Source organism: Micromonospora sp. NPDC049836, from assembly GCF_044465125.1.
In the GTDB taxonomy this organism is placed as follows: Bacteria; Actinomycetota; Actinomycetes; order Mycobacteriales; family Micromonosporaceae; genus Micromonospora.
This window is the reverse complement of the sequence record NZ_JBITLH010000004.1, coordinates 334120-389108: the sequence shown is the minus strand read 5'-3', so window position 1 is coordinate 389108 and position 54989 is coordinate 334120. Positions and strand designations below refer to the sequence as shown.

Annotated in this window: 58 protein-coding genes, 1 tRNA gene, 1 pseudogene and 1 riboswitch (2 of these 61 only partly in view); of the genes and pseudogenes, 43 read left to right on the top strand and 17 right to left on the bottom strand. The window is 74.3% G+C overall.

The features are described from left to right. On the bottom strand, positions 1-111 hold the beginning of the coding sequence (locus ACIBPB_RS13540; RefSeq protein WP_396839879.1) for a low temperature requirement protein A. 1053 nt of this gene lie to the left of the window's left edge; the window shows 111 of its 1164 coding nt (coding positions 1-111); the start codon lies at positions 109-111; the stop codon falls past the left edge of the window. A 234-nt stretch (positions 112-345) separates the two neighbouring features. Here ACIBPB_RS13540 and ACIBPB_RS13535 point away from each other — a divergent pair, with 234 nt between their 5' ends. Together ACIBPB_RS13535 and ACIBPB_RS13530 are read left to right on the top strand one after the other, a co-directional pair. Next, positions 346-1005, top strand: coding sequence for a GntR family transcriptional regulator (locus ACIBPB_RS13535; protein WP_396839878.1), 660 nt, complete (start codon positions 346-348; stop codon positions 1003-1005). A gap of 131 nt (positions 1006-1136) precedes the next feature. Then, positions 1137-2381, top strand: a complete 1245-nt coding sequence (locus ACIBPB_RS13530; protein WP_396839877.1) for a nitrate/nitrite transporter — start codon at positions 1137-1139, stop codon at positions 2379-2381. An 86-nt stretch (positions 2382-2467) separates the two neighbouring features. On the opposite strand, the gene ACIBPB_RS13525 is transcribed toward ACIBPB_RS13530, so the two are convergent. Beyond that, positions 2468-2887, bottom strand: coding sequence for a hypothetical protein (locus ACIBPB_RS13525; RefSeq protein ID WP_357321897.1), 420 nt, complete (start codon positions 2885-2887; stop codon positions 2468-2470). 140 nt (positions 2888-3027) lie between these two features. On the opposite strand from ACIBPB_RS13525, the gene ACIBPB_RS13520 reads away from it, so the two are divergent. Further along, entirely contained in the window at positions 3028-4116 is a 1089-nt protein-coding gene (locus tag ACIBPB_RS13520) for an S-(hydroxymethyl)mycothiol dehydrogenase (RefSeq protein ID WP_396839875.1), read from the top strand. Next, complete coding sequence (locus tag ACIBPB_RS13515; protein ID WP_396839874.1) at positions 4113-4742, top strand: MBL fold metallo-hydrolase; 630 nt, start codon at positions 4113-4115, stop codon at positions 4740-4742. Before ACIBPB_RS13520 ends, ACIBPB_RS13515 begins: the two co-directional genes overlap by 4 nt. Before the next feature lie 22 nt (positions 4743-4764). On the opposite strand, the gene tsaA is transcribed toward ACIBPB_RS13515, so the two are convergent. Further along, complete coding sequence (gene tsaA / locus ACIBPB_RS13510; RefSeq protein ID WP_046563831.1) at positions 4765-5175, bottom strand: tRNA (N6-threonylcarbamoyladenosine(37)-N6)-methyltransferase TrmO; 411 nt, start codon at positions 5173-5175, stop codon at positions 4765-4767. 68 nt (positions 5176-5243) lie between these two features. Here tsaA and ACIBPB_RS13505 point away from each other — a divergent pair, with 68 nt between their 5' ends. From ACIBPB_RS13505 to ACIBPB_RS13485, 5 genes are all read left to right on the top strand, one after another. Beyond that, entirely contained in the window at positions 5244-5534 is a 291-nt protein-coding gene (locus ACIBPB_RS13505) for a hypothetical protein (RefSeq protein ID WP_396839873.1), read from the top strand. Beyond that, a complete protein-coding gene (locus tag ACIBPB_RS13500) occupies positions 5513-5707 on the top strand; it encodes a hypothetical protein (protein ID WP_396839872.1) in 195 nt (64 codons plus the stop codon). Before ACIBPB_RS13505 ends, ACIBPB_RS13500 begins: the two co-directional genes overlap by 22 nt. A 46-nt stretch (positions 5708-5753) precedes the next feature. Next, entirely contained in the window at positions 5754-6845 is a 1092-nt protein-coding gene (locus tag ACIBPB_RS13495) for a DUF3626 domain-containing protein (protein ID WP_396839871.1), read from the top strand. A gap of 244 nt (positions 6846-7089) precedes the next feature. Continuing rightward, the gene (locus tag ACIBPB_RS13490) at positions 7090-7848 is read left to right on the top strand and encodes a hypothetical protein (protein WP_396839869.1); all 759 of its coding nucleotides are present in this window, start codon (positions 7090-7092) and stop codon (positions 7846-7848) included. Positions 7849-8415: 567 nt separating this feature from the next. Next, on the top strand, positions 8416-9009 hold the full coding sequence (locus ACIBPB_RS13485) for a hypothetical protein (protein WP_396839868.1): 594 nt from the start codon (positions 8416-8418) through the stop codon (positions 9007-9009). A 382-nt stretch (positions 9010-9391) separates the two neighbouring features. On the opposite strand, the gene ACIBPB_RS13480 is transcribed toward ACIBPB_RS13485, so the two are convergent. Together ACIBPB_RS13480 and ACIBPB_RS13475 are read right to left on the bottom strand one after the other, a co-directional pair. Next, a complete protein-coding gene (locus tag ACIBPB_RS13480) occupies positions 9392-10894 on the bottom strand; it encodes an MFS transporter (RefSeq protein ID WP_396839867.1) in 1503 nt (500 codons plus the stop codon). A gap of 42 nt (positions 10895-10936) precedes the next feature. Then, positions 10937-11173 carry a hypothetical protein gene (locus ACIBPB_RS13475; RefSeq protein ID WP_396839866.1) on the bottom strand — a complete coding sequence of 79 codons (237 nt, stop codon included), beginning with the start codon at positions 11171-11173 and terminating at the stop codon, positions 10937-10939. A gap of 147 nt (positions 11174-11320) precedes the next feature. Between ACIBPB_RS13475 and ACIBPB_RS13470 the strand changes: the two genes are divergently transcribed. Continuing rightward, a complete protein-coding gene (locus ACIBPB_RS13470) occupies positions 11321-12484 on the top strand; it encodes a geranylgeranyl reductase family protein (protein ID WP_396839864.1) in 1164 nt (387 codons plus the stop codon). Positions 12485-12542: 58 nt separating this feature from the next. On the opposite strand, the gene ACIBPB_RS13465 is transcribed toward ACIBPB_RS13470, so the two are convergent. Continuing rightward, positions 12543-13577: an NAD(P)-dependent alcohol dehydrogenase gene (locus tag ACIBPB_RS13465; RefSeq protein WP_396839863.1), complete on the bottom strand. Its 1035-nt coding sequence runs from the start codon at positions 13575-13577 to the stop codon at positions 12543-12545. Between the two features lie 78 nt (positions 13578-13655). Here ACIBPB_RS13465 and ACIBPB_RS13460 point away from each other — a divergent pair, with 78 nt between their 5' ends. Further along, positions 13656-13844: a hypothetical protein gene (locus ACIBPB_RS13460; protein WP_396839862.1), complete on the top strand. Its 189-nt coding sequence runs from the start codon at positions 13656-13658 to the stop codon at positions 13842-13844. Between the two features lie 65 nt (positions 13845-13909). Here the strand turns inward: ACIBPB_RS13460 and ACIBPB_RS13455 are convergent, their stop codons facing one another. After that, entirely contained in the window at positions 13910-15709 is a 1800-nt protein-coding gene (locus tag ACIBPB_RS13455; RefSeq protein ID WP_396839861.1) for a bifunctional metallophosphatase/5'-nucleotidase, read from the bottom strand. A 218-nt stretch (positions 15710-15927) separates the two neighbouring features. Between ACIBPB_RS13455 and ACIBPB_RS13450 the strand changes: the two genes are divergently transcribed. Then, positions 15928-16830: an SDR family oxidoreductase gene (locus tag ACIBPB_RS13450; RefSeq protein WP_396839860.1), complete on the top strand. Its 903-nt coding sequence runs from the start codon at positions 15928-15930 to the stop codon at positions 16828-16830. Positions 16831-16957: 127 nt separating this feature from the next. Here the strand turns inward: ACIBPB_RS13450 and ACIBPB_RS13445 are convergent, their stop codons facing one another. Then, on the bottom strand, positions 16958-17611 hold the full coding sequence (locus ACIBPB_RS13445; protein WP_396839859.1) for a nucleotidyl transferase AbiEii/AbiGii toxin family protein: 654 nt from the start codon (positions 17609-17611) through the stop codon (positions 16958-16960). After that, positions 17608-17934: a hypothetical protein gene (locus ACIBPB_RS13440; protein WP_396839858.1), complete on the bottom strand. Its 327-nt coding sequence runs from the start codon at positions 17932-17934 to the stop codon at positions 17608-17610. Before ACIBPB_RS13440 ends, ACIBPB_RS13445 begins: the two co-directional genes overlap by 4 nt. Positions 17935-18647: 713 nt before the next feature. Here ACIBPB_RS13440 and fdh point away from each other — a divergent pair. From fdh to ACIBPB_RS13390, 10 genes are all read left to right on the top strand, one after another. Further along, positions 18648-21911 (top strand): formate dehydrogenase, encoded by a 3264-nt coding sequence (gene fdh, locus ACIBPB_RS13435; RefSeq protein WP_396839857.1) that lies wholly within the window; start codon positions 18648-18650, stop codon positions 21909-21911. After that, positions 21908-22951: a 4Fe-4S dicluster domain-containing protein gene (locus ACIBPB_RS13430; protein WP_396839856.1), complete on the top strand. Its 1044-nt coding sequence runs from the start codon at positions 21908-21910 to the stop codon at positions 22949-22951. The genes fdh and ACIBPB_RS13430 overlap by 4 nt, the downstream gene beginning before the upstream one ends. Beyond that, a complete protein-coding gene (nrfD, locus tag ACIBPB_RS13425) occupies positions 22948-24261 on the top strand; it encodes an NrfD/PsrC family molybdoenzyme membrane anchor subunit (RefSeq protein WP_396839854.1) in 1314 nt (437 codons plus the stop codon). Before ACIBPB_RS13430 ends, nrfD begins: the two co-directional genes overlap by 4 nt. 118 nt (positions 24262-24379) lie before the next feature. Next, on the top strand, positions 24380-25594 hold the full coding sequence (locus tag ACIBPB_RS13420; protein ID WP_396839853.1) for an OFA family MFS transporter: 1215 nt from the start codon (positions 24380-24382) through the stop codon (positions 25592-25594). A gap of 59 nt (positions 25595-25653) precedes the next feature. After that, a tRNA-Sec gene (locus tag ACIBPB_RS13415) sits at positions 25654-25749 on the top strand. 20 nt (positions 25750-25769) lie between these two features. Beyond that, entirely contained in the window at positions 25770-27062 is a 1293-nt protein-coding gene (selA, locus tag ACIBPB_RS13410) for an L-seryl-tRNA(Sec) selenium transferase (protein ID WP_396839852.1), read from the top strand. A gap of 1 nt (position 27063) precedes the next feature. Then, on the top strand, positions 27064-28827 hold the full coding sequence (gene selB, locus ACIBPB_RS13405; RefSeq protein ID WP_396840102.1) for a selenocysteine-specific translation elongation factor: 1764 nt from the start codon (positions 27064-27066) through the stop codon (positions 28825-28827). Between the two features lie 123 nt (positions 28828-28950). Further along, complete coding sequence (locus tag ACIBPB_RS13400; RefSeq protein ID WP_396839851.1) at positions 28951-29148, top strand: hypothetical protein; 198 nt, start codon at positions 28951-28953, stop codon at positions 29146-29148. Next, positions 29148-30425, top strand: coding sequence for a hemolysin family protein (locus ACIBPB_RS13395; RefSeq protein ID WP_396839850.1), 1278 nt, complete (start codon positions 29148-29150; stop codon positions 30423-30425). Before ACIBPB_RS13400 ends, ACIBPB_RS13395 begins: the two co-directional genes overlap by 1 nt. A gap of 70 nt (positions 30426-30495) precedes the next feature. Beyond that, a complete protein-coding gene (locus ACIBPB_RS13390; protein WP_396839849.1) occupies positions 30496-30681 on the top strand; it encodes a hypothetical protein in 186 nt (61 codons plus the stop codon). A 145-nt stretch (positions 30682-30826) separates the two neighbouring features. On the opposite strand, the gene ACIBPB_RS13385 is transcribed toward ACIBPB_RS13390, so the two are convergent. Then, the gene (locus ACIBPB_RS13385; protein WP_396839848.1) at positions 30827-31483 is read right to left on the bottom strand and encodes a hypothetical protein; all 657 of its coding nucleotides are present in this window, start codon (positions 31481-31483) and stop codon (positions 30827-30829) included. Between the two features lie 127 nt (positions 31484-31610). Between ACIBPB_RS13385 and ACIBPB_RS13380 the strand changes: the two genes are divergently transcribed. After that, complete coding sequence (locus ACIBPB_RS13380; protein ID WP_396839846.1) at positions 31611-31829, top strand: hypothetical protein; 219 nt, start codon at positions 31611-31613, stop codon at positions 31827-31829. Here ACIBPB_RS13380 and ACIBPB_RS13375 read toward each other — a convergent pair. From ACIBPB_RS13375 to ACIBPB_RS13365, 3 genes are all read right to left on the bottom strand, one after another. After that, the gene (locus tag ACIBPB_RS13375; RefSeq protein WP_396839845.1) at positions 31826-32302 is read right to left on the bottom strand and encodes a hypothetical protein; all 477 of its coding nucleotides are present in this window, start codon (positions 32300-32302) and stop codon (positions 31826-31828) included. The genes ACIBPB_RS13380 and ACIBPB_RS13375 overlap by 4 nt on opposite strands. Then, on the bottom strand, positions 32299-32508 hold the full coding sequence (locus tag ACIBPB_RS13370) for a phosphatidylethanolamine-binding protein (protein WP_091306867.1): 210 nt from the start codon (positions 32506-32508) through the stop codon (positions 32299-32301). Before ACIBPB_RS13370 ends, ACIBPB_RS13375 begins: the two co-directional genes overlap by 4 nt. Before the next feature lie 63 nt (positions 32509-32571). Beyond that, positions 32572-33453, bottom strand: a complete 882-nt coding sequence (locus ACIBPB_RS13365) for a universal stress protein (RefSeq protein WP_396839844.1) — start codon at positions 33451-33453, stop codon at positions 32572-32574. Positions 33454-33573: 120 nt separating this feature from the next. Between ACIBPB_RS13365 and ACIBPB_RS13360 the strand changes: the two genes are divergently transcribed. From ACIBPB_RS13360 to ACIBPB_RS13290, 15 genes are all read left to right on the top strand, one after another. Further along, positions 33574-34320 carry an SAM-dependent methyltransferase gene (locus ACIBPB_RS13360; protein ID WP_357320429.1) on the top strand — a complete coding sequence of 249 codons (747 nt, stop codon included), beginning with the start codon at positions 33574-33576 and terminating at the stop codon, positions 34318-34320. A gap of 436 nt (positions 34321-34756) precedes the next feature. Further along, positions 34757-35929, top strand: a complete 1173-nt coding sequence (locus ACIBPB_RS13355; protein ID WP_396839843.1) for a PP2C family protein-serine/threonine phosphatase — start codon at positions 34757-34759, stop codon at positions 35927-35929. Positions 35930-35977: 48 nt separating this feature from the next. After that, entirely contained in the window at positions 35978-36445 is a 468-nt protein-coding gene (locus ACIBPB_RS13350; protein WP_357320423.1) for a MarR family transcriptional regulator, read from the top strand. Between the two features lie 359 nt (positions 36446-36804). Then, positions 36805-37383 (top strand): CDP-alcohol phosphatidyltransferase family protein, encoded by a 579-nt coding sequence (locus ACIBPB_RS13345; RefSeq protein ID WP_396839842.1) that lies wholly within the window; start codon positions 36805-36807, stop codon positions 37381-37383. Next, positions 37380-38324: a DUF881 domain-containing protein gene (locus tag ACIBPB_RS13340; protein WP_396839841.1), complete on the top strand. Its 945-nt coding sequence runs from the start codon at positions 37380-37382 to the stop codon at positions 38322-38324. Before ACIBPB_RS13345 ends, ACIBPB_RS13340 begins: the two co-directional genes overlap by 4 nt. Further along, positions 38321-38653 carry a small basic family protein gene (locus tag ACIBPB_RS13335; RefSeq protein WP_007071104.1) on the top strand — a complete coding sequence of 111 codons (333 nt, stop codon included), beginning with the start codon at positions 38321-38323 and terminating at the stop codon, positions 38651-38653. The genes ACIBPB_RS13340 and ACIBPB_RS13335 overlap by 4 nt, the downstream gene beginning before the upstream one ends. A gap of 10 nt (positions 38654-38663) precedes the next feature. Next, the gene (locus tag ACIBPB_RS13330) at positions 38664-39608 is read left to right on the top strand and encodes a DUF881 domain-containing protein (RefSeq protein ID WP_396839840.1); all 945 of its coding nucleotides are present in this window, start codon (positions 38664-38666) and stop codon (positions 39606-39608) included. A gap of 59 nt (positions 39609-39667) precedes the next feature. Further along, positions 39668-40048 carry a glycine cleavage system protein GcvH gene (gene gcvH, locus ACIBPB_RS13325; RefSeq protein WP_396839839.1) on the top strand — a complete coding sequence of 127 codons (381 nt, stop codon included), beginning with the start codon at positions 39668-39670 and terminating at the stop codon, positions 40046-40048. Positions 40049-40264: 216 nt separating this feature from the next. Further along, positions 40265-40714 (top strand): FHA domain-containing protein, encoded by a 450-nt coding sequence (locus ACIBPB_RS13320; RefSeq protein WP_046570336.1) that lies wholly within the window; start codon positions 40265-40267, stop codon positions 40712-40714. 50 nt (positions 40715-40764) lie between these two features. Beyond that, positions 40765-41466 carry a MerR family transcriptional regulator gene (locus ACIBPB_RS13315; RefSeq protein WP_396840100.1) on the top strand — a complete coding sequence of 234 codons (702 nt, stop codon included), beginning with the start codon at positions 40765-40767 and terminating at the stop codon, positions 41464-41466. Between the two features lie 214 nt (positions 41467-41680). Further along, a complete protein-coding gene (locus ACIBPB_RS13310; RefSeq protein ID WP_357320409.1) occupies positions 41681-42145 on the top strand; it encodes a bifunctional nuclease family protein in 465 nt (154 codons plus the stop codon). A gap of 188 nt (positions 42146-42333) precedes the next feature. Then, the gene (locus ACIBPB_RS13305) at positions 42334-42918 is read left to right on the top strand and encodes a MerR family transcriptional regulator (RefSeq protein WP_396839838.1); all 585 of its coding nucleotides are present in this window, start codon (positions 42334-42336) and stop codon (positions 42916-42918) included. A gap of 478 nt (positions 42919-43396) precedes the next feature. Next, positions 43397-43789, top strand: coding sequence for a group 1 truncated hemoglobin (locus ACIBPB_RS13300; RefSeq protein WP_396839837.1), 393 nt, complete (start codon positions 43397-43399; stop codon positions 43787-43789). 2 nt (positions 43790-43791) lie between these two features. Then, positions 43792-44958, top strand: a complete 1167-nt coding sequence (locus ACIBPB_RS13295; protein ID WP_396839836.1) for a globin domain-containing protein — start codon at positions 43792-43794, stop codon at positions 44956-44958. After that, complete coding sequence (locus ACIBPB_RS13290; protein WP_396839835.1) at positions 44955-45638, top strand: DivIVA domain-containing protein; 684 nt, start codon at positions 44955-44957, stop codon at positions 45636-45638. Before ACIBPB_RS13295 ends, ACIBPB_RS13290 begins: the two co-directional genes overlap by 4 nt. Positions 45639-45846: 208 nt before the next feature. On the opposite strand, the pseudogene ACIBPB_RS13285 reads toward ACIBPB_RS13290, so the two are convergent. Further along, a pseudogene (locus ACIBPB_RS13285) lies at positions 45847-46365 on the bottom strand (NAD(P)H-binding protein); the annotation flags it as partial. A gap of 213 nt (positions 46366-46578) precedes the next feature. On the opposite strand from ACIBPB_RS13285, the gene ACIBPB_RS13280 reads away from it, so the two are divergent. Then, entirely contained in the window at positions 46579-47472 is an 894-nt protein-coding gene (locus tag ACIBPB_RS13280) for an NAD-dependent protein deacetylase (protein WP_396839834.1), read from the top strand. Positions 47473-47697: 225 nt separating this feature from the next. Further along, positions 47698-47796, top strand: a riboswitch (glycine riboswitch). A gap of 74 nt (positions 47797-47870) precedes the next feature. Next, entirely contained in the window at positions 47871-50693 is a 2823-nt protein-coding gene (gene gcvP / locus ACIBPB_RS13275) for an aminomethyl-transferring glycine dehydrogenase (protein WP_396839833.1), read from the top strand. A gap of 124 nt (positions 50694-50817) precedes the next feature. On the opposite strand, the gene ACIBPB_RS13270 is transcribed toward gcvP, so the two are convergent. Beyond that, positions 50818-51018 (bottom strand): DUF5999 family protein, encoded by a 201-nt coding sequence (locus tag ACIBPB_RS13270; RefSeq protein ID WP_046570247.1) that lies wholly within the window; start codon positions 51016-51018, stop codon positions 50818-50820. A gap of 123 nt (positions 51019-51141) precedes the next feature. Here ACIBPB_RS13270 and ACIBPB_RS13265 point away from each other — a divergent pair, with 123 nt between their 5' ends. Continuing rightward, positions 51142-52335, top strand: a complete 1194-nt coding sequence (locus ACIBPB_RS13265; protein WP_396839832.1) for a chorismate-binding protein — start codon at positions 51142-51144, stop codon at positions 52333-52335. Between the two features lie 65 nt (positions 52336-52400). Here ACIBPB_RS13265 and ACIBPB_RS13260 read toward each other — a convergent pair whose 3' ends face one another. Then, a complete protein-coding gene (locus ACIBPB_RS13260) occupies positions 52401-52772 on the bottom strand; it encodes a winged helix-turn-helix transcriptional regulator (RefSeq protein WP_396839831.1) in 372 nt (123 codons plus the stop codon). Positions 52773-52826: 54 nt separating this feature from the next. Between ACIBPB_RS13260 and ACIBPB_RS13255 the strand changes: the two genes are divergently transcribed. After that, a complete protein-coding gene (locus ACIBPB_RS13255; RefSeq protein ID WP_396839830.1) occupies positions 52827-53507 on the top strand; it encodes an SDR family oxidoreductase in 681 nt (226 codons plus the stop codon). A 31-nt stretch (positions 53508-53538) separates the two neighbouring features. Here the strand turns inward: ACIBPB_RS13255 and pip are convergent, their stop codons facing one another. Next, a complete protein-coding gene (pip, locus tag ACIBPB_RS13250) occupies positions 53539-54492 on the bottom strand; it encodes a prolyl aminopeptidase (protein ID WP_396839829.1) in 954 nt (317 codons plus the stop codon). Positions 54493-54536: 44 nt separating this feature from the next. Between pip and ACIBPB_RS13245 the strand changes: the two genes are divergently transcribed. After that, on the top strand, positions 54537-54989 hold the 5' portion of the coding sequence (locus ACIBPB_RS13245; RefSeq protein WP_396839828.1) for a MarR family winged helix-turn-helix transcriptional regulator. 78 nt of this gene lie beyond the right edge of the window; the window shows 453 of its 531 coding nt (coding positions 1-453); its start codon is at positions 54537-54539; its stop codon lies beyond the right edge, outside the window.

Below are 54989 nucleotides of genomic sequence, written 5' to 3'. Positions count from 1 at the left end.
GAAGCACAGGTCGAAGAAAAGCTCCAGCGGGGTGGCGGAGCGGTGCTCCTCCTCGGGGCGGCGAGCCCGCATCGGCCGGTACCAGGCGCGGAACGGCGCGGTGCTGGTCAATCGGTGCTCCTCGCCGTGACCGGTCAGCTGTGCCCACGATAACCGCGCCGGCCCGACCCCGGCCCCGGAACCCCCGCCCGCACCAGGCCCGCACCAGCCTTGGCAGGCCCTCGGCCCTTCGGTGGTCACGACATGCCGCAGACCGGCGCTCGGCGCGAGTGGGTGGGGGTGGGGTGGCTCACGGGGCGGGGGAGGGGCGGGAGGTGGCGGTGGCGTGGGATGCAGGATGGATACATGACGCATTCCAGTGGGTCCAGGGTGTCGGCGCCGTCGGCCGCGGAGCGGGCGTACCAGCACCTGAAGCGGTCCATCCTGGAGCAGGTCTACCCCGGTGGGCTGCTGATCAGCGAGGGGGAGGTCGCCGAGGCGGCGGGGGTCTCCCGCACCCCGGTCCGGGAGGCGCTGCTGCGCCTGGAGACCGAGGGCCTGGTACGGCTCTACCCGAAGCGCGGCGCGCTGATCCGGCCCGTCTCGGCGCGCGAGATCGCCGACGTCATCGAGGCCCGGCGGCTGGTGGAACTGCACGCCGCCGAGCGGGTCTGGCCGCGCCGCGCCCAGCTCCGCGACGATCTGGCCCGCTGGCTCGACGAGATGCGCCGGGCCCACGCGGCCGGTGACGTGACCGCGCTGATGGCCGCCGACCGCGCGTTCCACGCCAGCGTGGTCGAGGCGGCCGGCAACGAGATCCTCGCCGAGCTCTACCACCGCCTGCGCGACCGGCAGATCCGGATGGGCGAGGCCAGTTTCCGGCTGTCGCCCGGTTGGGCCGAGGTGGTGCTGGCCGAGCATGCCGCCCAACTCGCCGCGCTCGACGGCGACGACGTGCGGGCCTGGCTCGACGCGGTCGGCGCGCACATCGACAACGCCGCGACCGTGCTCCGGACGCTGCGGTGAGCCCTGCCCCGCCCCGCCGCCGCCCTGAGCCGACCCCGGGTCACCCCGGCACGCCGGCAGCGCGCCGCCGAGCGGTCCCGGGTCACCCCGGCACGCCGCCAGCGCGCCGCCGAGCCGTCCTGGTCTACGCCGTGGCGCTCGGCGCGTACGTGACGGCGGTGCTGCACCGCAGCTCGCTGGGGGTCACCGGGGTGGACGCCGCGGACCGCTTCCAGATCAACGCCGCCGCCCTGGCCACCTTCTCGGTCGCCCAGCTGGCCGTGTACGCGGCCATGCAGATTCCGGTCGGGGTGCTGCTGGACCGGTACGGCTCCCGCCGGCTGCTGCTCGCCGGCGGCGCGCTGATGGTCGCCGGCCAGTTGGTCTTCGCCGTGGCCACCGACGTGCGCCTGGCCGTGCTGGCCCGGGTGCTGGTCGGCCTGGGCGACGCGATGACCTTCATCAGCGTGCTGCGCATCGTGGCGTTCTGGTTTCCCGGCCGGCGCAACCCGCTGCTGGTGCAGCTCACCGGCACCGTCGGGCAGCTCGGCGCGGTACTCGGCGCCGTACCCCTGGTGGCGCTGCTGCACCACGCGGGCTGGACGCCGGCGTTCCTCACCACGGCGGCGCTCGGTGCGACCGTGCTGCTGCTCGTGCTGGCCGCCGTGCGGGACACCCCGCACACCGGGCCGGCGCCCGCCGTCGCCGCCGACCTGGCGGCGGTACGCCGGCAGCTGGCCGAGGCCTGGGCGCAGCCCGGCACCCGGCTGGGCCTGTGGACCCACTTCGTCACCCAGTTCTCCGGCTCGGTCTTCGCCCTGCTCTGGGGCTATCCGTTCCTGGTGCAGGGACAGGGTTTCTCGCCGACCGCGGCGGCGTCGCTGCTGACCGTGATGACGGTGGTGACGCTGGTCTGTGGGCCGGTGATCGCGCACCTGTGCGCCCGGCACCCGTTCCACCGCTCGGTGCTGGTCTTCTCGATCACCGCCGGGACCGCCGCGGTCTGGGCGGTGGTGCTGGCCTGGCCCGGCCGGGCGCCACACTGGCTGCTGGTGGCGCTGGTGGTCGTGCTCGCCGGCAACGGTCCCGGCTCGATGATCGGCTTCGACTACGCGCGCACCTTCAACCCGGTGCACCGCATCGGCAGCGCGAGCGGCATCGTCAACGTCGGCGGGTTCGTCGCCTCCATCCTGCTGATCCTCGCCGTCGGCGTGGTGCTCGACCTGGGCACCCCGGCCGGGCGGGACAGCCCGCCGCTGGACGCGTTCCGCTGGGCGTTCGGCGTGCAGTACCTGCTCTGGGCCCTCGGCGCGGTGCAGGTGCTGCGCTACCGCAACGCCGCCCGCCGCCGGTACGCGGCCGAGCGGTCCGCCCTCGCCCTCGCCGCATCGACCTGAGCCGGCGCAGCCGGCAGCACAGCGCCGACGCGTGAGCCCTGCCGGACCGCACGGCGCAGCGAAGGGGACGCCTTCGGCGAGCCGGTTCAGCGGGTCAGGCGGCGGTGGGTCAGCGAGTCCAGCATCAGGGTCAGCCCGGCAGCGACCAGCCAGCTGTCCTTGGCCAGTCCGATGCCGGCCTGGCTGGGTTTGAGGCTGTTCCCCTCCCGCATGCCCGGCGTCTTGAGGTAGAGCTGCACCAGGCCCGCGCCGAACGCGGTCAGCGCCGCCCCGGCCAGCAGCGACGGCACGAACGGCGTGAGCAGCGCCGTGCCCAGGGCGATCTCCGACCGGGACAGCAGCTTGGCGAACCGGTCCGGCTCGAACTGCCGCAGCTGGGGCATCGCCCCGACGGCCATGCCGTGCATGCCGGCCGCGGCCTCGCCCTCCAGGCTGCGCTTGCTGAGCCCGGAATTCAGGATGAACGCGCCGATGGTCAACCGTAGCGGCGCATGCGTCAACTTCATGATCACTCCCGTCGGTGCCGGAAACCGGGCCCGGCCCCGCGTACCCGGCGACGCGCCGGATAACCGCCGGACGGCGGTGGGCCGGCACGGTGATCGGCGGTAGGTTCGCGGGGAGGGACGCCGACACAGCGGGAGGCAGCGTGAGCCAGCAGGTCCGGGGAGTCGTGTCGCGGCGCAAGGGCGCGCCGGTCGAGGTCACCACCATCGTGGTGCCCGATCCGGGGCCGGGCGAGGCGGTGGTGCGCGTCCAGTCCTGCGGGGTGTGCCACACCGACCTGCACTACCGCGAGGGCGGCATCAACGACGACTACCCGTTCCTGCTCGGCCACGAGGCCGCCGGTGTCGTCGAGCAGGTGGGGGAGGGCGTCACCGAGGTGGCCCCGGGCGACTTCGTGGTGCTCAACTGGCGGGCCGTCTGCGGGCAGTGCCGGGCCTGCCGCCGTGGCCGCCCCTGGTACTGCTTCAACACCCACAACGCGGCCCAGAAGATGACCCTCACCGACGGCACCGAGCTGAGCCCCGCGCTGGGCATCGGCGCGTTCGCCGAGAAGACCCTCGTGCACGCGGGCCAGTGCACGAAGGTCGACCCGTCCGCCCGCCCGGCCGCCGTCGGCCTGCTCGGCTGTGGCGTGATGGCCGGCCTCGGCGCGGCCATGAACACCGGCGGCGTGACCCGCGGCGACTCGGTCGCGGTGATCGGCTGCGGTGGCGTCGGCGACGCGGCGGTGGCCGGTGCCGCCCTGGCCGGGGCGACGACGATCATCGCGGTGGACACCGACTCCCGCAAGCTCGACTGGGCCCGCCGGTTCGGCGCCACCCACACCGTCAACGCCCGGGAGGAGGATCCGGTCGAGGCGATCCGCGCGGCCACCGGCGGCTTCGGCGCCGACGTGGTGATCGAGGCGGTGGGGCGGCCGGAGACCTGGAAACAGGCCTTCTACGCGCGGGACCTGGCCGGCACCGTCGTGCTGGTCGGCGTACCCACCCCGGAGATGACCGTCGAGCTGCCGCTGCTGGACGTCTTCGGCCGCGGCGGCGCCCTGAAGTCCAGCTGGTACGGCGACTGCCTGCCCAGCCGCGACTTCCCGATGCTCACCGAGCTGTACCGGCAGGGCCGGCTCGACCTGGACGCGTTCGTCACCGAGGAGATCGCCCTGGACCAGGTCGAGGAGGCGTTCACCCGGATGCACCACGGCGACGTGCTCCGCTCGGTGGTGGTCTTCCCGTGACCGCCCGCGTCGACCGCACGGTCACCTCCGGCACCTTCTCCCTGGACGGGCAGACCTTCGACGTCGACAACAACGTCTGGGTGGTCGGTGACGACGCCGAGTGCGTCGTCATCGACGCGCCGCACGACGTGGCGGCCATCCGCGCGGTGATCGGCGACCGCCGGGTGCTCGCCATCCTCGCCACCCACGCCCACGACGACCACGTCCGGGTCGCGCCCGAGCTGGCCCGGGCCACCGGCGCGCCGGTGCTGCTGCACCCCGCCGACCGGGTGCTCTGGGACCTGGTCCACCCGGACACCCCGCCCGACGGCGAGCTGACCGACGGGCAGGTCGTCGAGGTCGCCGGCACGACCCTGCGGGTGCTGCACACCCCCGGCCACAGCCCGGGGGCGTGCAGCCTGCACGCCGCCGATCTCGGCGCGGTGTTCACCGGCGACACGCTCTTCGCCGGCGGTCCCGGTGCCACCGGGCGCTCCTACAGCGACTTCGGCACCATCATCGAGTCGATCCGGACCCGGCTGCTCACCCTGCCGCCGCAGACCGTCGTCCACACCGGACACGGTGCGGACACCACGATCGGCGCGGAGGCCCCGCACCTCGACGACTGGCTGGCCCGGGGGCACTGACCAGGGCCCCGCGCGGCGGGTCTCAGCGCTCGCCGTCGAGCACCGGCTTGAGATCGAGTACGGGAGTGCCGTCCACCGCCTCCAGGTCGGCCACCCGTACCCGGACGCCGTCGACCTCGAGGATCCGCACCCGGTGCAGGCCGACCGGGTTGGGCCGGTGCGGCGAACGGGTGGCGAACACCCCGGTGCGGGGGCGGGACTCGTCGCCGCGCGGATGGACCGCCAGCACGTCCCGCCGGGCCCGGTCCAGCCAGGTCAGCACCAGCGCGTCCGCGCCGGGCCGCACCCCGTCCAGAGCCGGCGCGTACGCCTCGGCGAAGACCAGCCAGGCCTCCGGCGCGCCTTCGTCGCCCTGCTTCGGCGCCGCCCCCGGATCGGTCAGCGGGGACTCGACCCGCCCGACCGGGTGCAGCGGATAGCGGTCGTCGCTCATCCGTCCTCCCGTCCGTCCTCACTGTACGCCGGCACCACGGCGGGACGGCCCGGCTAGGATCGGAGACCATGACCCGCCCCGAGCCAGGCCGCTCGCCGGCCGTCCGGCAGCTACGCCTCGTCGTCGAGGCCGACGACTACGACGCGGCGGTCGCCTTCTTCCGCGACGCGCTCGGCCTGCCCGAGCAGGCGGCGTACTCCGGTGGCGACGGCGCCCGGGTGGTGATCCTCGATGCCGGCCGGGCCACCCTCGAGCTGGCCAACCCGGCGCAGAAGCGCCTGATCGACGAGGTCGAGGTGGCCGGCAGGTCGCGCCGCGGCTGCGGATCGCGTTCGAGGTGGACGACAGCCGCGCGGTGACCGAACGGCTGCTCGACGCCGGCGCCACCGAGGTCGCCCCGCCGACGGTCACCCCGTGGCAGTCGCTCAACGCCCGCCTCGACGCCCCGGCCGGGCTGCACCTCACCGTCTTCCAGGAGCTGCGTACGCCGGAGGAGCGTGCCGCCCTCGACGGCTTCGGCACGGACGGCTGAGAATTCGGTTCGCCCTCCGGCGTCGGCCGCCGGGATACTCGCGCCCATGCCCGACCCGCTGCTGACCCCGGCCCAGGCCGCCGCCCTCCAGCACGTCCGCGGCCTCGCCCTGCGCGACCGGCCCGCCGCGCTCGCCGTGATCGCCGGGCAGCTCGCCGGCGCGGGCACCACCTACCGCTCGGAGGAGGTGCTGGCGGCGGTGGCCCGGCACGGCCGGCTCACCCTCAACTTCCACCCGGACCGCCTGCTCGGTGACGGCCGCACGGTCGCCGAGGTGCTGGCCGGTGAGGGCGTCTACCGCAGCCAGTTCGAGACCGGCATCTCCAACGGCGGGCTGACCGCCTTCCCCGGCGGTGACCGGGACCGCTGGGAGGAGAAGATGTTCGGTGGGGCGTACCAGCGGCCCGGCGTGCGCCCCGCCGAACGCCCGCGGTACGGCGGCCTCAACCTGCTGGACCATCCGGACGGCGCATGCCCCCGGTTCGGCTCCTGCCACCTGCGGCTGCGCCCGGAGGTGCTGTCCCGGTCCACCTTCAGCTTCGGGGACAGCTACACCGAGCCGACCGAATTCGGCACCCTCGAGGTGTTCGAGCCGGTGCTCGCCGCGCTGCTGACCGCCACCGCCGGGACCGGGGTAAGCCTCGGCGTCGCCGGCATGGACACCGGGACCCTGCTGGGTACGCTGCTGGCCCGCCGGGCCGGGGCGTCCCGGGCGGCCGGGCGGGCGCTGGACGACTACATCGAGGCGCAGGTCCACGGCCCGGTGGACCTGGCCCGCGACGTCGAGGAACTTGTCGTCGACCCCTCGTTCCGCGGCACCGGCACCGGGCGGATCCTGTCCGGGATCGCACAGCGGCACGGCTTCCCGCTGCGCTGGCACGGCGGCTTCCAACTGCCGGTCGACGGCATCGACGCCGAGTTCCGCGGGCCGACGATCCCGCCGCTGGCCGCCCGGGTGCACGCCGAGTTCGCCCGTCCGGGGGAGCCGGTGCACGCCGCGCTGATCGGCCGGGCCGCCGCGTCGGTGGTCCGGGAGCCGCACCGCTGGGCCGACCGGGGAGTCCCCGAGGTGACCCTCCAGCACCTCAAGCAGCTCTGGCACGTCCTGGTCCGGTTCGGCACGCCGATGCCCGCCTGACCGGCGGCCTGCTCGGTTGGCACCGGCTGTCCGGCACCGGCCCTCCTGCGCGCGGCGGCGCGGTCCGTCCCGATGCCCTGGTGACCTGGACCGCAGCCGGCCGCGACACCGGCATTTCCGGAATGACCGACAAGTCGAGCGGGTTGTGTCCCCCGTACCGCCGGCAGCCAAACCCCTACCCGCCGGTAGTCCCCGAGGGGCGCTCACCCCGGAGCGCGTCGTAACGATCGAAAGGGCAACCATCGTGAAGCAGCACTTCACTCGATGGCTCCCCGCCATCGCGAAGACCGCCGTCGCGAAGGCCGCCATCGCGAAGATCACCGTTGCGAGGACCGCCGTCGCGAAGTCCCCGAACCGCCGCGCCGCGCTGACCGTCGCGGGCGTGGCCGCCCTGGGCGGCCTGGCCTTCGGCCCCACCGCCGTCGCCGCGCCGGTCACCGCCGGGCCGCATGCCGGTGCCGTGGCCGCGATCGACCTGGCCACCGGCAAGAAGTCGGGTACCGAGACGGTGAAGTCCGGCCTCACCACCGGCAGCGACAAGGTCCCCGCCAAGGCCAACCCGCCCGGCCGGGACAAGCTCATCCCGCGCGGCGTCGAGGGCGCCCAGTCGCGCATCCCGCTCGACGACGCGCAGCTCGCCAACGCCAAGGCCATCGTCAAGGCGGCCAAGGAGACCGGCGTCGGTGAGCGGGGCGCCGTGATCGGCGTCGCCACCTCGCTGCAGGAGTCGAAGCTGTACAACCTGGGTCACCTGGGCGCGTACAACGACCACGACTCCGAGGGTCTGTTCCAGCAGCGCCCGTCGTCCGGTTGGGGCACGTCCGAGCAGATCACCGACCCGGACTACGCCTCGAAGGCGTTCTTCAACGCGCTGAAGAACGTGGGCGGCTGGCACGACCTGCCGCTGACCGCCGCGGCGCAGACCGTGCAGGTGTCCGCCTACCCGTACGCCTACGCGCAGTGGGAGGAGCAGGCGGCGGACATCGTCCAGCAGCTCTGGTAACCAGCACTCATCGACACCGGCCGGCCCCGTTCTTGGGGCCGGCCGGCGTCGTATCTGCCCCGTAGCCGCGAGCGCCGCCCAAGGGCGTGGCCGGGGCCGGTGTCCCGTAGACGTCACGCGAGCGGCCGCCCAAGGGCGTGGGTGGCGCCGGTCGGCCCGCAGACGTCACGCGAGCGGCCGCCCAAGGGCGTGGGCGGGGCCGGTCGGCCCGTTGACGTCCCACGTGGGCATGCTGGGTTGGTTTGTCCGGTTCCGGGGGTGTGGTCGGCGGCACCGTGGGGCCGGAATGGCTGGGGGCCGGGGGTCGTTGTATCCGGGTGAACGGCCGAGGAAGAGCACCCTTCACGGGTGTCGGGCCCCCGGGAATGATGGTGGGCCGGCGGTCGTTACACATGGTCCCGGCGCCGCGAAGAGGCCCCGCCCCGCGGCCGGGATGATCCCCCTAAGACTTTCCCCCTGTGGGTGCGCGCTTATCGCGTTGTCATCCGTTGAGCGCCTGACGGTGCTTGCGCACATCTCACCGGTCCCCCGCCGGGGTGTGCGCCGACCCCCGAATGGAGCTTTGTCATGAACACGATGCTGCGTAAGAGCGTGCTGGGTGTTGCTGGTCTGGCGTTCACCGGTGGTGTGTTCGCCGGTCCGATCGCCGCCCACGCCGACACCGGTCCGGTGGACGCCAAGCCGGTCGCGGCCGTGCAGGCCGACAAGCCCGGCGTCGACAAGGGCAAGCTGATTCCGCACGGTGTGCAGGGCGCCCAGTCGCGCATCGACCTGAACGACGAGCAGACCGCCAACGCCAAGGCGATCATCGCCGCGACGAAGAAGGCGGGTCTGCCGGAGCGGGCCGCGGTGATCTCGATCGCCACGAGCTTGCAGGAGTCGAAGCTGGAGAACCTGGGCCACCTCGGCGACAAGAATGATCACGACTCGCTGGGCCTGTTCCAGCAGCGCCCGAGCTCGGGTTGGGGCACGCCGGAGCAGATCACGAACCCGGAGTACGCGACGCTGGCGTTCGAGAAGGGCCTGAAGCAGGTCGACGGCTGGCAGGACATGCCGCTGACCGAGGCCGCCCAGACCGTGCAGGTCTCGGCCTACCCGGATGCCTACGCCCAGTGGGAGCAGCAGGCCGCCGACATCGTCGCCCAGCACTGGAACAGCTGACCACAACCACCCAAGCACCAAGCACCAAGCGCACGCTGGCCGGCACCCGAACCCGGGTGCCGGCCAGCGGCGTCTCTCCCACCACAGGCGACAAGGTGGGGGCACCTGCCGGACCGACGGTCGAGCACAACAGGCTCAGCGAGCGACCACCGCCGCACGGCAAGGGACCCACCACGAGCCGGGAGGCGAGGGTGCCTGTCCGGACCGACGGCAGAGGCCGACGGGCTCAGCGCCCGGAGCGGTCACCGCCGGACGGCGAACGCCCACGACGGGCTGGGGGCGAGGGTGACCGGCGCAGGGATCAAGCCTGACCGCCCGGAGCCGGTCACCCTTGCCCCCAGCCCTCAAGCGCAACCACCCACGAACGCAGAGCAGCGGAACCTCAGGACCCCGCAGCAGACCGCCCCGACCCGCCCGACCGCCGCCCTCCGACGATGTCGAGGACCCCGGCCACCAGCGCCAGCGCGATGATCCCGGCGGCCAGCAGCAGCGCGTGCCGGAATGCGGTCGCCCAGTCGCCCCGGGTGTCGGCGAGGGTGGAGAAGAAGAGCGCGCCCACGCCCGCGATCCCGGCGGCGGAACCGATCCGCTGCCCGGTCTGGAGCATGCCGGCGCCGCTGCCCGCCTGCGGCACCGGCACCTCGGACAGGGCGAGGGTCTGGTTCGGTGCGATGACCAGGCCGCTGCCGAGGCCGGCCAGCAGCAGTGGCAGGGCGGTACGCAGGCCGACCGAGTGGTGCGGGTCGCCGCGCAGCACCCAGAACGTGGCGAGCAGGCCGGCCACGACGACGAGCAGGCCGGTGGCGACCAGCGGCCGGCCCAGCCGGGTGACCACCCGGCCGCCGACGGCGGAGGCGGCCGCGGAGCCGAGCGCGAACGGGGTGATGGCCAGGCCGGCGGCGAGCGCGCTGTAGCCGAGGCCGACCTGCAGGTAGAGGGTGAAGATGAAGAAGATCGCGGTGAAGCCGGCGAAGTAGATCAGGCCGATCAGCGATCCGAGGGTGTACGACTGCAGCGCGAACAGCCGCAGGTCGAACAGGGGTGGGCGGTGTCGGGCGTACCAGCGCTCCCAGGCGGCGAAGGCGGCCAGGAAGGCCAGCCCGATCGGGATGAGGAGCCACTTCCACGGGGTCTGCCACTGTTCCCGCTGCACCAGCGGCAGCAGCACCAGGGTCACCCCGATGCCGAGCAGCAGCACGCCGACGGGGTCGAGGCGGTGCCGGTCGGGTTGCCCGGTCGGCCGGCCGGGCAGCAGCCGCCAGCCGAGCAGCACGGCGACGATGCCGACCGGGACGTTGACGAAGAAGACCCAGCGCCAGCCGTGCTCCTCGCCGCCGAGCTGGATGAGCAGCCCGCCGAGCAGCGGGCCGACGGCGGTGGAGATGCCGATGGTGGCGCCGAGCAGACCGAACGCGCGTCCCCGCTCGGCGCCCCGGAACAACTGCTGGATGACGCCGCTGACCTGGGGGTTGACGACGCCGGCGGCGGCGCCCTGGACGAGCCGGGCGATCACCAGCCATTCCGGGGAGCGGGCCAGGCCGGCCAGCGCGCTGGTCAGCGTGAACAGGGTCACCCCGACCACGAAGCCGATCCGTCGGCCCCGGGCGTCGCCGAAGCGTCCGGCGGGCACCAGCACCAGGCCGAAGGTGAGGGCGTACCCGGACAGCACCCATTGCAGGTCGCTGGGGGTGGCGTGCAGCGCCCGGTCGATCGAGGGCACCGCGACGTTGACGATGCTGACGTCGAGCAGCGTCATGAACGCGGCGACCAGGCCGACGCCGAGTGCCTGCCAGCGCCGCCGGCCGTCGTACCCGGCGGGGAGGTCCGCCGGCGTCGACGACCGGTCCGCGCTCACCGTGCTCTCCGGGGACCGTCGATCACGCATCCCCGATCGCTACCCGGCGGCCCGTGGGGCAAACCGGGCGGATCACGCGGGCTGGCGGGCGCACCAGCGGGGGCCGAAGTCCAGGCCGGCCATCGGCGAGTCCTCCCGGTGCAGCAGGCCCCGCTCGGTGAGCTGGTGCAGCGGCTCGCGCAGCTCCTCCTCGGGCATTCCGGTCTCTTCGGCGATCGTGTCGGGGTAGGGGACGTGGCCCCGCACCTCGAGGGCGACCACCGCCTGGTAGACCCGTTCCTCGATCGCAGACAGCCGTACCTGCTGCATCGTTTCCCTCCTCGGGGTGATCCGCCCGACCGGCGGGCGGTCTGCGCCCGGTTACCCCTCCGGCGTCCGATGATGCCCACCCGTTCGCGGGATCCGGCGGCGCGGCGCGCCGGGCGTCCCGGCCGGCCGGTGCCCTAGGCTGCACCAGTGATCATCTGGGATCTCGTCGTCGTCGGCGGGGGGCCCGCCGGCCTCTCCGCCGCCCATGCCGCGGCCCGCGCCGGTGTCCGCACCCTGGTCGTCGAGCGGGCCACCCACCCGCGCTACAAGACCTGCGGGGGCGGCCTGATCGGGACGTCGCTGGCCGAGGTGGCGGGCCGGATGGAGGTGCCCGCCGACGACCACGTCGACCGGGTCACGGTCACCCGGGACGGGGGACGCGCCTTCACCCGCCGGCACTCCGGTCCGCTGCTGGCGATGGTGCGCCGGGAGGAGTTCGACGACCGACTGCGGGCGGCCGCGGTCGCCGCTGGGGCCGAGGTCCGCGAGGGCGTGCCGGTCCGCGCGGTCGAGCAGGACCCCGACGGGGTACGCCTGCGGCTGGCCGACGGGGAGGTGGTGCGGGCCCGCGTGGTGATCGGTGCGGACGGCTCCTCCGGGGTGACCGCCCGGCACGTCGGGGTCACCTTCCGCCAGGTCGACCTGGGGCTGGAACTGGAATTGCCGGTGCCCCGCGCCGAGCAGGACCGCTGGCGCGGCCGGGTGCTGCTGGACTGGGGGCCGGTCCCCGGGTCGTACGGGTGGGTGTTCCCGAAGGACGACCGGCTCACCGTCGGCGTCATCGCCGCCCGGGGCGAGGGCGCGCGGACCCGGGCCTACCTGCGTGACTTCGTCGCCCGGCTGGGCCTGTCCGGGGTGACCCCGGAGCACGACTCGGGCCACCTGACCCGGTGCCGGGCCGACGACGCGCCGCTGCGCCGCGACCGGGTGCTGGTGGCCGGTGACGCGGCGGGTCTGCTGGAGCCGTGGAGCCGGGAGGGGATCAGCTACGCGCTGCGTTCCGGGCGGCTGGCCGGCGAGGCGGTGGCGGGCGGCGACCTGGCGGCCTACGAGCGGGAGGTGCACCGCCAGTTGGTGCCGACGATGCGGGCGGGGCACCGGCTGCTGGCGGTCTTCGAGCGCCGACCCGACGTGTTCCATGCCCTGCTCGCCAGCCCGCCGGGCTGGCGGATGTTCGTCCGGTTCTGCCACGGCCGGACCAGCTTCGAGCGGACGCTCGCCCGGTGGCCGGTGCGGGCCGGCCTGGCCCTGGTGGACCGGCTCCCGCCGTGGCGGCCCGCAGCGGATCGAGCGGGCGCGGCCGCTCGCTGACCCGCCGGGCCACCGGGCACCCGCGCCGCGCCGGCGACCGTGCTGGGCGCCCGTGGGCTCAGGGCACGATGACCGCCCGACCGTGGATCTCGCCGCGGCGCAGCAGGTCGTACGCCTCCGGCGCCTCGGCCAGCGGGAAGGTCTGCACGTCGGCGCGGAGCACACCGTCGCGGGCCAGCGCGATCACCTCGCGCAGTTCGGCGCGGGTGCCCCAGAACGGCACCTCGACGCTGGTCTCCAGCGGCAGGGTGGGTGGCTCGTCGGCGACCGGGCGGACCGGCAGGGTGCCGCCCGCGAGGCCGACCAGCAGCACCTGGCCGCCGCTGGCGACGACCTGCCGGGCGGTGGTCAGGGTGGGGTCGGCCCCCACGAAGTCCAGCACCACGTCCGCCCCGTCCGGCGGCGAGCCGACCAGCGTCCGGATCCGGTCGACGCTGTCCGGTCCGGCCTGCACGACGTGGTGCGCGCCGAGCCGGCTGGCCAGGTCCAGCGCGGCGACGCTGGTGTCGACCGCGACGATCCGTACCGCCGTGGTGGCCACCAGCAGTTGCACCGCCATGTGCCCCAGCCCGCCGATCCCGATCACCACACAGGTCGTGCCGGGCCGCAGCTTCTCCCGGGCCAACTGGATCGCGTGGTACGGGGTGAGTCCCGCGTCGGTCAGCGGGGCCGCCTGGGTGAGGTCCAGGTCGCCGACGCGCAGCAGCCGGGAGGCGGGCACCACCACGTATTCGGCGAGCCCGCCGTCGCGGCTGAGCCCGATGCCGCCGACCGGGATCTCGCGGCACTGGTTCTCGTTGCCGCGCAGGCAGGCCCGGCAGTGCCCGCAGCCGATGATCCCGTACACCGCGGCCCGGTCGCCGGCGGACCAGCCGGACACCCCCGCGCCGAGCGTGTCCACGGTGCCGGCGATCTCGTGGCCGAGCGTCATCGGGGTGGGGAAGAGCCCGGCCGGCGCGTCGAGGATGTGCAGGTCGGAGTGGCAGGCGCCGACCGCGCCGACGCGTACCAGCACCTCGCCGGGGCCGGGGGTCGGGGTGGGCACGTCCACCTGTTCCAGCACCCCGGGGGCGGTCATCCGTACCGCGCGCATCGTTCGCCTCCACCTCGTCGACGGTCCGCCGCGCTTACCCCTCCCGCCGGCCTTGATGCCGGGCGCACAATATCGGTCATGAGCGAGCCGACCGAGTCGTTCACCGACGAGGAGTACGCGTTCCTACGGCACGTGCGTTTCGGCGAGTTGCCGCCCGCGGTGCGCCCGGAGGAGCGGTTGGCGTTGACCGAGACGGACCCGCGCCGGGACCGCCCGGAACCGGCCGGTGACCCCGAGGAGTGGACGCTGCGGCACGGGGCCGGCTGAGCCCCTGCCGGAGACGGCCGACGGGCCCCGGGTGCGACACCCGGAGCCCGTCGACGCTGGCTGGATCAGAAGACCGGTACGCCCTCGCGGACCAGCTTCCAGTTCGGCACGTAGAAGTCCTTCGGCCGGATCTCGCCCTTGGCCTGCGCCCAGTCGATCAGCAGCTGGCGGATTTCCTGCTGCTGGTTGTAGACCTGGGTCTTCACGATGCCGGGGAAGTTGCCGCCGCCGCTGCGCCGGTAGTTGTTCACCGCCACCACGAACTGCGCGTCCGCGGGGACCGGGGTGTCGGTGCCCGGCAGGACCAGGCGGGTGATCCGCTGGCCGACCGGCTTGGCGATGTCGATGTCGTAGTCGAGCCCGGAGATGACGTCGTAGTTGTAGTCCGGGACGTTCGGGTCGTTGATGTTCGCCAGGTCGATGGTCTGCCCGACGGCCCACGTCTTGAAGTACTTCGCCGAGTACTCCAGGTACGCCTTCACCTCGGCGCCGGTCATCACGACCGCCTCCAGGGTGTTGTCGTAGACGTAGAGCCCGGCCACGTCGCGGATCCGCACGTCGCCGGCCGGGAAGACCGCGGTCCGGCTGAACGGCGAGGCCTGCGACAGCACCGGCAGGTCGGCGTACGCGGTGCCGGCGAGCGCCGCGGCGACCACCTCGGCCTGGACGTGGTTGATGAAGTCCAGAATCGGGGTGTCCCGGTACCGCGACTCGACGGTGGACAGCTCCTCCACCGACTGCGCGACGACGGTGTTGACGTACTCGACGGTCTTGGCGTGCTGGCCGCGCACGGCCGCGAGCACCACCGGGTCCTCGACCACGGTGTTGGTGTTCAGCGTGGTGGCCGACTTGGCGACCACCTGCCAGCGGCCCTTGACCCGGGTCAGGGTGAAGTCCATCCGGGTCAGGCGCTGGCCCCACTTGGACGGCTCCGAGGTGAGCACCTGCTCGCCGGTGGCCTTGTTCGTGACGAACTTCTCCGGCACCTCGTTGTGGGCGTGGCCGAAGAGGATCGCGTCGATGCCCGGGACCTGCTCGGCGATCAGCGCGACCGGGTTCTCGTTCGGCAGTTCCGGACCGTAGCTGGAGGTGCCGCTGTCGCCGCCGTGCGCGGAGATGATGACCAGGTCGGCGCCGCGCTCGCGCATGACCGGCACCCAGGTGGCGGCGGTCTCGATCATGTCGGCGAAGACGAGCCGGCCCTCGACGTTGGCCCGGTCCCAGATGGCCACGCCCGGGTTGGTCAGGCCGAGGATGCCGACCTTCAGCTTCGGCGCGCCGTGCCCGCCGAGCCGGACCTCCTTGATCACGTACGGCAGGAAGGCCGGCTTGCCGGTCTTCTCGTTGATCGCGTTGGCGGCCAGCGCCGGGAAGCCGAGCTGGCTGATCCAGGTGGCCAGCAGCGGCAGGCCGTAGTTGAACTCGTGGTTGCCGAGGGTGACCGCGTCGTACTTGAGCACGTTCATGGCGTTGGCCATCGGGTGCGTCTCACCGCTGGCGGTGATCGGCTCCTGCTTGGCGTAGTAAGTGGCCAGCGGGGTGCCCTGGATGGTGTCGCCGGCGTCCAGCACCAGGGTGGCCTTGCCCTTGCGCTCCGCGCGGATCTGGTTGACCAGGGTGGCCAGCTTGGCGACGCCGACGTCGTTCTGCTTGCTGTCGTCGTACTCGGCGTCGCGGTAGTAGTCCCAGTTGTAGACGTTGCCGTGGGTGTCCGAGGTGCCCAGGACGGTCAGGTCCCAGGTCTTCGGCCCGTTGGCGGTCGCCCCGGCGGCCCGGGCGGGAGCGCCGGCGAGCAGGGGCGCGGTCGCGGCGGCGGCCGCGACGGCCAGCACCTGGCGGCGCGAGGCGCCGGAGGAGGAGGTCATGACGTGCCTTTCCATGGGGGTCGATGCGCCTCGTGGGCGCCGTTGCGCACCATAACGACCGCTGGTCACCGGCGCCACCTCGCCCCGAGGTGTTTCACTCCACCAGCGCCGGCGGGTCACCCGGTGTAACACGCCGGTCCCCGGCCGGTCGTTTCCCGACCCGGTCGCGGGGTAGGGCCAGTGCCGACACACCGCAGCCAGGCACGAAGGAGACCCCGGTGAGCGAGGACCAGTACACCCCCCAGGACCCCACCGAGCAGTACGGCCAGCAGCAGGGTCAGCCGCCGCAGCAGCAGTCCGCGCCCGGCTCGGAGCAGGAGATGGGCCCGAAACCGGACCACGGCGAGGAGTCGTACCGGGGCAGCGACCGGCTCTCCGGCAAGCGCGCGGTGATCACCGGCGGTGACTCGGGGATCGGCCGGGCGGTCGCCATCGCCTTCGCCCGCGAGGGCGCCGACGTGCTCATCTCCTATCTCGGCGACGAGGAGGAGGCCGACGCCCGGGAGACGGTGCGCCTCGTCGAGCAGGCCGGCCGCAAGGGCGTCGCGGTCCGCTGCGACGTACGGGAGGAGGCGAACTGCCGGAACCTGATCGACCGGGCGCTGGCCGACCTGGGCGGCATCGACATCCTGGTCAACAACGCGGCGTTCCAGATGTCGCAGGACGAGGGCCTCGCGGGGATCAGCACCGAACAGTTCGACCGGGTCTTCAAGACCAACGTGTACGCCATGTTCTGGCTCTGCAAGATGGCGCTGCCGCACCTGAAGGACGGGTCGACCATCATCAACACCACCTCGGTCCAGGCGTTCAACCCGTCGCCGCAGCTGCTCGACTACGCCACCACCAAGGCCGGCATCGCCAACTTCACCAAGGCCCTCGCGCTGGACCTGGCCGACCGGGGCATCCGGGTCAACGCGGTGGCGCCCGGCCCGATCTGGACCCCGCTGATCCCCGCCACCATGCCGACGGAGAAGGTGAAGCAGTTCGGCACCGACACCCCGCTGGGCCGCCCCGGGCAGCCCGCCGAGCTGGCCCCGGCGTACGTCTTCTTCGCCTCCCAGGAGTCCAGCTACGTCACCGGGGAGATCCTCGGCGTCACCGGCGGCAAACTGACCCGGTGAGCCGTCGCCCGGCCAGCGGCGCCTGGCCGGCTACCGGCGGTCCGGCTACCGGCGGTCCGGCTACCGGCGGTCCGGCTACCGGCGGTCCGGCTACCGGCGGTCCGGCCCGGTCGGCCTGGACCGCCGGTCAGCGGGGCCAGGCGGCCATCCGGTGGCGCACCTCGGCGATCCGGGCGGCGTCCAGGCCGTACCGGGTGAACCGGCGGTCCGGGACCGTGTCCAGGTAGCGGCCCGCCGCCCGGACGTCCTCGAGGTCCAGCGCCGGATCCACCTGGCGGGCCAGCTCCAGCAGGTCCGCCACCGCGTACCGGTCCAGCGCGGCGGAGACGTCGATGTAGTCGCGTACCTCCCGCCGGTTGACCAGGGCGGCGGTCTTGTTGGCGATCAGGTCGCGGACGTCCATCACCGGGCCGAGGTCCATCACCACCGGGCTGCGGTAGCGGTCGAGCCGGGCCAGGCTCAGCCGGATCTGCCGCCCGTCCCGGCTGACCACGAAGTCCCGCATGTCCCGGTCGAAGCCGTCGAAGAGCTCGCCCAGCTCGCTGTCCGGATCGGCGTCCACCACCTGGTAGCCGGCCCGCTCCAGGGCGGCCCGCACGCCGGCCGCCGCCGCGGCGGCGGCCCCCTCCACGTCGGCGAAGAGGTCCACGTCCTCGGTGGGGCGGGTGACCAGGCCGTGCGCCGCCCAGGCCACCCCGCCGCCGAGCACGAAGCGGTGCGGGCCGGCGGCGGCCAGCGCCACCCGGGCCACCTCGCGGTAGAAGTCGTGCAGGTGGGTCACCCGGTACGCAGACCCCGGTGCCGGCTCTCCCAGGCCAGGCGGACGCCCCGGGGCAGGTTCAGCCGCCGCCACACCCGGCGCAGCGTCCGGCCGTTGACCAGGGTCCGCAGGTCGTCGACCCGGTTGGTCTCGCGCAGCACGTTCTCGTACATCCAGAGCAGGTCGTCCGGGTCGGCCAGGTCGAAGACCCGCTCGCTGCTCCACATCAGCCGCACCGGCAGCTCCACGACGCCGCGGGTCGGGCCGGTCAGCTCGGCCAGGGTGCGGGGCACCACGGCGGGACGCCCGGGACGGGCGAGGTGCGCGGTGGTGACGGCCGACATGGTGTCAGGGTAACCCCTACCCGTCGTTTTCCCGACGCACGTCGTGGCCGTCCGGGCCGCCGGCCCGGCTTCCCGGCGTGGGGCGCCTGGGTGGTTGCGCTAGTGCCTGCCGTGCCCGCCCGACCCTCGTCCGCGGCCGGAGTGCCTCGGTGACGGTGGGTGGTTGCGGTCGCCGGCCCGGGTTTCCGGCGGTGAGTGGAACGTCATTGCTGTCTCCGGCGGCCGGAGACCTCCATGGCGTTCCACCGACCGAGCCGGCAGCCCGGCACACCGGGCGGCCCTGTCCGGTCTGTCCGGTTCCGGGGGTGCGTGGTCGGGTGGCACCGTGACGGCGGAAACGGTCGGCAGCGCCACGGTGACCGCCGTCACGGGATGCCAGCGGAAGAGGAACGGACCCCGTACCGTTGTGCAGAGCGTCGGTGTGACCAGTGTCCCCGGGCCTCACCTAATTTGCCTTCGCGGAATACCGTCCGGCTGGAGCCGCGTCGCGCCACTCGCCGAGAGGCGACCTGCACACCGACGCCCAGCGGCGGTGCAGTGCCAGCCGAGCGAGGGCAGTGCCAGCCGAGCGAGGGCAGTGCCAGCCCCACAGGGCCGCCAGCCCGGGCGGCCGTGCCGGTTCGGGGCAGGTATCGCCGCTCGGGTCGCGGGCCGGCCGGCGCTGGCCTAGGGTGCAAATGTCAGCTTCCGTAGCCGGGAGGGGGTGTTCCGGGATGGGTGTGAAGACCTTCATCCAGGGGTGGCCGGTCTACCGGCAGCTCACCGGCACCGACCCGCTCGGCCGGGGCGCGGCGGCGCAGTCGGCCCGCTCGGCGGCCCTGACCGCGCGCACCGAGACCGCCGACCACATGGCCCGCTCGGTCTGCCCGTACTGCGCGGTGGGCTGCGGGCAGCGGGTCTTCGTCAAGGACGGCCAGGTCACCCAGATCGAGGGCGACCCGGACAGCCCGATCTCCCGCGGCCGGCTCTGCCCGAAGGGCTCGGCCAGCAAGAACCTGGTCACCAGCCCGCTGCGGCAGACCACGGTCCGCTACCGCCGGCCGTACGCGACCGAGTGGGAGGACCTCGACCTCGACACGGCGCTGGACATGATCGCCGACCGGGTGATCGCGGCCCGCGAGGCCACCTGGGAGGACGCCGACGAGGACGGGCGGCCGCTGAACCGCACCCTGGGCATCGCCAGCCTGGGCGGCGCCACCCTGGACAACGAAGAGAACTACCTGATCAAGAAGCTCTTCACGGCGCTCGGCGCACTGCAGATCGAGAACCAGGCGCGGATTTGACACTCCGCCACCGTCCCCGGTCTGGGGACCAGCTTCGGTCGCGGTGGCGCGACGGTCTTCCAACAGGATGTCGCCAACGCTGACGTCGTCATCATCCAGGGCTCGAACATGGCCGAGGCCCACCCGGTGGGTTTCCAGTGGGTGATGGAGGCCAAGCTGCGGGGGGCCAAGGTCTTCCACGTCGACCCCCGGTTCACCCGCACCAGCGCGCTCGCCGACACGTACCTGCCGATCCGGGCCGGCACCGACATCGCGCTGCTGGGCGGCATCGTGCGCTACATCCTGGACAACGAGCTGGACTTCCGGGAGTACGTGCTGGCCTACACCAACGCCGCGACGATCGTGACTGAGGAGTTCGCCGACACCGAGGACCTGGACGGCTTCTTCTCCGGCTACGACCCGGGGACGCAGGCGTACAACCAGCGCAGCTGGCAGTACGCCGGCCAGGAGGAGACCACCGGCTACCGCGCCGCCCACGAGGAGCGGGACGTCGCGGCGGGCCTGCGCCACGAGTCGCACGGCATCCCGGTCGGCGCTCAGGTGCAGCGGGACGAGACGTTGCAGCACCCGCGCTGCGTCTACCAGCTCCTCAAGCGGCACTTCGCCCGCTACACCCCGGAGATGGTGGAGCGGACCTGCGGCATCCCGCGGGAGAAGTTCCTCGAGCTGGCCCGCGCCTGGACGGAGAACTCCGGCCGGGAACGCACCGGGGTGCTGATCTACTCGGTGGGCTGGACCCAGCACAGCGTGGGCGTGCAGTACATCCGCACCGGCGCGATCATCCAGTTGCTGCTGGGCAACATGGGCCGGCCGGGTGGCGGGGTGCTGGCCCTGCGCGGGCACGCCAGCATCCAGGGCTCCACGGACATCCCGACGCTGTTCAACCTGCTGCCCGGCTACCTGCCGATGCCGCACTGCACGCACCACACGACGTTCACCGACTGGGTGGACGCCATCCGGCACCCCGGGCAGAAGGGCTTCTGGTCCGGCGCGCGGGCGTTTGGGGCGAGCCTGCTCAAGGCGTACTGGGGGGACGCGGCGACGCCGGAGAACGACTTCTGCTACGGCTACCTGCCCCGGATGACCGGCGACCACGGGACGTACCAGACGGTGCTGAACATGATCGACGGCAAGGTCAAGGGCTACTTCCTGCTCGGCCAGAACCCGGCGGTCGGTTCGGCGCACGGCAAGGCGCAGCGGCTGGGCATGGCCAACCTGGACTGGCTGGTCGTCCGCGACCTGTTCATGATCGAGAGCGCGACGTTCTGGCAGAACAGCCCCGAGGTGGAGACCGGCGAGATCGTGCCGGAGGAGTGCCGGACCGAGGTCTTCTTCATCCCGGCGGCCTCGCACGTGGAGAAGGAGGGCACCTTCACCCAGACCCAGCGGCTGCTGCAGTGGCGGGAGAAGGCGCTCGACCCGCCGGCGGACGCCCGCTCCGAGCTGTGGTTCTTCTTCCACCTGGGGCGGATCATCCGGGAGAAGCTGGCCGCCTCGGACCAGCACCGGGACCGCGCGGTGCTCGACCTCGCCTGGGACTACCCCACGCACGGCGAGCTCGCCGAGCCGAGCGCGGAGGCCGTGCTGAAGGAGATCAACGGGTACGAGGTGGCCACCGGCCGCCCGCTGTCGGCGTTCACCGAGGCCAAGGACGACGGCTCCACCGCGGTCGGCTGCTGGATCTACACCGGCGTGTACGCCGACGGGGTCAACCAGGCCGCCCGGCGCAAGTCCCGGCACGACCAGGACTGGGTGGCCGCCGAGTGGGGCTGGGCCTGGCCGGCCAACCGCCGCATCCTCTACAACCGCGCCTCCGCCGACCCGGACGGCCGGCCGTGGAGCGAGCGGAAGAAGTACGTGTGGTGGGACGCCGACCGGGCCGAGTGGACCGGCTACGACGTGCCGGACTTCGAGAAGAAGAAGCCGCCCACGTACCGGCCGCCGGAGGGGGCCAGCGGCGTGCAGGGGCTGGCCGGCGACGACGCGTTCATCATGCAGGGCGACGGGAAGGGCTGGCTGTACGTGCCCAGCGGGCTGCAGGACGGGCCGCTGCCGACGCACTACGAGCCGGCCGAGTCGCCGATCCGCAACCCGCTGTACGGGCAGCAGGCCAACCCGACCCGCAAGGTCTACGACCATCCGGTGAACTCGGTCAACCCGAGCCCGCCGCAGTCGCACACCGACGTCTTCCCGTACGTGTTCACGGTCAGCCGGCTCACCGAGCACCACACGGCCGGCGGGATGAGCCGGATGGTGTCGCGGCTGGCCGAGCTCCAGCCGGAGATGTTCGTCGAGGTCTCCCCGGAGCTGGCGGGCGAGCTGGGCCTGGACCACCTGGGCTGGGCGCACCTGATCAGCGGCCGGGCGGCGATCGAGGCCCGGGTGCTGGTCACCGACCGGCTCACCCCGCTGCGCCTGGACGGGCGGGTGGTGCACCAGGTGTGGCTGCCGTACCACTTCGGTCGGGAGGGCATCGTCACCGGCGACTCGGTCAACGACCTGTTCGGCATCACCCTGGACCCGAACGTGCTGATCCAGGAGAGCAAGGTCGGCACCTGCGACATCCGGCCCGGCCGCCGCCCGACCGGGGCGGCCCTGCTGGAGCTGGTGGACGACTACCGGCGCCGGGCCGGGCTGACCGGGGGCAGCCCGCCGATCGTCACCACCGACGCGCCCGAACGGGAGGGCCGATGATCGAGGCCAACAGCCTGTCCGGCCCGCTCGACCCGGCGCCGGAGGCCGGCTGGGTCGACGCCCCGCCGCGGCTGGGCTTCTTCACCGACACCAGCGTCTGCATCGGTTGCAAGGCCTGCGAGGTCGCCTGCAAGGAGTGGAACGGCGTCCCGGACTCGGGCTTCGACCTGCTCGGCATGTCCTACGACAACACCGGCGCGCTGACCGCCAACTCGTGGCGGCACGTCGCCTTCATCGAGCAGCCCCGCCCGGCCGGGCACCGCACCCCGCCCTTCGCGGGCAACCCGACCGGCGAGGCGGTCAGCCCGGCGAGCGCCGCGGTGGCCGCCGGGACCGGGACCGACACCGGTACGACGCCCGGCCTGCCCACCGGTCAGCCGGCGGCCGCCGCGCGGATGGCCGCCGGCCCCGAGTTCCTCGGCATGCCCGGAGCGCAGCCGCCCGGCCGGGGCACCGGCCCGGAGTCGCGCACCGACTTCCGCTGGCTGATGATGTCGGACGTCTGCAAGCACTGCACCCATGCCGCCTGCCTGGACGTCTGCCCGACCGGCTCGCTGTTCCGCACCGAGTTCGGCACGGTGGTGGTGCAGGAGGACATCTGCAACGGCTGCGGCTACTGCATCTCCGCCTGCCCGTACGGGGTGATCGACCAGCGCAAGGACGACGGCCGGGCGTGGAAGTGCACGCTCTGCTACGACCGGCTCGGGGCCGGGCAGACCCCCGCCTGCGCGCAGGCCTGCCCGACCGAGTCCATCCAGTTCGGCCCGGTGGACGAGCTGCGGGAACGCGCCGCGCAGCGGGTCGCCGCGCTGCACGAGCGGGGGGTGCCGGAGGCCCGGCTGTACGGCCACGACCCCACCGACGGCGTGGGCGGCGACGGCGCGTTCTTCCTGCTGCTCGACGAGCCCGAGGTGTACGGCCTGCCGCCGGACCCGGTGGTGACCACCCGGGACCTGCCGAAGATGTGGAAGCGGGCCGGGTTGGCCGCGCTGGCCATGGCGGCGGCGGCCGTCGCCGCGTTCGTGGGAGGGTCGTCGTGAGTCCGGATCGTCCGGTGGGTGAGCTGTTCCGCCGCTTCCGGGAGCGGCTCGCCGCCGAGGGCCCGGAGCGGCTCGGCGGCCCGGGCCGGCACGCCGGCCACGGTCCCAAGATGACCTCGCCCGCCGGCCCGGTCCTGGCCGCCCAGGGCCGGCACGCCGGGCAACCGGGCGCCGGGGACGTCGAACCGACCGCGGCCACCGGCACCGGCGCGGGGGCGGCCCGCACGGACGCCGGCGCGCACGACGCCGGGCTCGCCCCGCGCCGACCCCGGGACGTGCCGCCGGCCGGGTCGTCCCGCCGGCGTCGGGGCGGCCGGGGTGGCGGGGAGCAGGTCAACGTGCCGCCGGCCGAGTTCACCTCCTACTACGGCCGCCCGGTCCTCAAGGCGCCGGTGTGGCGGTGGGACATCGCCGCGTACCTGTTCACCGGCGGCCTGGCGGCCGGGTCGTCGCTGCTGGCGGCGGGCGGCCAGCTCACCGGCCGGCCGGCGTTGCGCCGCGCCGGCCGGGTCACCGCCCTGGCGGCGGTCAGCGCCAGCGCGTACTTCCTGATCCACGACCTCGGCCGGCCGAGCCGGTTCCACCACATGCTGCGGGTGGCGAAGCTGACCTCGCCGATGTCGGTGGGCACCTGGATCCTCACCGCCTTCGGGCCGGCCGCCGGTGTCGCGGCGGTCGCCGAGGCCGCCCCGCTGCTGCCCGAGCGGGGGCTGCTCGGGCTCGGCCGCCGGCTGCTGCCGCCGGCCGGGCGGGCCGCCGGGCTGGCCGCCGCGGTGACCGCGCCGGCCCTGGCCACGTACACCGGGGTGCTGCTGGCCGACACGGCGGTGCCGTCGTGGCACGAGGCGTACCCGGAACTGCCGGCCATCTTCGCCGGCAGCGCGCTGGCCAGCGGCGCCGGGGTGGGACTGCTCGCCGCGCCGACCACCCAGGCCGGCCCGGCGCGGCGGATGGCCGTCGCGGGCGCGGCCCTGGAGCTGTGGGGTTCGCACCGGGTGGAGAACCGGCTCGGTCTGCTCAGCGAGCCCTACGCCGTCGGCACCGCCGGCAGGCTGCTGCGCGCCGGCCGGGCGCTGACCGCGGCCGGGCTGGCCGGCGCGCTGGTAGGCCGGCGCAGCCGGGCGTTGTCCGCCCTCGCCGGCGGCGCGCTGCTGGCCGCGTCGGTGTGCACCCGGTTCGGCATCTTCCACGGCGGGGTCGCCTCGGCGCGGGACCCGAAGTACACGGTGGTGCCGCAGCGGGAGCGGGTGCGGGAACGGGACAGCCAGGATCCACACAGCGGGTCGGGCGCCGGCTCCGGCGGGGGATAGCCGGGAGGGGCGCCGGGCCCATGAGCCGACGGGGGTACCGCTCATGGCCACAACAGCCGCGAACCCGCGGGGGAATCGACCACCGACCCGGGGCCGTTGGGGGCTCGTGGTCGCGGCCGTGCTCGTCCAGCTCGCGCTGGGCGCCGTCTACGCCTGGAGCGTGTTCAACAAGCCGTTGCAGGCCGAGTTCGGGTGGAGCAAGGCCGAGGTGGTGCTGCCGTTCGAGGTGGCGATCGGGACCATCTTCATCGGCAGCCTGATCGGCGGGCGCATCCAGGACCGGCGGGGGCCACGGCCGGTGGCGCTGGGCGGCGGGATCCTCTACGCCGTGGGGACCATGCTCGCCTCGCTGGTGTCCTCGGGCGACCAGCTGTGGCTGCTGCTGCTCACCTACGGTGTGTTGGGCGGCATCGGGCTGGGCGCCGCGTACATCACCCCGATCGCCATGCTCAGCAAGTGGTTCCCCGACCGGCGCGGCCTGATCACCGGCATCGCGGTGGCCGGCTTCGGCTTCGGCGCGGTGATCACCGCGCCGGTGGCGAAGGCGTTGCTGGCCGGCACCGACCACAAGACCAGCGTCTTCCTGCCGCTGGGCATCGCCTACCTGGTGGCGGTGCTGCTGGGGGCGTCGTTCTTCCGGGACCCGCCGGCCGGCTACCAGGTACCGGGCTACACCCCGGCGGTCGGTGGCCGGGCGGTGGCCGGCACCCGGGTCTACCGGTTCGGCGAGGCGCTGCGGACCCGGCAGTGGTACCTGCTCACGCTGATCCTCACCCTCAACGTGACCTGCGGCATCGCGCTGATCTCGCAGGCCGCCGACGCGGCCCAGGCGGTGGCCGGGGTGAGTGCCGCGACCGCCGCCGGCCTGGTCGGCGTCCTCGGCCTGTTCAACGGCGGCGGGCGGGTGGCCTGGGCGTGGCTGTCCGACCGGGTCGGCCGGATGCCGGCGTTCATCGGCATGCTCGCCCTGCAGGGCGTCTGCTTCCTGATCCTGCCGCACGCGTCCGCGTTCTGGCTCTTCGCCGTCCTCGCGGCGCTGGTCTACCTTGCCTACGGTGGCGGCTTCGGCACCATGCCGGCGACCGCCGCCGACTACTTCGGCACCCCGAACGCCGGCGCCATCTACGGGGCGATGATCGTGGCGTGGAGCATCGGCGGCGTGGTGGGTCCACTGTTGACCGCGCTGCTCTACGACGCCAGCGGCAAGAGCTACACGCTGCCCTTCACGGTGATCGGCATCCTCGCCTTCGTCGCGCTGGTGCTCCCGCCGGTCACCCGCCTGCCCACCGCCGCCGGCGAGCCCCGACCGCACTTCCAGACTCCCGGGCCCTGATCGGGGCGGGTCCGGTGCTCCCCGGGCGGCCGCAGATCGCATGTGGTTAAGTGCGGGGTGGAGGCGTTCAGGCGGCTGGTGCCCCTCCCGGTCTTCAAAACCGGTGTGGTCCGGGACCCGGGCCAGGCGGGTTCGATTCCCGTCCGTCTCCGCCAAACCGTTCCTGGGAGACCCGATGCGTGACGTCGACCCGCGGCGGCGCGTGCCGCGCACCGACGCGCTGCTCGCCGACCCGGGGCTGGCCGCCGCCGTCGACACGCTCGGCCGCGACCGGGTCAAGGCCGCGATCGTCGCCGCCCAGCAGCGGGCCCGCCGCGGTGAGATCGGCCCCGACGAGGTACGCGACGCCGCGCTGGCCGGGCTGCCCGCGCCGGCTCCCCGGGCGGTGCTCAACGCCACCGGCGTCGTGCTGCACACCAACCTGGGCCGGGCCGCGCTGTCGGCCGCCGCCGTCGAGGCACTCGTCGCCGCGGCCGGGCACACCGACGTGGAGCTGGACCTGCGCACCGGGCGGCGGGCCCGGCGCGGCCGGGACGCCCTCGACGCGCTCGCCGCCGCGGTGCCCGCCGCCGCGGCCGTGCACGTGGTCAACAACGGCGCGGCCGCGCTGGTGCTGGCCGCCACCGCCCTGGCCGCCGGGCGGGAGATCGTGGTCAGCCGCGGCGAGCTGGTCGAGATCGGCGACGGCTTCCGCCTGCCCGACCTGCTGGCCAGCACCGGAGCCCGGCTGCGCGAGGTGGGCACCACCAACCGCACCGCGCGCGCCGACTACGCCGCCGCCATCGGCCCGCGGACCGGCTTCGTGCTCAAGGTGCACCCGTCGAACTTCGTGGTCAGCGGCTTCACCTCCGCCGTCGAGGTCCGCGAGCTGGCCACGCTCGGCGTGCCGGTGGTGGTCGACATCGGCTCGGGGCTGCTCGTCCCCGACCCGCTGCTGCCCGACGAGCCGGACGCCGCCAGCACCCTGCGCGCCGGCGCGCACCTGGTCACCGCCAGCGGCGACAAGCTGCTCGGCGGCCCGCAGGCCGGTCTGCTGCTCGGCGCGGCCGACCTGGTGGACCGGCTGCGCCGGCACCCGCTGGCGCGGGCGGTGCGGGTCGACAAGCTCACCCTGGCCGCGCTCGCCGCCACCCTGCACGGGCCGAGCACCCCGACCGGCGAGGCGCTGCACGCCGACCCGGCGGTGCTGCGGGAGCGCACCGAGCGGCTGCGCGACCGGCTCGGCGAGGACGGCTGCAAGGCCGAGGTGGTGCCCAGCGCCGCGGTCGTCGGCGGCGGTGGCGCGCCGGGGGTGGCGCTGGACTCATGGGCGTTGAGCCTGCCAGAGCGGTACGCCGAGCCGCTGCGCACCGGCGTCCCGCCGATCCTCGGCCGGGTGCTGCACGGCCGGCTCCTGCTCGACCTGCGCTGCGTGCCGGTCGACGCCGACGAGCGGGTCCGCGCCGCGATCCTGCGGGTCGGTGGTTGACGTGTGGGTGGTGGCCACCGCCGGGCACGTCGACCACGGCAAGTCCACCCTGGTGCGGGCGCTGACCGGGATGGAGCCGGACCGGTGGGCGGAGGAACGCCGCCGGGGCATGACCATCGACCTCGGGTTCGCCTGGACCACCCTGCCCTCCGGTGGCACGGTCGCGTTCGTCGACGTGCCGGGCCACGAACGGTTCGTGCCGAACATGCTCGCCGGCGTCGGCCCGGTCCCGGCCGCGCTGGTGGTGGTCGCCGCCGACGAGGGGTGGATGCCGCAGTCCGCCGAGCACCTGGCCGCGCTGGACGCGCTCGGGGTGTCGTACGGGCTGCTCGCGGTGACCCGCGCGGACCTGGCCGATCCGGGGCCGGCGCTGGCCCGGGCCCGCGCGGAGATCGCGGCCAGCTCGCTCGGCGAGGTGGAGGCCGTGGCGGTCAGCGGCGCGACCGGCGCCGGCCTGCCGGAGCTGCGTGCCGCCCTGGACCGGCTGGGCGCCCGGCTGCCCGACCCGGCGCCGGACGCGCCGGTGCGGCTCTGGGTGGACCGCTCGTTCACCATCCGGGGCAGCGGCACGGTGGTCACCGGCACCCTCGGCGGCGGCCGGGTGCGCGTCGGTGACCAGTTGGAGCTCGCCGCCACCGGCGAGCCGGTGCGGGTCCGGGGCCTGCACGCGCTCAACGCCGCCCGGGACGAGGTGAGCGCGGTGTCCCGGGTGGCGGTGAACCTGCGCGGGGTGCCCCGGGACCGGGTGGCCCGCGGCGACGCCCTGCTCACCCCGGGCCGCTTCCACACCACCGACCTGATCGACGTGCGCCTGGCGGGTGATCCGACCGCCGACCTGCCGGCGAGCCTGACCCTGCACGTCGGGTCGGCCGCCGTACCGGTGTGGGTCCGGCCGCTCGGGCCGGACACCGTACGGCTGCGGCTGGCCCGCCCGTTGCCGCTGCTCATCGGCGACCGGGCGGCGCTGCGCGACCCGGGCCGGCGGCACGTCGCCGGCGGGGTGACCGTGCTGGACGTGGACCCGCCGCCGCTGCGCCGGCGCGGCGCGGCGGCCGCCCGGGCCGGGGTGCTCGCCGGCCTGGACGGCCGCCCCGACCCGGCCGGCGAGCTGCGCCGCCGGCGCCTGGTGCGGGCCGGCGCGCTGACCCGGATGGGGGTGCCGGTCACCGCGGCCCCGGTGGTGGGGGACTGGCTGGCCGACCCCGAGCACTGGCGGGACCTCGGGGTGCGGCTCGTCGCGGAGGTGGCCCGGTACGCCCGCGCGCACCCGCTGGAGGCGGGCGTGCCGGTGGACGTGCTGCGCCGGCGCCTCGACCTGCCGGAGCGGGCCCTGGTCGAGGCGCTGGTCCGGCCGCCGCTGCGGGTGCGGTCCGGTCGGGTCAGCGCCGCCCCGGTCGACGCGCTGCCCGAACCGGTCGCCCGCGCGGTCGAGCGGGTCCGCGCCGAGTACGGCGACCGCCCGTTCGTCGCCCCGGAGGCGCACCACCTGGCCGACCTGGGCCTCGGCCCCCGGGAGATCGGCGCCGCCGTGCGGGCCGGCGCCCTGCTCAGGCTCGCCGACAACGTGGTGTTGCTGCCGGGCGCCCTGGACGACGCGGTCCGGGTGCTGGCGCGGCTGCCGCAGCCGTTCACCCTGAGCGCCGCCCGGCAGGCCCTGGCGACCACCCGGCGGGTGGCCGTGCCGCTGCTGGAGCTGCTGGACCACCGCGGCGCCACCCGCCGGCTGCCGGACGACGCCCGCGAGGTGGTCGCCCCGCCCGGCTGACCGCCGCCGCGCGGGCCGGCTGTCCGGCGGTCCTGCGGCCGTGGTCCGCCCGGTTGCGGCGGTACCGCGCGGCGGCTGGGCCAAGCGGCACCGGCGTGGCGTGCGGTCACCTACCGTGACGGCATGGACCCTTCCGCGGTCTGGCGGGACAAGCAGCACCGGTGGCGGATCGAGGCCTACCGGGCACCGGACCTGCGGTTCGCCATCTTCGCCACGAACGGCACGACCGAGTCGGCGCCGCTGTGGCTGTTCGGGATGTCCGCGCTGGCCCGGTGGCTGATGACCCACGCGATCTCCCTCGACGACCTGGAGACCGACTGATGGCCGGGCAGCTGGCACTGGTGGCGGTGCTGGTGCTGGTCAACGCGGCGCTCTCCGGCGCCGAGATGGCGCTGGTGACGTTGCGCGAGGGGCAGTTGCGCCGGCTGGGCCGCACCGGCCGAGCCGGCGCGGTGCTGGCCCGGCTGTCCCGGGAACCGAACCGCTACCTGGCCACCATCCAGCTCGGCATCACGCTGGCGGGTTTCCTCGCCTCGGCGGCCGCCGCGGTGTCGCTGGCGCAGCCGCTGGTCGGCCCGCTGGGCTTCCTCGGCGGGGTGGCCCACCCGGTCGCCGTGCTGCTGGTGACCGTGGTGCTGACCTTCGTCACCCTGGTGGTCGGGGAGTTGGCCCCGAAGCGGCTGGCCATGCAGGCGGCGGAACGGTGGGCGCTGCTCAGCGCCGGGCCACTGGATCTGCTGGCCCGGCTGTCCCGCCCCGCGGTGTGGCTGCTCAGCAGGTCCACCGACCTGCTGGTCCGGCTGGCCGGCGGGGACCCCCGGGCCAGCCGGCAGGAGGTCACCGAGGAGGAGTTGCGGGAGATGCTGGTCGGCCAGCGTGGGTTGTCGGCGCAGCAGCGGGAGATCCTGTCCGGGGCCTTCGACATCGCCGGCCGCACGCTACGGGAGATCCTGGTGACCCGCCGGGACGTGACGGTGCTGGACGCGTCGCTGCCGGCGACCGAGGCGATGCGCCGGCTGGCGGCGGCGGGCCGGTCCCGGGCGCCGGTGGCCGGCGCCGGCGGCCTGGACGACGTATGCGGGGTGGTGCACATCCGGGACCTGGTGGACGCCGACGGGACCACCGTGGCGCAGCGGGCCCGCCCTCCGGTGCTGCTGCCGGGCACCCTGCCGGTCGCCGACGCGATGCGTCACCTGCGGCAGCGCCACGAACAGCTGGCCCTGGTCGTCGACGAGTACGGCGGCATCGACGGCCTGGTCACCATGGAGGACCTGCTCGAGGAGGTGGTCGGCGAGCTGTACGACGAGGCCGACCGGGACGTCCGGCAGGCGGTCCGCGAGCCGGACGGGGCGCTGTTGCTCCCCGGTGACTTCCCGCTGCACGACCTGCCCGAGGCGGGGGTGCGGCTGACCTTCCCGCTGTCCCGCGAGTACACCACCGTCGCCGGGCTGGTCCTGGCCGGCCTGGGCCGGGTCCCCACCGGGCCGGGGGAGACGGTGCGGCTGCCCGGGCTCAGCGCGGAGGTGGTGGAGGTGGCCGATCGGGCGATCCGCCGGGTCCGGCTGCGCGGTCCCGCGGTCGGCTGCCCGATGCGGTGACACCCCTCGGACGGGGGAATCCGCCGCGAAACGCCCCGAACTGGTGGGTAACGGTCGTACCGTCCGGGACGTGAGGGACCGAGGAATGCGGATGTTCATCGCGGTGCTCGCCGGCCTGGCGGTCATCTACTTCGGGGCCACCGGCCACCGCTCCAGCGGGGGAGAGGGCGGCGGCGTCTCCGGAGGCGTGGTGCTGCTGGCCCTGCTGGCCGCCGCGCTGGCCTGGAACCTGACCAAGCCCGGCCCGGCCAAGTAGCGCACGGAAGCGGCCTCAAGCGGCCCGTGGCACCGGTCCGGCCAGGAAGCGCGGGCTGAGCGGGCTGAGCGGGCCGCGGCGGGCTGAGCGGACTGCGGCGGGCTGAGCGGACCGCGTCGCCCGGGCCAGGTAGCGCGGGTCGGGCTCAGCGGGCCGCGGCGGCGCTGCGGCTGATCTCCCCGGCCGACTCCTCGCCGAGCGCCACCCGCACCAGCGCCGACGCCAGGCGGCCGAAGTCCGCCTCGCGGACCAGCCCGGCCAGGCCGCCCGGGTTGGCCGGCAGACCCAGCCGCCGCGCCCCGGCCAGGGCCCGCCGGTCGGCGTACGGGCGCACGTCCGGCCAGACGGACTGGACCTCGCGCAGGAAGATGTCCGCGCCGGTGGGGCCGATGCCGGGGAACTCGGTGAGCAGCCGGCGCAGCGCCGCCCGGTCGCCGTCGGACTCCTTGTGCATCCGGCGCAGGTCGCCGTGCCAGCGGTCCAGGCAGAGCCGGGCGCCGGTGCCGAGCATGGTGGCGGTCCGCTCGTCGTAGCGCCGGTAGTGGCCACGGCCCAGCGCGTCCACCCGGTCCTGCCAGGTCGCCGCCTCCATGGCCTGCGGGGTGCGGTAGCCGGCGGCGAAGAGCTCCCGCGCCGCGGCCAGCGCCACCGCGGCCCGGATCCGGGTGCTCAGCAGGGTGCTCAGCACCAGCAGTTGGTACAGCGGGGCGGGCCGGTCGGCCAGGGAGATCCCGGCCTCCTCGGCGTACGTGCGGCCCTGCCGGTCCAGCAGCACCCGCGCCACGTTCCGATCGTCTGGCATCCGCTGGGGGTACCCGCCCCGGGCCGGACCAGACGCCCCCGGGCCGGGCCCGAATGCGCCGGGCGGCGGCGGGTACGCAGACCGGGTGCGCGGCCCACGCCGTGCGCGCCACCGGAAGGAGAGACCTGTGGTCAAGCCGCAGCAGGAGGAACTGCGCCGCAGCGACAAGGGCGCGACCAGCCAGGACAGCCGGGAGCTCATTCCGCAGGCCGGAAGCAGGGGGCCGCACGGCAAGGGCGGCACCTCGAACGCCGACACCGGCCGGCCGGTGCCCAAGGGCCAGGTGTCGCCGTACGGGCCGGCGGGTGAGCCGGTGGCCGACGACGAGAGCACGCGGCGGGGCTAACCGCCCCGCCGCGACGGCGACCGCAGCCTCCGCAGGGTGGCCGCGGTCGCCATCCCGTACGCCAGGTGCGGCACCAGATCGGACAGCCAGTCGCTGCGCCGCCAGGTCCGCGGGTCGCTGATGCCCAGCGCGGCGATCGAACCGTCGGTGGTGGCCATCACCCCGCCGCCGAGCAGCCCCGCCGCGACCGGCAGCGGGATCCGCCGCCGGGCGGCCAGCAGGCCGAAGGCGGCACCGGCGGCGATGCCGGTGGCGTAGCCGAACAGGGCCCCGAGCCCGGAGCGGCGGTTGGCCGCCTGCGGCTCGGAACCCAGGTTGACGTGGGCCGTCTCGGCGAGCCGGCCGGCGGTCTCGTCCGGTACGTGGCTCGCCGGTCGGGCCCGCAGCACCATGTCCAGGTAGCTGACGATGTCCAGGGCGGCGCTGCCGACGGCGCCGGCGATGGCGCCGTCGACCACCGGGGCCGACCTCACTTCGGATCGCCCGGTTCGCGCTCGCCCTTGGGGCCGAACGTGCGTTCGCCCCGCACGACGCCCCGCTGGCCGCGATCGTCCTGCAGGATCCGGTTCGCGACCTGGTTCGCCTCCTGGTCGGCCGCGCGGCCGGACTGTTCGATCAGATCGCGTAGCCGCGCCCGTTCCTTGTCGTAGGCGTTACTGCCCGGCCGTGGTCCTGGCATCCCTGCCTCCTCCGGTCGCTGTGGCGTCCCGACCGTCTACCCGCCGGGCGCGGCGCCAACCGTTCAGTCGGCGGAGCGGACCACCACCACGGGGCAGTCGGCGTGGTGCAGCACGCCCTGGCTGACCGACCCGAGGAGCAGGCCGATCAGCTCGCCCCGGCCCTGCGCGCCGACCACGATCAGCTGGGCCGTGCGGGAGGCCTCGGTGAGCACGGCGACCGGTCGCCCGTGGACCACCTCGCGGGTCACCGGCACCCCCGGGTGGCGTTCGGCGACCCCGGCCAGCGGGGCGGTGAGGATCCGGTCCTCCTCGCCGCGCAGCTGCCCCTCCTCGTAGACCAGCGGCTGCATGTCGCCGGGACCGCTGGAGCGCGGGTGGGTGTAGGCGTGCACGGCGTGCAGCCGGGCGCCCCGCACCGCGGCCTCCTCGGCGGCGAACTCGACCGCGGCCCGGGACAGCGTCGAACCGTCCACCCCGACCACCACCGGACCGCTCGGGCGGGGCGTGCCCCGCGCCACCAGCACCGGGCAGCCGGCGTACGCGGCGACCTGCACGGCGACGGAGCCGAGCACCAGGGCGGCGAACCCACCGAGGCCGCGGTCACCGAGCACGATCATGGCGGCGGTGGAGGACTCGCCGACCAGCACCGCCGCCGCCTGCCCGTCGATGATCTCCCCGGAGACGCGCAGCCCGGGCGCCACCCGCTCGGCCTCCGCGACCGCCGCGGCGACCAGCTCCTGCGCCTGGTGCCGCAGGCCGCCGCCGGGTGGCCCGCCCGCGGCCGGTGCCACGGGTACGCGCAGCAGCGGCCAGATGAACCCGTGGACCACCCGCAGCGGCCGGTGCCGCCGCCGCGCCTCCTCGGCCGCGAGGCGCACGGCCCGTAGGGCCGGCTCGGAGCCGTCCACACCGACCACGACGGCCGCGCCGTTCGCCGCGTTCACCCGGTACCCCCTCACCCGCCCGCGGCCAGTATCGCGGGCCGCCGGTGGCGTCGGGCCGATACCGCCGCAGCCGCTGCCTCGGTACGCTGGCGCCATCGCCGGAGGAAGGGAGCCTCGTCGATGGCCGAGCCCGACCAGCCGAGCACCGCTCGCATGATCGATTACTGGCTCGGCGGCGAGCACCACTTTCCGGTCGACGTCGCGGCGGCCCGCGCGTTCGAGGGCGCGTACGGGCCGTGCGCCGCGATCTTCCGCTCGCTGCGGGCCTTCCTGGGCCGCGCGGTCGGGTCGATCGCCGCGGCCGGGGTGGACGGTTTCCTGGTCTTCGGGGCCGGCGTGCCGACCCGGGGCAACGTGCACGAGGTGGCCCCGGACGCCACCGTGCTCTACACCGACGTCGACCCGGTCACCATCCGGCTCGGCCAGCGCCTGCTCGCCGGGCACGACCGGGCCGGCTACGGCTTCGGCGACGCCACCGACGTCGGCACCATCGACCCGGCCCAGCTGCACCGCTTCGTGCCGGGGTGGGGCCGGCGGCCGGTCGGGGTGGTCTTCCTCGGCCTGGCCGCGTTCCTCGACGACGCCACCCTGGCCCGCACCCTGGACGAGCTGTACGAGGCGGTCGCGCCGGGCAGCTTCCTGGCCGTCGACTTCGACAGCGAGGAGCTGGCCGGGCACCCGGAGGCGCTGGCCATGATGGGGCCGGCGTTCCGGATGCGGCCGCCGGCGGCGTTCGCGCCGCTGCTCGGGCGGTGGCGGCCCACGGCCGATGGCATCGTGCCGGTGGCCCGGTGGCGGCCGGACGGCGTGCCCGAGGCGGTGCCCGACGCGTTCTACGGCGCGGTGGCCGCCAAGCCGGCCGGCTGAGCGCCCGACCCTCGCCGCGCACCGTCGCCGTCCCCGCCGGGGCCGCCCGCGTCCCGGCGGCTCGCCGGCTCCGCGCCGGCGCGCGCTGCTCCGGTCCGGCCGATCCGGTCCGCGCCCGTCGTCGCGGCCCGGGGTGCCGCGCTGCTCCGGGCCGTGGCGCTGCTCCGGTCGGCGTTGCTCCGGTCGGCGTTGCTCCGGTCGACGCTGCTTCGGGCCATGGCGCTGGTCCGGGCTGTGACGTTGGTCGGGGCCGGGCTGTGGCGCTGGTCCGGGCTGTGGCGCTGGTCCGGTCCACGGAACTTGACCGTTGGGTGCGGTCGCGTCGCTCCGATCGGGACGGCAGGTGTCGCCGGTCGGCGGAGCCGGTGCGTCGCGGGCCGGGTGGGCCTCCGTATGATGCTTGCTCCATAGCAATAGTCGTCCTCGGAGGATCAGTATGCCGGACATGGCCGGACAGGTGTCGCGCGTGCTGCGCGAGGCGCCGCCCGACCAGTTGGCGGAGGCGGCCGACCGGGCGCTGCGCCAGGTGTTCGGCGCCGCGCGGACCGAGGTCTTCCTCGCCGACTACCGGTTCACCGGGTTGTGCCCGCTGCTCGTGCCCGGCCGTTCGCCGGGCCCGGGCGCGGTCCGCCGCTGCTTCAGCAGTCAGGAGCCGGTGCTGGACACCGGTGAGGACGGCCGCTGCCGGGTCCACCTGCCGCTGTCGGTCTGGGGTGAGCGGCTCGGCGTGCTCCTGGTGGAGCTGCCGTCGGTGCCGGCCGCCGCGATCGTGCACGCGGTCCGGGACGTCGCGGGCGAGCTGGCGGTGGCGCTGCGCGCCGCGGACCGGGAGACCGACCGGTACCGGCGGGCGCGCCGGCGGGAGCGGCTCAGCATGGCCGCCGAGATGCAGTGGGACCTGCTGCCGGGGCGCAGCGTCCGGCACGGCGACGTCCTGCTGGCCGGGCAGCTGGAGCCGGCGTACACAGTGGGCGGCGACCACTTCGACTGGTCGGTGGACGAGGACCGGCTCACCGTCACCGTCCTCAACGGCGCCGGCAGCGGGCTGGCCGCCGCGCTGCTGACCGCGGTGGCGGTGAACGCCATGCGCAACGCCCGGCGCTCGGGCGGCGGCCTGGTCGAGCAGGCCGAGCTGGCCTCGGACACCATTTTCTACCAGCACCGGGGCAGGCGGCACGTGGCCACGCTGCTGCTCGAGCTGGACTGCGCGCGGGGCGTGGTGCGGGCCGTGGACGCGGGCTCGCCGCACGTGCTGCGGCTGCGCGGCGGTACGGTCACCCCGATCGCCCTGGAGCAGCAGCTGCCGCTGGGCATGTTCGCCGAGACCCGCTACGACGTGCAGGAATTCGCGGTCGAGCCGGGGGATCGGCTCTTCGTGGTCAGCGACGGCGTCTACGCCGCCCAGCCGGACGGCCGGGAGGCGTACGGGAAGCGGGCCATGGCGCGGGCGATGCGGTCCACTCGGTTGCAGCCGGCGACCGAAGCAGTTGGTACGGTGATGCGCGAGCTGCACGCCTACCACGCCGACGCGGACCTCCGCGACGACGCGGTTGTCGTCTGCCTGGACTGGCGCGGGTCCAGCCCACCGGGAGACGTGGGCGGGCGGTGACCGCACCGACGGGACGAACACGAGCGGGACGATCGCAGGGGACGACGGGTGGAGCGAGCGCCGAATCTTGCCGCGGCCATCGACGCGGCCGCCGAGGCGCTGATCGGTGTCCTCGATTCCGCCACCTCCCGGCACAACGTCGTCTCCCCGACCCAGCTGCGGGTGCTCTCCCTGGTGATGGCGCACCCGCACAGCAACGTGAACCGGCTGGCGGAGCTGCTGGATGTCGTACCCTCCTCGGCCAGCCGGCTCTGCGACCGGCTGGAGGCCGTCGGGCTGCTGCGCCGGGTGGCCGACCCCCGCGATCGGCGGGAGGTCCGGCTGGTGCCGACCGCCGCGGCGGAGACCCTGCTGCGGGAGCTGAAGGAGCGGCGGCACCAGGCGGTGCAGGCGGTGCTGGACCGGATGCCGCACCGGGTGCAGCACGAGCTGCTGCTCGCCCTGTCGGCGTTCACCCAGGCGGCGCAGGCCACCGCGGCGGCCGACGCGACGACCGCCGCGGCCCGCACGGCCTGATCCGGAGCGCGACCCGCCCACCTGGCGCCGGCCGCCCACACTGCTCAACTAGTATCCTAGGACGCCGTACGCGAGGTGCGGCCCGTCACACCCGGCACGGCCTCGACCCCCTCGGCAGGGGACCTGGGCACGCCGGAGCGCCCGATATAGTGGCAGCGCAACTGGCCGGCCCACGATGGTGGGCCGCATCGGGGAGGTCCCAGCCCGGGATCGCAGAGGGCGCCGGCGCTGACCGGCCGGCAACGCGCACGAGCCTGCAGCGGCCGATCACGGTCGGCCGCCGGACCGTGCTGCGAAGGGAGGGTTCGGTGTCGCGTCAGCCGGCTCCGTCCGAGCACCCGGGCGGTACGACGGCGGTCGTGGGGGATCGCGTCCTCACCCTGCCCAACCTGATCAGTTTCGTCCGGCTCGCCGGCGTGCCGCTCTTCCTCTACCTCTTCCTGGTCGCCCGCGCGGACGTGGTCGCGATCGTGGTGCTGGCCATCGGCGGCACCAGCGACTGGGTGGACGGCTGGATCGCCCGCCGCCTGCAGCAGGTGAGCCGCCTCGGTGAGCTGCTCGACCCGCTCGCCGACCGGCTCTACATCCTGGCCACCCTGCTCGCCTTCACCGCGCGCGAGGTGGTGCCGTGGCAGTTCACGGCGGCCCTGCTGGCCCGCGAGCTGTTGCTGCTCGTCTCGTTGGGGGTGCTGCGCCGCTACGGCTACGGGCCGCCGCCGGTGCACTACATGGGCAAGACGGCCACCTTCCTGCTGCTGGCCGCGTTCCCGCTCCTGCTGCTGGCCGACGCGGCGGCGGGCGGCGTGTCCACCGCGGCCGGGGCGATCGGCTGGGGCCTGGCCTGGTGGGGCCTGGTGCTCTACTGGGTGGCCGGGGCGATGTACGTGGTGCAGGCCAGCCGGCTGGTGCGGGCGCGGCGGGCGGGAGCGGCGGCGTGAGCGCACCGGTCCGGGACGGCGGGGACCCGTCGGCGCGGGTGTACGCGCCGGACTTCCTGACCGAGCTGTTCCGCAATCCGCTCGACCCGGGGTACGCCGACGCGGCGGCCCGGCGGCGGGAGGTGCCGCCCGGGCGGCTGCGCCGGGTGTTGGGCCGCCCGGTGAGCCTGGTGATCGTGCTGGTGATCGGTTTCCTGTTCGCGGTGGCGTACCGGGAGACGGTGGCCGAGGAGCCGGGCCGGGCGAAGGCGCGGGCCGGGCTGGTCGCGGGGATCAAGCAGCGGGAGGCCGAGACCGACCGGTTGACCGCGCGCGCGGATCAGTTGCGCGAGGAGGTCGGCCGGCAGCGGGACGCGGCGCTGGGCGGTTCGCAGGCGTCCCGGTTGCGGAACCTGGAGGCGGGCACCGGGCTGGGGCGGGTGCGCGGCGACGGGGTGGTGGTGCGGTTGGCCGACGCGGCGGGCGACGAGGACGGGGTGACGGCGGCGAACGCGGGCCCGCCCCGGGTGTTGTATTCCGACCTGCAGAAGGTGGCGAACGCGTTGTGGGCGGCGGGTGCCGAGGCGATCGCGATCAACGGGCAGCGGTTGACGGCGACGACGACGATCCGGTCGGCGGGTGAGGCGATCCTGGTGGACTACCGGCCGGTGACGGGTCCGTACGAGGTGGCGGCGATCGGTCCGGGGTCGATGCGGGACCGGTTCGACGACAGCCGGGCGGCGGACCTGATGCGGGACGTGGCGCGCCAGACGGGGTTGTCGTTCGGGGTGAAGGACGCGGAGGACCTCACGTTGCCGGCCGCGCCGCAGCCGCGGCTACGCTACGCCGTGCCCTCGGTGAGTCCGAGCCCGTCGCCGTCGGGTTCGGGTGCCGCCGGTTCGACCAGTCCCGGGCCGTCCGGCTCGGGGACCTCTTCCAGCCCCTCCGGAGGTGGCCGATGATCGCGGTGCTGGCGTTGCTCGCCGGTGTGGTGCTCGGGGTGTATCTGGACCCCACGGTGCCGGCGGCGTTGCAGCCGTATCTGCCGATCGCCGTGGTGGCGGCGTTGGACGCGGTGTTCGGTGGGGTGCGGGCGAAGCTGGACCGGATCTTCGACGACAAGCAGTTCGTGGTGTCGTTCATCTCGAACGTGCTGGTGGCGGGTCTGATCGTGTATCTGGGTGACCAGTTGGGCGTGGGCGGGCAGTTGTCCACGGGTGTGGTGGTCGTGCTCGGGGTGCGCATCTTCGGAAACGTCGCGGCGATCCGCCGGCACCTGTTCCGGGCGTAGGTTGGTGGCGATGAGCGAGGAGCACAGGGAGACGGGGACGGGGTGGCCGGAGCCGGCGGAGCCGGCGCGGCCGTCGGGTCCGGCGGGTGAGCCGGATCCGCGCCCGGACGCGCCCGATCCGGACGAGTTGAGCCCGTTGGCGCCGGCTGAGCCGGTGGAGCCGGTGGAGCGGGAGGACGTGCCGGCGCCGGCGGAGGAGCCGGGTGCGGTCGCGCGGGAGCCGGTGGCGCCGGCGGAGGAGCCGGCGCGGGCGTCGGTGTCGCGGCGGTTGACGTCGGCCGGGGCGATGATCGCGGTGCTGTTGGCGTTGCTGGGGTTCACGCTGGTGGTGCAGTTGAAGACGACGTCGACGGATCCGACGCTCGCGGCGACGCGGGAGGAGGACCTGGTGCGGATCTCGTCGGATCTGGATTCGCGGGAGCGGCGGCTGCGGCAGGACATCGAGGCGTTGGAGGAGAGCCAGCGTCAGTTGCGCTCGGGTGAGCAGGGCCGGCAGGCGGCGTTGGAGGAGGCCACCCGGCGGGCGGACGAGCTGGGCATTCTGGCGGGTACGTTGCCGGCGGTGGGGCCGGGTCTGCTGGTGCGGTTCGAGGGTCCGGAGAAGGCGGTGGCGTCGGTGCGGATCCTGGACGCGGTGCAGGAGTTGCGGGGCGCGGGCGCGGAGGCGATGCAGATCGCGGGCGCGGACGGCACGGCGGTGCGGGTGATCGCGTCGACGTATTTCGTGGATGACGATGGTGTGCTGGTGGTGGACGGGCGGCGGTTGCGGGGTCCGTTCACGATCTCGGTGATCGGTGATCCGGCGACGATGCGTACGGCGTTGAACATTCCCGGCGGGGTGGTCGCAGCGGTGCAGGACGCCGGCGGTAACGTGACTGCTGTGGATCGTGAGGTTGTGGAGGTTTCGCAGCTGCACGCGCCGCTGAAGCTGGAACACGCCCGGCCGGTTTCGTGACCGGTCGCGGCTCGCGCCGGTTGTTTGCCCGGTGCGCCGATGGATGAAGGACGCAGCTGGTGATTCCTGAGGATCTGCGGTACACCGCCGAGCATGAGTGGGTGGCGGGTGGTGACGGCGGCGCCGTCCGGGTCGGTATCACGCACTTCGCGCAGGACGCCCTGGGTGACATCGTGTTCGTGCAGTTGCCGGACGAGGGTGCGACGGTGGCGGCGGGTGAGCCGCTGGGTGAGATCGAGTCGACCAAGAGCGTGTCGGAGCTGTATGCGCCGGTGAGCGGGACGGTGGCGGCGCGCAACGAGGCGTTGGCCGACACGCCTGAGGTGATCAACACGGATCCGTACGGTGCGGGTTGGCTGGTGGAGATCACTCCGGATGATCCGGCGGCGGTCGAGGGTCTGTTGACTGCTGGCGCGTACCGCGAGCTCACTGAGAGCTGAGTTGTCGTTCCGGGCGGTGGGGCTTGTCTCCGCGCGTCCGGTTGCCCTGCATTTCGGCGCTGGCTAGGCTCGCCCAGTCGACCGAGAAGCCAATAGTTGAGCGTCGTGGAATGCGCCTTCCCGGGCACGGGGAGCCAGCCGCCGGGTGTGTGACTGCCCGGCGGCCAGACCCGCCATTACCCGACGCCGACCGAAACAGATCCGTGAGGTGGTCCCATGACGCGCCCAGACGACGAGTTCCCCCCGCTCGACGTCACTTCGACGCTCAATCTCGGTTCGCTCGACGAAGTGCTGGAGGGTCCGGACACCGATGTGGTGCCGAGCCGGATGTCCGGTTCGTTGCCGCCGGGGATGGCGCTGCTGGTGGTTCGCCGGGGTCCGAATGCGGGTGCCCGGTTCCTGTTGGACCACGATGTGACGACGAGTGGGCGGCATCCGGACAGTGACATCTTCCTGGACGATGTGACGGTGTCTCGGCGGCACGCCGAGTTCCACCGGGACGGTGGCACGTTCACGGTGCGGGACGTGGGCAGCCTGAACGGCACGTACGTGAACCGGGAGCGGGTCGAGGCGGCCACGTTGAGCAATGGTGACGAGGTGCAGATCGGCAAGTTCCGGGTGGTGTTCATCGCCGGTCCGCGTCCGGAGGAGGCCGGCCGGGGGTGAACGAGCCGGCGGCTTCGACGCCCGGCGAGGCGGCGCGTGCCGCTGCGCTGATGAGCATCGGTGAGGTGTTGGCGCAGCTGCGGGCGGAGTTTCCGGACGTCACGATCTCGAAGTTGCGGTTTCTGGAGGCCGAGGGCCTGGTGGAGCCGCAGCGGACGCCGGCGGGGTATCGGAAGTACGGCTGGGACGATGTGGCGCGGTTGCGGTTCGTGTTGACCGCGCAGCGGGACCAGTATCTGCCGTTGCGGGTGATCCGTGAGCAGTTGGCGGAGTGGGACGAGTCCGGTGCGGCGCCGGGTCGGCAGCGGCCGGCGTTGGTGGCGGTGGGTCCCGGTGGTGAGGTGCCGGGTCGGGAGGTGGACGAGTCCGCCGAGTCGGGGCAGGTGCGGCTGGGGCGGGCGGATCTGGTGGCCCGTAGCGGGATCGACGAGTCGACGTTGGCGGAGTTGGAGCGGCTCGGTGTGTTGGTGCCGGATCCGCCGGGCTGGTATGACGCGGACGCGTTGATCATCGCGCGGGCGGTGGCGGGGTTGGCGGCGTACGGGTTCCAGCCGCGGCATCTGCGCGGGTACCGGACGGCGGCGGATCGGGAGGTCGGTCTGTTCGCGCAGTTGGTGGCGCCGTTGGCGCGGCAGAGTGATCCGGCGGCGCGGGCCCGGGCGGCGGAGACGGCGCGGGAGTTGGTGGCGTTGTCGCAGCAGTTGCACGCGGCGTTGGTGCGGGTGGGGCTGCGGTCGACGTTGGGTCGTTGAGTGGTGTGGTGGGGCCGGGTGTCGTGGGGGCGCCCGGCCTCTGCCGTGTGCGGGGTCGGGAAAGATCTGGTGCGGGAAGCGTGTCGTAGGCTTGCTGGGGTAACCCCTTCCGGCGAGGCGTGGTGCACGTAGCGCATGGGACTCTCGTGTCGCGGTCCGTGTACCGTGCAGGGAAGGGCGCGGTGCGTTAGGCGACGACGACACGGAGGCGGCGGTGCGCGAGCTGAGCGTGGTCGGAGTTCGGGTGGAGTTGCCCAGCAACCAGCCGATCGTCCTGCTGCGGGAGGTCGAGGGGGACCGCTATCTGCCGATCTGGATCGGTGCGGTCGAGGCCACGGCGATCGCGTACGAGCAGCAGGGGGTCAAGCCGGCGCGGCCGTTGACGCATGATCTGTTGCGGGACGTGTTGGCGGCGTTGCAGGCGCCGTTGCGGGCGGTGGAGATCACCGAGTTGAAGGAGAACGTCTTCTACGCCGATCTGTTGATCGGTGACGGGGTGCGGGTGTCGGCGCGGCCGAGCGATTCGATCGCGTTGGCGTTGCGGGTCGGGGCTCCGATTCGTTGTGCCGAGCAGGTCCTCACTGAGGCGGGGATCGTCATCCCGGACGAGCAGGAGGACGAGGTGGAGAAGTTCCGGGAGTTCCTGGAGCAGGTGCGTCCGGAGGACTTCGCGGGCTGAGTGTCGCGGCGACCGCCGGTCACCATGGGTGACGGCGGGCTGCGGTTGGTGATCTTCCTGAGGGCTGCGCGGCGTGTCGCGGTCGTTCCTGCGTGGTAACTCCCGAGGGCCGCTATAGGGTTGCGGTTGTCGAGGGGTGCGCGTACGGGGAGACGGCGCGGCACCGCACGGGCGGGGAGGTTGTCCGGATGGATGAGCCGCGAGATCCTGATTCGGGTACGGAGCAGCAGCCGGGTGCGACGCCCCCGCCGGCCGGTGACGGCGAGGTGGGTTACCGGGGTGTGACGGCGTGTTCCGCGGTCGGCATCAGCTACCGGCAGTTGGACTACTGGGCCCGGACGGGGCTGGTGGTGCCGAGCGTGCGCGACGCGTCGGGCTCGGGGACGTCCCGGTTGTATTCGTTCCGCGACCTGGTGGTGTTGAAGGTCGTGAAGCGGTTGTTGGACGCCGGGGTGTCGTTGCAGAACATCCGCAAGGCGATCGAGGCGTTGCGTTCTCGTGGGGTGGACGACCTGGCGGGCATCACGCTGATCTCCGACGGGACGACGGTGTACGAGTGCCGGTCGCCGGAGGAGGTGGTCGACCTGTTGCAGGGCGGCCAGGGTGTGTTCGGCATCGCGATCGGTGGCGCGTTCAAGGAGATCCAGGGGTCGTTGTCGCATCTGCCGGCGGAGCCGGTCGGTGGGCAGGAGCCGGTGGCGGCGGCGGAGGAGCCGGCGGAGCAGGTGGGTGACGAGTTGGCGGCGCGTCGGGCGCGCCGGCGGGCCGGTTGACGGGTTCGTCATACGTTTCGTGGATCGCGACGCGCCGAAAGGGGTAGGTCGCGATCCACTTTTTTCGTCACGCGACGTGTCGGGCGATCGCGGGGCGGCGCGGCCGGCGGACGGTGGTCGTGGTGCCGGCGGTGGGGCGTGGGTGCGCAGGTGGCGGCGTCGATGCGGGCGCTGGTCCGGGGCGCGCCGTCGGGTGTCCGAAAAGGACCGGGTGGTTTCGGTTGTGGGCCGGGCGTTGACGGGGTGTGGTGGCGTGAACGCGGGGCGCGAGCGGCGCGGCCTACGACGCTGACTGTCCGTAGTTGACGGTTGTCGGGAATCGGATAGGGCAGGGCTGACCCGTTCGGGCGAGCACGCTATGGTCCGTCACGGTCGCTCGCACGGGCACGTCCGGTGGACCGCGGTGTGTCGCGTGTCGGTGGCCGACACCCCTTCCGCGGCCGGCGGCCGCGTGCCCCTGTTCCGAGAGGAAACGACCATGACGACGGTGACGGAAGAGACCACCCCGATCTCGCATTACGAGCGCATCGGTGGCGCCGCGGCGGTGAAGGCGGCGGTGGAGCTCTTTTACGACAAGGTGCTCGCCGACCCGGAGCTGGCCGGCTACTTCGCCGACGTGAACATGCCCGAGCAGCGCCGGCACCTGGCGTTGATGCTGGCCGTGATCCTGGGCGGGCCGAACGAGTACACCGGTCGTGGCCTGGCCGAGGCGCACCAGCCGTTGGGGATCACCCCGGCGCACTACGCGCGGGTCGGCGAGCACCTGATCGTCACGTTGACGGAGCTGGGGGTGCCCGCGGACATCCTCGCCGACGTGCAGGCGGTGCTGGGTCAGGTGCGGGAGCAGGTCGTGTCGGCGAGGACCGCCTGAGCGTGGACGCGGCAGGACTCAAGCGGAGCTGGTCCCTGGTCGCCGCGCACGGCGACCAGGTGCCGCTCTACTTCTATTCAACGCTGTTCCTGGCCTATCCGGAGACCCGGCAGATGTTCCCGACGAACATGGCCGGGCAGCGGGACCGCCTGGTCAGCGCGTTGGGGCACATCGTGTCGAACGTGGATCAGGTGGACCGGCTCGTCGGGTTCCTGCGGGACCTCGGCGCGGATCACCGCAAGTTCGCGGTGCGCCCGGAGCACTACCCGGCGGTCGGTGAGGCGCTGCTGGCCACGTTGCGGCACTTCCTGGGTGAGGTGTGGACCGACGAGCTGGCGGCGGACTGGGCGGCGGCGTACGGGCTGGTGTCGAAGGTGATGATCGAGTCGGCGCAGGCGGCGGAGGCGGAGTCGCCGCCGTGGTGGGTGGCGGAGATCCTCGCCCACGAGCGGCGCACGTTCGACGTGGCGGTGCTGACGGTGCGCCCGCAGTACCTGCTGCCGTTCACCCCGGGCCAGTCGATCGGGGTGTCGCACCCGGCGGTGCGGACCTGGCGGTACTACTCGCCGGCCAACGCACCGCGCCAGGACGGCACGTTGGAACTGCACGTGCGGGCCGCGCCCGGTGGTGTGGTGTCGTCGCGGCTGGTGTACGGGTGCGCGGTGGGTGACCAGGTCCACCTGGCGGCGCCGGTGGGGGACCGGTTGACGTTGTGGTCGGCCGGGACGGCGGATCTGCTGCTGTTGGCCGGTGGCACCGGCTGGGCGCCGGTGAAGTCCCTCGTGGAGCAGGTCGCCGCCGAGGCGCCGGGGCGCCGGGTGGACCTGTACGTGGGGGCCCGGTCCCGGATGGAGTTCTACGACAACGACGCGATCGACAAGTTGGCCGCGTCGTACCCGTGGTTGACGGTGACCCACGTGGTGGGGTCGGATCCGCGGCGCCCGGGTGAGCTGGTGCACGTGGCGGACCGGGCGCTCGCCGACGGGGACTGGCGTTCCCGGCACGTGTACGTGTGTGGTTCCGACGAGATGGTGAGCCACTCGGTGACGGCGTTGACGCAGGCCGGCTACCACGCCGACCAGGTGCACCACGAGGGCTTCGGCCAGCACTGGTACGGGCCGGCGTGGCGGGCCGCGACCGCCCCTGACGATTCCGGAGGTGTCCGGTGAGCGCGACCCCGATCAGCAGGTACGAGAGCGGCCAGTTCTCCGCCGGCGTGCAGGTGCGCCTGACGCCGGACCGGGTGCGGCGGTGGGAGTTCGACAGTGCGGCGTTCACCCGCCGCGGCTACGACCACGCCGACGTGGACCGGTTCCGGATGCAGGTGGCCGACGAGTTGGATCTGCTGGCCACGCAGATCGCGCACCTGCGGGCGGAGAACGAGCGGCTCAACGACCATCTTGAGCTGCACCGGCACGGGGTGCTGCCGAGCACGGACCCGAAGGCGGTGGTGCCGGCGGCCAAGGAGGTCAACCTGCTGTCGGCGGCGCAGCGGGAGGCCGAGCAGATCATCGCCCAGGCGCACGACTACGCCCGGCGGGTCGCCGAGTACGCCCAGATGCAGTACGAGAGCTACATGCGGGCGGCGGCGGAGGAGGCGAAGCAGGAGGCCGAGCGGGCCGTCGCGCAGTACCGCAGCAGCGCCGGCGCGGACTTCGACGACTCGGTGGCCACCCGGGAGGCGCTGCGGATCTTCGGCGACATGATGATCTCGCACATGCGGGCGGCGGCGCGGCACCTGGACGACGGCAGCGAGCAGTTGGCCGCCACGATGGCGCGGCTCGCCCGGGAGGCCACGCCGGTCGGCGGTGGGCAGCCGCAGCCGGCGTTGCCCCGGCACCAGCGCTGACGTTCCGGCCGGCCCGCGCGGCACTGCCCGGCGGGCCGGCCGGGACGAATCCGCTCGGCCGGCCGGCACGGATCCGGCCGGCCGCCGCGACGGCGTCGGCGATCGGGGTCTGCCCACCGACCAGTTCCAGGGTCAGCCCGGCGCTGTGCGGGGCGTGCAGCAGCGCCAGCAGCACCCGCGCCACGTCGGCGCGGGTGACCGGGCCGGGCGGCACGCGCGGGGCCAGGGTGACCCGCCCGGCGGGCTCGTCGTCGGTGAGCCGGCCCGGGCGCAGTACGGTCACGTCGAGGTCCCGGCCGGTGACGTCCACCTCGGCGGCCTTCTTCGCCCGCAGGTACGCCGCCCACACCTCGTCGCGGCCGGCCGTCGGTGGGGCGTCCACGCCCATCGAGGAGACCAGCAGGTAGCGGCGGACCCCGGCGCGCTGCGCGGCGTCGGCCAGCAGCACCGCGGCGGCCCGGTCGACGGTGTCCTTGCGGGCGGCGCCGCTGCCCGGCCCGGCGCCGGCGGCGAACACCACCGCGTCGGCGTCGGCCAGGTGCCCGGCGACGGTGTCGACGTCGGTGTGCTCCAGGTCGCAGAGGACCGGTTCGGCGCCGGCGGCGCGCAGCGCGGCCGCGTGCTCGGGGTTACGGATCAGCCCGACGGCGGTGTCGCCGCGCCCGGCGAGTTCCCGTTCCAGCAGCTTGGCGATCTTGCCGTGGCCTCCGGCGATGACGACGCGCATGCCCCCAACCTAGCCGCGCCGCCTGCCGGCCGCCGGTCGAGCGCCCCGCCCTCGCCCCGCCCGCGCCGCCTGCCGCCCGCCGGTCGAGCGCGCCGTCGCGGCTGGACGCGAACGACCGCCCGGGCGGGGCAGCGGCGTGACCGCGGTCACCGGCGGCGGGCGGCCGGGCCCACCCGCTCGTCGCCGAGGCGACCGGCGAGGCAGCATGGACCGGTGACCGAGACGTTCGACGCGCTGACCCGGCTGGTGGCCGCCGGGGACGTCGTGGTGCTCAGCGGCGCCGGCCTGTCCACCGAGTCCGGCATTCCCGACTACCGGGGGCCCAGCGGCGCGGCCCGCCGGCACACCCCGATGACCTACCAGGCGTTCACCCGTGACCCGCAGGCCCGGCGGCGGTACTGGGCGCGCAGCCACCTGGGCTGGCGGATGATCGCCCGGGCGGCGCCCAACGCGGGACACCACGCGGTGGCCCGGTTGCAGGCCGCCGGCCTGCTCGCCGGGGTCATCACCCAGAACGTCGACGGCCTGCACACCGCCGCCGGCGCCACCGGTGTGGTCGAGCTGCACGGCCGCCTCGACGAGGTGACCTGCCTGGACTGCGGCAACCTGACCTCCCGCGACGAGCTGGACCGGCGGCTGCGCGAGGCCAACCCGGGCTTCGACGCGCACGTCGCCCACGTCAACCCCGACGGCGACGTCGACCTGCCCGACGAGGCGGTCGCCGGGTTCCGCACCGTGGACTGCGGCATCTGCGGCACCGGCATGCTCAAACCCGACGTGGTGTTCTTCGGCGAGACGGTGCCCGCGCCCCGGGTCGCCGAGTGTTTCACCCGCGTCGAACGGGCCCGCGCGCTGCTGGTGCTCGGCTCGTCCCTGACGGTCATGTCGGGCCGCCGGTTCGTCATCCGCGCGGCGAAGCACGGCATCCCGGTGGCCATCGTCAACCAGGGACCCACCCGCGGCGACGGGTACGCCGCCGTCGCCCTCGACGCGCCGCTGGGCGCCACCCTGACCGCCCTGGCCGACCGGGTCGCCGGCCCGACGCCGCGGCCCGGGCCGGCCGGCGCCGGCCTCGCGCCCACCGCCGGGCAGCCCGCAGCGGTGTAGGGGCCCGCCCCGAGGAGCGCACGGGGCGACCCGCCGCGAGGCGCGCGCACGGGGCGGCCCGCCGGTTCGGCGCGGTGCCGGCCGCGGCGCGCCCGGCGGCCGCGGCGGGCGTGGCGGAGCACCCGGGGCGAGCCGCCGGTTCGGCGGTGGCCCGGTGTGGGCGGGCGCGGGCGGGGTAGGACATGAGCCGGAAACATGGTCGCTGGTAGCGTTGACCATGCCGGTACCACCCACGCGGGAGAGACCGCCCGGGAACCACCCGGACGGCGCCGAAGGGGCAGATTCTCCCCGGAACCTCTCAGGCAAAAGGACCGCGTTGGGCAGGCACTGTGGAGCGCGTCAGCGCGACTCAGGGGGAGGCCGACCCGTCGACCTCGCCCCCACAAGGAGCGCAGCGCATGACCGCAGAGCAGTTCGCCGACCGGCACATCGGTCCCGACCCGGGCGACGAGCGCCGGATGCTGGAGACCGTCGGCTACAGCTCCATCGACGAGCTGATGGACGCCGCCATTCCCGAGGTGATCCGCTGGCACGGCACCCTGGACCTGCCGGCCCCGGCCGGTGAGCGGGAGGCCCTCGCGGAGCTGCGCGCCCTCGCCGCCCGCAACACGGTGGCCGTTTCCATGATCGGGCTGGGCTACCACGGCACCCACACCCCGGCGGTGATCCGCCGCAACGTGCTGGAGAACCCGGCCTGGTACACCGCGTACACGCCGTACCAGCCGGAGATCAGCCAGGGCCGGCTGGAGGCGCTGCTGAACTTCCAGACCATGGTCACCGACCTGACCGGGCTGGCCACCGCGAACGCCTCGATGCTCGACGAGGCCACCGCCGCGGCCGAGGCGATGACCCTGGCGCGCCGCGCGTCGAAGAGCAGGAGCCCGGTGTACGTGGTCGACGCGGACACCCTCCCGCAGACCCTCACGGTGATCACCGGCCGGGCCGAGCCGCTCGGCATCGAGGTGCGGGTGGTCGACGTCGACCGGGACGAGCTGCCGGGCGAGTTCTTCGGCCTGCACCTGCAGTACCCGGGGGCGTCCGGGGCGGTCCGTGACCACGCCGGTCTGGTCGAGGCCGCGCACGGCGCCGGCGCGCTGGTCACCGTCGCGGCGGACCTGCTGGCGTTGACGCTGCTGCGCCCGCCGGGGGAGATCGGCGTGGACATCGCCGCCGGCACCACCCAGCGGTTCGGGGTGCCGATGGGCTTCGGCGGGCCGCACGCCGGCTACCTGGCGGTGCGCTCGGGTCTGGAGCGGATGCTGCCCGGCCGGCTGGTCGGGGTGTCCAGGGACGCCGACGGCAACCCGGCGTACCGGCTGGCGTTGCAGACCCGTGAGCAGCACATCCGGCGGGAGAAGGCGACCAGCAACATCTGCACCGCGCAGGTGCTGCTGGCGGTGATGGCCGGCATGTACGCCGTCTACCACGGCCCGGACGGGCTGCGGGAGATCGCCCGGCGTACCCATGAGGCGGCGGCGCGGCTCGCGGCCGGGCTGCGCGCCGGCGGCGTGCAGGTCGCGGACGTCGCGTTCTTCGACACCGTCACGGCGAGCGTGCCGGGGCGGGCGGCTGAGGTGGTCGCCGCGGCCGCCGCCCGCAACGTGAACCTGCGGCTGGTCGACGCCGACCGGGTGGGCGTCTCCTGCGACGAGACCACCACCGCGGCGCACCTGGCGGCGGTGTGGGCGGCCTTCGGCGTGGACGCGTTCGACGGCGAGGTCGACGGGGCGCTGCCGGCCGGGCTGGCCCGCACCTCGGACTTCCTCACCCACCCGGTGTTCGGCACCCACCACTCCGAGACGGCGATGCTGCGCTACCTGCGCCGGCTGGCCGACTTCGACTACGCCTTGGACCGCGGCATGATCCCGCTCGGGTCGTGCACGATGAAGCTGAACGCCACCACCGAGATGGAGGCGATCACCTGGCCGGAGTTCGCCCACCTGCACCCGTTCGCCCCGGCGGAGCACACCGCCGGGTACCGGGAGCTGATCGCCCAGCTGGAGGGCTGGCTGGCGGAGGTGACCGGCTACGACGCGGTCAGCGTGCAGCCCAACGCGGGCTCGCAGGGCGAGCTGGCCGGGCTGCTGGCCATCCGCGCCTACCACCGCTCCCGGGGGCAGGGGCACCGGGACGTGTGCCTGATCCCGTCGTCGGCGCACGGCACCAACGCCGCCTCCGCGGTGATGGCCGGCATGCGGGTGGTGGTGGTCGGCTGTGACGCCGACGGCAACGTCGACCTGGTCGACCTCGACGCGAAGATCGACAAGCACCGGGACGCGCTCGCCGCGATCATGGTGACGTACCCGTCGACGCACGGCGTGTACGAGACGGGCATCGCGCAGCTGTGCGCGAAGGTGCACGACGCCGGCGGTCAGGTCTACGTCGACGGGGCGAACCTCAACGCGCTGGTCGGGTTCGCCAAGCCGGGCCGGTTCGGTGCGGACGTGTCGCACCTGAACCTGCACAAGACGTTCTGCATCCCGCACGGTGGCGGCGGCCCGGGGGTGGGGCCGGTGGCGGTGCGCGCGCACCTGGCGCCGTTCCTGCCCGGTGACCCGGTCGGGCAGCGCCCCGAGGGCCGGCCGGCCATCTCGGCGGCCCGCTACGGGTCGGCGGGCATCCTGCCGATCCCGTGGGCGTACCTGCGGATGATGGGCGCCGAGGGGCTGACCCGGGCGACCGGGGTGGCGGTGCTGGCGGCCAACTACGTGGCGGCGCGGCTGCGTAACCACTTCCCGGTGCTGTACGCCGGCAACAAGGGCCTGGTGGCGCACGAGTGCATCCTGGACCTGCGGCCGCTGACCCGGGCGACCGGGGTGAGCGTCGACGACGTGGCCAAGCGGCTGATCGACTACGGCTTCCACGCGCCGACGATGTCGTTCCCGGTGGCGGGGACGTTGATGGTGGAGCCGACCGAGAGCGAGGACCTGGCCGAGCTGGACCGGTTCTGCGACGCGATGATCGCCATCCGGGCCGAGATCGACAACGTCGGGTCGGGGCAGTGGCCGGCCGGGGACAACCCCCTGGCCAACGCCCCGCACACCGCGGCGATGGTGTCCGGCGACGAGTGGCCGCACCCGTACCCGCGGTCGGTGGGGGCCTATCCGGCCGGCGTCGACCGGGCCGGGAAGTACTGGCCGCCGGTGCGGCGCGTCGACGGGGCCTACGGGGACCGGAACCTGGTCTGTTCGTGCCCGGCGCCGGAGGCGTTCGAGGACTGATCGGGGTCAGCCGGGGCGGTCGCTGTGGCCGCCCCGGCCGGGGCGTCGACCTGCGCAGGAGGCCCGGCGGCGGCGGGCTGGCCTGGGTCGACGGGGCACGCTGCGGTGACGCAGCGTGATGAGGTCAGGCGACGAGGGCGTGTCGGGCGGGGCCGCGGTGCGGGGCGATGCTGCTGCCGTCGGGGAGCAGCTCACCGGTGTCCTCGAAGACGATCACCCCATTACAGAGCAGGCTCCAGCCCTGCTCACGAAAGCAGGCGATGACCCGGGCGGCTTCCCGGTCGGTCGCCTCGGCGGAGGGGCAGGTGGGTTGGTGCTGACACATCGGGTTCTCCGGACTGTGGGGGCACTGTGTCATGGTTCACATGACCAGTGACGCACAGTACCAAGCAAAAGTGCGCGCCATCGAGCAAGGTTGCGTCTTGTTCATCCAGAATGGGCTGAACGGATGACCCGGAACGGACCGGACGGCGTGGAAGCGCTCCCACGCACGGTTGTCGATCTGCCCGCCGCACCCGCCGGGTGCCGCGCCCGGCTGGTCGAACGCGCCCGCCTGGAATGGCGGCTCACCGACGGCGGCGACCCCGCCGCGCTGGCCGAGGACTTCCTCGCCGCCCACGGTGTCGACCTGCGCGACCTGGCCCGCCCGGCCCGCCACGACCCGGACGGGGTGTGCGGGGCGGCGCTGTACCTGTCCGCCGCCGCCGGGGCGTACGCCGTCGGCGGCCCCACCGGCGCGCCCACCCCGGCGCCGGCCCTGCCGGACCTGGTGGTCGCCGTGTACGGCCACAGCGACCGGCCCGCACGGCCGCCCGCCGCCGGGCCCGCCGGCTGGTGGCTGGGGCCCTGGCGGGACAGCTGGACCCCGGGCGAGCACGCGGCCGCCGTCACGGCGGTGCGCGCCGCCATCGGCCGCGGCGACGTCTACCAGGTCAACCTCGTCGGCCACGCCGCCGCCGCGTACACCGGCGACCCGCTGCCCGCGCTGGCCCGGCTCGCCGCCCTGCCCGGCGCCCGCTACGGCGGCGCCCTGTCCGGCCCGGGCTGGGCGCTCGGCTGCGCCTCCCCGGAGACGCTGATCGCCGTCGAGGACGGCCGCCTGGTCACCCGCCCGATCAAGGGCACCCGGCCGGCCACCGAGGCGGGACGCCGAGAACTGCTCGCCTCCGCCAAGGAACGCGCCGAACACGTGATGATCGTCGACCTGGAGCGCAACGACCTGGCCCGGGTGGCGCGCACCGGCACGGTGCGCGTGGACGAACTGTTCGCCGTACGCCGCTGGTGCGACCTGTGGCAGGCCGAGTCGACGGTCTCCGCGGCGCCCGCCGGCGGGCTGGGCCTGGCGGCGCTGCTGCGCGCGGTCTGCCCCGGCGGGTCGGTCACCGGCGCGCCGAAGCTCGCCGCGCTGGCCCGGATCGCCGACCTCGAGCCGGTCGGCCGCGGCGCCGGGATGGGCGCGCTCGGCTGGGTCGGGCCCGGCCGGGTCGACCTGGGGCTGACCATCCGCACCGCGGCCGCCGACGCCGAGCGGCTGCACCTGTGGGCCGGCGGCGGCATCACCTGGGGCAGCGACCCGGCGGCCGAGGTCGCCGAGGCGGCCGCGAAGGCCGCCCCCGTGCGCGCCCTGCTCGCCGCCGGCTGACCCGGCGCCCGCACGTCGCGGCGAGGGCCGGCCACGCTCAGGGTCGGCCGTCCCGACCGGCCGGGTCAGCCTGAGGACTCCTTGACGCCGGCTCGTTCGCGGGCAGCGAGGATCTGCGGGACGTGCGCCTCGGCCCACTGTCGTACGGCACGCAACGGAACCAGCAGGGAACGACCGAGCTCGGTCAGGGCGTACTCGACGTGCGGCGGGTTGCCTCCCAGGTCGGTGCGGGTGAGCAGGCCGTCAGCCTCCATGGCGCGCAGCGTCTCGGTGAGGGCCTTCGGGGTGATCCCGCGGATGTGCGCCTTGAGCTCGGTGAACCGCATCGGTCCGTGCTCCAGCGCGTTGACGGCGAACACCGTCCACCGCGCCCCGATGCGGTGCAGCACGGTGCGGCTCGGGCAGGTCGCCGCCATGACGTTGTACGCCGTACCCATGGGGTCCTCCCGGTAGCGTTGAAGATACCGGTAGCAAATCTATACCGTCGCGTCATGAGCGAAAACCTGACAGGCAAGCGGATCCTGGTCGTCGGCGGGGCCCGCGGTATCGGCGCTGAGCTCGTCCGGCGCACCGGGCGGGCCGGCGCTGACGTGGTCGTCGCCACCCGGTCCGGCCCCGAGGTCCGGATCGACGTCACCGACGAGAGCACCATCGCGCGGGCCGCGGAGTCGCTCGGCGCCGTCGACCACGTGATCTGCACCGCGTCGGCCCACCACGACGTGCCGGTGCCCGAGCTGGAACACGACAAGATCCGGGCCGCGTTCTCCGCCAAGGTCGTCGGCCCGCTGCTGCTGGCCAAGCACTTCGCCCCACGGATGGCCGCCGGCGGATCGTTCCTGTTCTTCTCCGGCGTGGTGGGCTGGCGGCCCAAGCCCGGCACCGTCGTCAAGGGCACGGCGAACGCCGCCCTGGCCGCGCTGGTCACCCACCTGGCCGTCGAGCTCGCGCCGCTGCGGGTCAACGCCGTCGCGCCCGGCCTCACCGACTCGGGCGCCTGGGACGGGCTTCCGAACGAGCGTCGCCGCGCCTTGTACGACAGTGCCGCGGCGGCCTCGCTCATCGGCAGGGTCGGCACGCTCGGGGACGTCGCCGACACCGCCCTGTGGCTGCTGGGTGCGGGATGGGTGACGGGCGAGACGGTCCATGTCGACGGCGGCACCCGGCACCGCTGATCCCGGCGGCGAGGTGGGTGAAGGCGGTCGGTCAGGCGCGGGCGAAGGCGTCCAGCGCGGCGACGACCCGCTCGCCCACGCCGTGGCCGCGGCCGTGCCCGCCGGACTCGACGATCTCCAGGCGGGCGTCCGGCCAGCCCTGGGTGAGCTGCCAGGCGATGTCCGGCGGGCCGCTGACGTCCAGTCGGCCCTGCACCAGCACCCCTGGGATGCCGGCGAGCCGACCCGCGTCGCGCAGCAGTTGCCCGTCGGGCATGAAGCCCAGGTTGCTCCAGTAGTGGGTGACGATCCGTACCAGCGCCGCGCGGAACACCGGGTCGGCGTAGCGGGGGTCGGCCTTGAACCCGCCGGCCAGGGAGACGTGCACGTCCTCCCAGTCGCACCAGCTGATCTCGGCCCGTTGCCGCACGGCGGGGTCCGGGTCGTTGACCAGCCGGGCGTACGCGGTGGGCAGGTCACCGTCGCGGTCGGCCGCGGGTACGCCGTCGCGGAAGCGGGCCCACTCCTGCGGGAAGATCCGACCCATGTCCCGGGTCACCCAGTCGATCTCGCGGCGGGTGTTGGCGACCACGCTGAACAGCACCAGCGCGGTGACCCGCTCCGGGTGGCGCTGGGCGTACGCCAGGGACAGCGAGGACCCCCAGGAGGCGCCGCAGAGCAGCCACCGATCCACGCCGAGGTGCGCGCGCAGCCGTTCCATGTCGGCCAGCAGGTGGGCGGTGGTGTTGACCGACAGGTCCACCGCCGGGTCGCTGGCGTGCGGGGTGCTGCGTCCGCAGCCGCGCTGGTCGAACAGGATGATCCGGTAGGCGGCCGGGTCGAACAGCCGGCGCCAGAAGGCGGTGGCGCCGGAGCCGGGGCCGCCGTGCACCACCAGGGCGGGGCGCCCGTCGGGGTTGCCGCAGGTCTCCCAGTGGATCCGCTGCCCGTCGCCGACGTCGAGCAGGCCGTGGGCGTACGGCTCGATCGGTGGATACACGCGCATTCCCTCCCACACCCCAGATGCAACAGCGCTGTTACATTAGCAGGGTGACCGCCGCACCCGACCGCGAGGCGCTGGGCACCCTGCTGCGCCACGTCCTGGAACTGCTCGACGCCGACGTCGCCGCCGTCTACGCCGGCCTGGACCTGGCCGACTACCGGCCCCGCTTCTCGCCGCTGGTGCGGGTGCTGCTGGCCGACGGGCCGCTGCCCATCCGCGACCTGGCCGCCCGGGTCGGGGTCACCCACTCGGCGGCCAGCCAGACCGTCGCCCAGATGAGCCGCGCCGGCCTGGTCACCCTCGCGCCCGGCGCGGACGCCCGACAGCGCATCGTCACCCTCACCCCGCGCGCCCACGCGCTGCGACCCGTCATCGAGGCCGAATGGGCGGCCACCACCACCGCCATGCGGCAGCTCGACGCCGAACTGCCCGTACCCCTGGCCGACGAGCTGTACGCGGTGCTCGCCGCGCTGCGCCGCCGCCCGCTGCGCGACCGGATC

Coding starts and splice junctions, on each gene's coding strand:
- ACIBPB_RS13535 (WP_396839878.1), top strand. CDS start 346: ATGACGCATTCCAGTGGGTCCAGGGTGTCGGCGCCGTCGGCCGCGGAG.
- ACIBPB_RS13525 (WP_357321897.1), bottom strand. CDS start 2,887: ATGAAGTTGACGCATGCGCCGCTACGGTTGACCATCGGCGCGTTCATC.
- tsaA (WP_046563831.1), bottom strand. CDS start 5,175: ATGAGCGACGACCGCTATCCGCTGCACCCGGTCGGGCGGGTCGAGTCC.
- ACIBPB_RS13505 (WP_396839873.1), top strand. CDS start 5,244: ATGACCCGCCCCGAGCCAGGCCGCTCGCCGGCCGTCCGGCAGCTACGC.
- ACIBPB_RS13495 (WP_396839871.1), top strand. CDS start 5,754: ATGCCCGACCCGCTGCTGACCCCGGCCCAGGCCGCCGCCCTCCAGCAC.
- ACIBPB_RS13485 (WP_396839868.1), top strand. CDS start 8,416: ATGAACACGATGCTGCGTAAGAGCGTGCTGGGTGTTGCTGGTCTGGCG.
- ACIBPB_RS13480 (WP_396839867.1), bottom strand. CDS start 10,894: ATGCGTGATCGACGGTCCCCGGAGAGCACGGTGAGCGCGGACCGGTCG.
- ACIBPB_RS13475 (WP_396839866.1), bottom strand. CDS start 11,173: ATGCAGCAGGTACGGCTGTCTGCGATCGAGGAACGGGTCTACCAGGCG.
- ACIBPB_RS13465 (WP_396839863.1), bottom strand. CDS start 13,577: ATGCGCGCGGTACGGATGACCGCCCCCGGGGTGCTGGAACAGGTGGAC.
- ACIBPB_RS13460 (WP_396839862.1), top strand. CDS start 13,656: ATGAGCGAGCCGACCGAGTCGTTCACCGACGAGGAGTACGCGTTCCTA.
- ACIBPB_RS13455 (WP_396839861.1), bottom strand. CDS start 15,709: ATGACCTCCTCCTCCGGCGCCTCGCGCCGCCAGGTGCTGGCCGTCGCG.
- ACIBPB_RS13440 (WP_396839858.1), bottom strand. CDS start 17,934: ATGTCGGCCGTCACCACCGCGCACCTCGCCCGTCCCGGGCGTCCCGCC.
- ACIBPB_RS13430 (WP_396839856.1), top strand. CDS start 21,908: ATGATCGAGGCCAACAGCCTGTCCGGCCCGCTCGACCCGGCGCCGGAG.
- selA (WP_396839852.1), top strand. CDS start 25,770: ATGCGTGACGTCGACCCGCGGCGGCGCGTGCCGCGCACCGACGCGCTG.
- ACIBPB_RS13400 (WP_396839851.1), top strand. CDS start 28,951: ATGGACCCTTCCGCGGTCTGGCGGGACAAGCAGCACCGGTGGCGGATC.
- ACIBPB_RS13395 (WP_396839850.1), top strand. CDS start 29,148: ATGGCCGGGCAGCTGGCACTGGTGGCGGTGCTGGTGCTGGTCAACGCG.
- ACIBPB_RS13385 (WP_396839848.1), bottom strand. CDS start 31,483: ATGCCAGACGATCGGAACGTGGCGCGGGTGCTGCTGGACCGGCAGGGC.
- ACIBPB_RS13370 (WP_091306867.1), bottom strand. CDS start 32,508: ATGCCAGGACCACGGCCGGGCAGTAACGCCTACGACAAGGAACGGGCG.
- ACIBPB_RS13360 (WP_357320429.1), top strand. CDS start 33,574: ATGGCCGAGCCCGACCAGCCGAGCACCGCTCGCATGATCGATTACTGG.
- ACIBPB_RS13355 (WP_396839843.1), top strand. CDS start 34,757: ATGCCGGACATGGCCGGACAGGTGTCGCGCGTGCTGCGCGAGGCGCCG.
- ACIBPB_RS13335 (WP_007071104.1), top strand. CDS start 38,321: ATGATCGCGGTGCTGGCGTTGCTCGCCGGTGTGGTGCTCGGGGTGTAT.
- ACIBPB_RS13330 (WP_396839840.1), top strand. CDS start 38,664: ATGAGCGAGGAGCACAGGGAGACGGGGACGGGGTGGCCGGAGCCGGCG.
- ACIBPB_RS13320 (WP_046570336.1), top strand. CDS start 40,265: ATGACGCGCCCAGACGACGAGTTCCCCCCGCTCGACGTCACTTCGACG.
- ACIBPB_RS13315 (WP_396840100.1), top strand. CDS start 40,765: ATGAGCATCGGTGAGGTGTTGGCGCAGCTGCGGGCGGAGTTTCCGGAC.
- ACIBPB_RS13305 (WP_396839838.1), top strand. CDS start 42,334: ATGGATGAGCCGCGAGATCCTGATTCGGGTACGGAGCAGCAGCCGGGT.
- ACIBPB_RS13300 (WP_396839837.1), top strand. CDS start 43,397: ATGACGACGGTGACGGAAGAGACCACCCCGATCTCGCATTACGAGCGC.
- gcvP (WP_396839833.1), top strand. CDS start 47,871: ATGACCGCAGAGCAGTTCGCCGACCGGCACATCGGTCCCGACCCGGGC.
- ACIBPB_RS13270 (WP_046570247.1), bottom strand. CDS start 51,018: ATGTGTCAGCACCAACCCACCTGCCCCTCCGCCGAGGCGACCGACCGG.
- ACIBPB_RS13265 (WP_396839832.1), top strand. CDS start 51,142: ATGACCCGGAACGGACCGGACGGCGTGGAAGCGCTCCCACGCACGGTT.
- ACIBPB_RS13260 (WP_396839831.1), bottom strand. CDS start 52,772: ATGGGTACGGCGTACAACGTCATGGCGGCGACCTGCCCGAGCCGCACC.
- ACIBPB_RS13255 (WP_396839830.1), top strand. CDS start 52,827: ATGAGCGAAAACCTGACAGGCAAGCGGATCCTGGTCGTCGGCGGGGCC.
- pip (WP_396839829.1), bottom strand. CDS start 54,492: ATGCGCGTGTATCCACCGATCGAGCCGTACGCCCACGGCCTGCTCGAC.